Genomic DNA, 57,671 nt, shown 5'->3' on the forward strand with positions numbered 1-57,671 from the left:
AACGTTCATTTTGGATGATGACATACTGTTTGTCTGTAGTGCTTACTGCTGCTTTTTTTAGTGAACATATTCCATTAGAAAGAGTAAATATTGGATTTGGAGCATTCGTATTCGCATACTATTTTTTTATGCACTTTCTTCCTTATATGAAAGAAAAGCGAGGCGAAGGGGAAAATCCGCTTGTAGAAGAAGCGAAAGAACAAGAGCATAAGAGAATAGAAGGAGATATAAAGAAACTTGGAGAACAAAAGTGGTATTTAAAATCAAAAATCATATACGTTCTTTGCTTTATTACGCCACCAATTGGTTATTTGTACGTTTTCTTATTTCGTAAAAAAATGACAGAAGGTGCAAGACGAACGTACTTAACGGTTGCGACGATTATGATGGCATTATGGTCTTTGAAGTTTCTTCCGCCCTATGTGTTGGCAATTACCGTTGTTGTCGTAGCATGTCTTGTGTTTATAGTGAAGTTGATAAAATGAAAAACACCAAGCCTATGTGGACTTGGTGTTTTATCTATAAATTAAAGATCACCTTGCTCCTCATCACCACGAACAACAAGGACATCGCATTTCGCATAGCGAATAATATGTTCAGAGACGCTACCAATTAGGAAACGCTCAACAGCATTTAAACCAGTCGCGCCACACATAATTAAATCTACTTTATGGTTTGGAGCGATTTCTTTTGAAATTTTAGATTTAGGATTACCAAATTCTAATACAGTTTCAATTTTTTCAAGACCAGCTTCAAGAGCAGTTTTTTTGTAGTCTTCTAATAAGTCTTCTGCAAATAGATTTGCACGTTCAGCAATTGCACGGCTATAAGCCTCTACAGCTGAGTACGCTTTTACATCAACGATATGAGCAATTGTTAATGTTGCATTGTTGCGCTTTGCGACTTGGATTGCTTTTTTAAAGGCTTTTTCTGCTTCTTTAGAACCATCCACCGCGATTAAAATATTTGTATATGTATTATTCATAGTAAATTCCTCCCAATCTGTTTTATAACTGTTTACAACTTAATTATAAAACAAATTTTGGTAACGTGCTTGCCAGAAACGTTACAGAATTTTGAAAACTCTGTTTCAATTCATTTTAGTTGTAATTGGAGCGAGAACTTGTTACATATGAAGTATAGCAATTTAAAAGGGGGCAGTTTTGTGAGACATGCGCTCATTACAGCCGGTACGAAAGGTTTAGGGAAGCAAGTAACAGAAAAGTTATTGGCTAAAGGCTATTCAGTAACAGTAACGTATCATAGCGATATCACGGCTATGGAAACGATGAAAGAAACATATAAAGATGTGGAAGAGCGTCTACAATTCGTGCAAGCAGATGTCACGAAAAAGGAAGATTTACATAAAATAGTAGAAGAAGCGATGAGCCGTTTTGGCAAAATTGACTTTTTAATTAATAATGCTGGTCCATATGTATTTGAACGAAAAAAGTTAGTTGATTATGAAGAAAATGAATGGAATGAAATGATTCAGGGAAATTTAACAGCGGTATTTCATTTATTAAAACTTGTTGTTCCGGTCATGAGAAAACAGAACTTTGGCCGTATTATTAATTACGGATTTCAAGGGGCGGATAGTGCACCGGGATGGATTTATCGTTCAGCTTTTGCCGCAGCGAAAGTAGGACTTGTTTCATTAACGAAAACAGTTGCTTATGAAGAAGCGGAGTATGGTATCACTGCGAACATGGTATGTCCTGGTGATATTATTGGCGATATGAAAGAGGCAACTATTCAAGAAGCACGTCAGCTGAAAGAGCATAACACACCGATTGGTAGATCTGGAACAGGTGAAGATATTGCAAGAACCATTTCGTTTTTATGTGAGGACGATTCCGATATGATTACTGGTACAATTATTGAAGTGACTGGTGCAGTGGATGTTATTCATAGACATCGATAGAATAAAATAAGATGAAGTTTCGAATAATTGGACAGTTTATCCATTGTGCTGAGAGGTGCGGATAATACTGTCCTTTAATATAAAATTAAATCTATCGGAAAACTTGTATTATTTTTTGTCAAATATTGAGATATTATGTTAAAATATAAGAGCGTAGAAAGCGCTTTAAAAAATGATTCAGGGGTCATTTCATAACTCAAGGGGGAACTAATCATGCGTATCGGTATTCCAACAGAAATTAAGAACAATGAAAACCGTGTGGCAATGACGCCAGCGGGAGCAGTACATTTAGTACAAAATGGTCACGAAGTTTTTGTTCAAAAAGGAGCAGGTTTAGGATCTGGCTTTACAGATGAAGAATACGTACAAGCTGGTGCGAAACTTGTAGAAACTGCTGAAGAAGCATGGAATCAAGATATGGTTATGAAGGTAAAAGAGCCAGTAGCAAGTGAATACGGCTATTTCCGTGAAGGTTTAATTTTATTCACATACTTACACTTAGCTCCAGAACCAGAATTAACGAAAGCATTAATCGATAACAAAGTTGCATCAATCGCATACGAAACAGTACAATTAGACAATCGTTCTTTACCATTACTTGCACCTATGAGTGAAGTAGCTGGTCGTATGTCTGCACAAATCGGTGCACAATTCCTTGAGAAAAACAAAGGCGGTAAAGGTATTTTACTTGCAGGCGTTCCAGGGGTAAAACGCGGCAAAGTAACAATCATCGGCGGTGGTCAAGCTGGTACAAACGCAGCTAAGATTGCAGTAGGTTTAGGTGCAGATGTAACAATCATTGACTTAAGTGCAGAACGTCTTCGTCAATTAGATGATATTTTCGGTAACCAAGTAAAAACATTAATGTCTAATCCATACAACATTGCAGAAGCTGTTAAAGAATCTGACCTTGTTATTGGAGCAGTATTAATTCCAGGTGCAAAAGCGCCAAAACTTGTAACTGAAGAAATGATTCAATCAATGGAACCGGGTTCTGTCGTTGTAGATATTGCGATTGACCAAGGTGGTATTTTCGAAACAACTGATCGTATTACAACTCATGACAACCCAACTTACGAAAAACATGGCGTTGTTCATTATGCAGTTGCTAATATGCCAGGTGCGGTTCCACGTACGTCAACTCTTGCATTAACAAACGTAACAGTACCATATGCAGTACAAATTGCGAACAAAGGCTATAAAGATGCTTGCCTAGGCAACTCTGCATTATTAAAAGGTATTAACACATTAGATGGATATGTAACATTCGAAGCAGTTGCAGAAGCTCACGGCTTACAATACGCTGATGCGAAAGAGCTACTTGAAAAAGCTCCTGCTTTATCATAATAGAAATACATTTGAGACCTTCCTTTTCATAAGGAGGGTCTTTTTTATATGGGGAAATAACATGTGAATAATTGTTATTTATTGGTGTAAATCGATTTTTATTATGATAATTTAGAATTATATAATAAAAGAGGGGATTCAATGGGGAGTAAAAAAAGGAAGCAAAAGCAAGCTAAAAGACAAAAGTACATAAAGAAAAAACAGGAACAGAACATACCTTTTTCACAAAAAGTAGTCATTATGATAGAAAAAACATTCCGGTATATTTGTATGGCTCTGTATGTAATTTTGTGTATGTATTCATTTGGAGTGTTTTACAGTTTTGGGATAACTCCCAATATTATTGAGAGCATTCTAGAATTTATACTTGTTGTAATAGAATTAGCCTTATTCGTTATACTCTTTGCTACAGTATGGCCTAGTCATGAAAGTAAAAAAGATAGAAAAAGAAGCAAAAGATCTTCATACACTTCAAGCTCATCAAGTGGATTCGGTCACTACAGTAGTAGTGATTGTAGTAGCTCAAGTGATGGTGGAGGTTAAGTTAATTTTTCAGAAGAACGACTAACGAAAGGATGGGATGAAATATGGAAACTGTGAACTTAATAGAATTAACAAAAGACATTCAAGATCAACATAAAAACTTCGTCGTTTCAAATATAAACAGTCATTGTTTACGAATCGCTGTATTTACTGGTGAATATGATTGGCACTATCATTCTAATTCGGATGAATTATTTATTGTGCTAGAGGGAGAATTACTTATTGATTTTGAAGATGGAGAAACAGCGGTTTTAAAGCCAAATGATTCTATTTTAATTCCAGCATGTACGATTCATAGAACGAGAGCATTAAAGAGAACGGTAAATCTTTGTTTTGAACATATAGAGGCTGATACGATTAAAGTGGAGCAATTATGAAAAAATTATCTGTAGCCGATTATAGAAAAGTTCTTCCGGTTTTAGAAGGTAATACAAGAACGACGACGTTTGCTTATGCGGTATGTGATCAAATGATAGATGGCGAGGTTTTTATAAACGGGCAATTAACAGCAGGATTAATTATTACAGCTAATGGTATCTATTATTTATTTGGTGATACGGATGATCAAAATTATAACGAAGAGTTATTTTCATATTTAAAAACGGCTATTGAAAAAACAGAGAAGAGATTTACACTGTTCACTTCGAGTGAAGAGTGGGAAATGATGATAGAAGAGCGTTTTAGTAATGTACTTCGGGACATCCCGCGAATGAAATTTCAAAGCGTAACCTTTGAAGAGAGTCAACGAGATTTTAACAAAAATACATATGAAGTGAAGCGTATTGATAGAAGAGATATAGAGCGCAGCAGTGAATTTAAAGAGGAGTACTACAAAGAGTATTGGGGATCAAAAGAAACGTTTTTGAACAGTGGTTTTGGATTTTGTATAGAACAAGATGGGATAATTGTAGCTGAATGTGTCTCAATATTTAGCGGGAATGGTTTTGCTGAAATAGATATTGCAACACATGAAGCACATCAAGGGAAAGGATTAGCTCAAGCTGTTGCAACAAGGTTCATTGAACATTGCATGCAAAATGACATTATACCGAGCTGGGATTGTTATGTAGACAATATTCCTTCGCGAAAATTAGCTAGTAAATTAAGTTTTTATCATCCAATAGAATATAGTTTGTTTGTACGTAAGAAAACGGGGGAATAAAAATGAATGTAGAATTAACAAGATTTAAAGTTAAGCCTGGTAAGAGTCATCGAGTAGATGAATGGATGCAGCTTCTTAATGACAATTTGAAAGAAGTGCTTTTGACATTAAACGACGAAAAAATGTACGTTGAGACAATTTTCCGGGAAATAAGAGATGGAGAAGAGTACTTATATTGGTATTCTGTGCAAGGAGAAGGTGGTATTTTTGTCGAAAATTCGCATCATGAAATTGATAAAAAGCACTTAGCATTTTGGTATGAATGTATCGATGAAGAAGCACCGTCTATTGATATGAAAACAGAAGTTGTTATGATTCAAGATGTTGTGAAGGAAGCGATGAAATAATAGAATAGTATTTCAGAGAAGCGCATCAAAATGGATGTGCTTTTTATTATGGGATTTTTTTTTGAAAAGCTGTATACATTTTACGCTCTCAAACGTTGAGTATATAGAGAGGAGAGCCGAATGAGTCATGATACGTTTGAATCGTTATTAATAGAGAAATCAAAAGCTGTGTTTGGATATTTAATTAAGATTGGAGCTGATAGAAAAGAAGCAGAAGATATTGTGCAAGATACGTTGTATAAAGCTTTATTGCTTATGGAGGAAATACCGTTAGGACATTTAGCACCGTGGCTATTTAGAGTTGCAATCAACCAGCACCGAGATTTGCACCGGAAAGAAAAAAGACTAAATCCAATCGCAATTGAATCAGTCGTTCTTATTGGGCAAAAGTCATTAGATGAAGTGCTTTTAACAAGTGAGTTACAAGGAGAAGTACAAGAAATATTGGAGACGATGACGGAGGAATATCGTCATATTTTACTGTTGAAATATGAGTATGAACTATCTTATAAGGAAATTGCCATTTTATTAAGTATGAAAGAAGATACAGTAAAAACAAGCTTGTACCGTGCAAGAAATCAATTTAAAAAACTGTATAGGAGGAGAAATGATGAGTCGGAAGGACTTTGATTTGAATATGAATGATAAGCAGATGAAGACTTTGATGAAGAGAGCGAAGAGGAAGCAGTTTTGGAGAAACTGGCTTATTTCTATTTGTGCGTCCATTATGGTTATAGTAACTTTGTTTTTGGGTGCAACTTACTTTTCTCAGCAAACATTTAGAAAAATGGAAAGAGAAATGAATGCACTACATATGGTTCAAGGGCCTAATATCCGTTTCAGCGGAAGCATGTATTTAAGTCTTGGTATGACAGGAAGTACAGTAATATATAACTCTTATAAAAATATAGCTGGTCAACCAGTGAAATGGGTAAATGATATATACGAATCTGGTATATGGAGTTATAGTATGAAGCATTACAATGGTGAACTTGTTAGTCTAGATGAGGAAAAAAGGGGTGAAGAGGCTGTTACGATACCAGATTATAATGTGCAAACAATGCAGAGGGAAATGAGGTTTTATTTACCTTTCGTTACTTATAAAAATTATGTGGATGACCTGAAAAATATTGGAGATTTGCAAAATAAAGTTGCAGAAGTAGCCTTATCTTTTGATAAATCGTATACAGCTGAACAAATTATTGAGATGCTTCCGAAAAGTGTACAGCCAGTTTGGTTTTGGGTAGATACATATAATGAAAAGAAAAGTGATTCTTATGTAGGGTTAAAAGATCCTAAAAATGGCGCAGTATTAAATGCGGAAATGGCTAGAAATGTTTTTGGATTTGAAGGAAGTTATGCAAAAGTAAAAGAAGATGTGAAAAACGATTTAACAATAAACTCAAAAGAGTTTCTGTACCAAATGAAGTATTTAACAAAAAATAGTGAAGGTATACCAAGTGATTATTTTGAACAATATTATAAAGAAATAAAAAACACCAAACCAAAAGACCTACCAATATACGGTATAGTCGTAACAGGAAAAACAGAGGATTTACAAAGTTTACAAGGGTCACCGTATATTAAGGCTGCTGTAAGAGGTGTAACAGTTGAGAAATATTGATTACAAGCAATTAATGTGAATAATCAGAAAATTTATGTTATAATATGGGAAAAGGAGGTTTATATGAGGCAAATACATGGAGCAATTTATATTTACATAACAATGTTTTTCGTGGCGATATCCTATGGATTGGGGCACGTGTATTCGCATCCTATACTAACTTTTTTAAGTGGAGCATGTATGGCGTTTGCGCTTCTTGTCCACCTTTTCTCAGTTTGGATCGTGAAATTTCAATTAAATATTAGTGAAATAGAAGAAGGCACTTTTTGAGTGGCCTTCTTTTTTAATAATATTTTGGAAGCTCTTGTAGCAATTTTTCAATTTCGAATTCGGTTTCTTCACATATAGAAAGTGTGCGTAGTCTGAAAAATAAGCTACGTAAGAAAGATTTTGTATTTCCATATAAAAACTCGTACGATTCAATAGGTAGTGCTTGTTTTTGGACCGGTAATTGAGCTACTAAGTCACGAAGGGCTAATATGAGTATTTCTTCTTTTAGGCCATTTTGCAGCATTGCGACAATCGGATAAACGAGACGCTCGTCTTCTTCGTATTTATAGTAAATAGAATGGACAAAAACTTTGTTTAACAAAGTTTTTAATATCTCTTCGTAATGTAAAGTTTCTAGTTTAGGACTATGAACAAGCGCCTCAAATGTATCGGAAGCATGTGCGATACTATGTGCCCATCCGTGGTCTTGCACATATCCGCGGAAATCATGTTCATTGTTCATATATAGAATTAATTGATCTTTTACAGTTAAAATATCATTCTGTGATAAGAAATTATGAGTTGTATCTGCATCTATAATGAGCGCAATTAATAAGGTTGTAAATGCACGAGTAAATACAGCATCTTCATCATCTGAATGAATCTTATACAATAAATATTTTTCACCGATGCTTTCTAATAATAGTTTCTGTAATTGTGTGTGTGAAAGATAGCGATTTTTGATGAGATGATAAAAAGTAGAGTAGATGAGTTTGTCCCTTAAGTAGCTATCAGTAACACCGATATGTTCAAGCATACTGGAACTTAAAGAATCAATATGAAGTGTGTTATCTATGATGTAATTATTATTACGAATTTTTTCTAACTGTTGTTGTAACATATAAACCTCATGTTTTAGAAAATTCTGTATTTTAATAGTATAATAAAAGGAAGGAATAGGCAATGAAGTGAAACTTTAATTAGTGGGGGGGATTCCCCACCTAACTTCTTTGCTTTCACCGAATTTTGATGTGGGGATCTTACTGTCCGTAAATGCGGGATAAATAAGTGCATTTGAATGGAGAGGGCATTATGAAGAGAGCATTATTCTTTTTTATTAGTATTTTCTTTTTAGGAAGCTGTTCCATTTCGTATGTTAATTTTTCTAGCGAGAGCAAAAGTTGGACTGGACAATATAAAGGGCATATTAAGGATGACAGTGAAGATGGAATGTTTACGTTTCAATATAAGGGTGGGGATGGAAAGACAGAATTTAAAAACTTAGAGATTGCTATTAATGGAGCCTTTAGTACAATGACACAAACGTCAGAAGTTCATAAAGGAGCAAGGGTTGAAATAAAATCTTCTTGTGTAAGTTGTGCACCTCTATCTAAAGATGAACCGATAGAAGTTGTAATTAAATGGGATGATAAGTATGAGGAGAAGATGGTGTTAAATTTGAAATAGCCTAAAGTAAGGAGTTAAAAATGAATAGGCATGTGAAAATTGTTATGTTTTTAAATGTATTTCTAGTCATATTATCAGCTTGTACTACAAAACAAGTAGAGCAGGTAACGGTAAAAGAAGTCCCTAAAGAAGGGTATATCATATTAAGAAATGACACGGTATTTTTTGTCGATGATAAAACGTTTAACACAAAAGTAGAGTTACAAAATTATATAGAACAACAAATGAATAAAGAGCATCCATCACATATAGTCTTGAGCTTTAAGGACAAAGACGCATATAAACAGTTAAAAACAGGGGATAAAATAAAAGTATGGTTTTCTCAAATACTTGAAAGCTATCCAGCAAGAATGATTGTAGAGAAATTTGAAATAGTAGAGGAATAAAAAAAGGCAGCATTCACGCTGCCTTTTTATTATTTTACAAATTGTAATTCTTTCGGGAATTTCGTTAAAATTTCTGATCCGTCTTTTGTAATGTAAATATCATCTTCAATACGAACGCCACCTACGTTTGGTACGTAAATACCAGGTTCGATTGTGAAGACCATACCTTCTTTTAATGGAGACTCGTTACCAGCTTTTACATCTGGATATTCGTGTACGCTAATTCCAAGTCCATGACCAAGTCGGTGCGGGAAGAAGTCTCCGTAACCTGCATCTGCGATAACAGAACGAGCAGCGTTATCGATTGCGCCAAGTGTAACACCTGGTTTACATGCTTCAACTGCTTGTAGTTGTCCAGCAAGTACAGTGTTGTAAATGCGAGTTTGCTCTTCAGAAATCTCACCGAATGCTACTGTACGTGTAATATCAGAGCAATAACCTTCAATGATTACACCTAAATCAAATAGTACGAAATCACCGCGCTTCATTTTGTTTGCGCCAGGAATACCGTGTGGAAGAGCGGAGTTTGCACCCGCTAATACCATCGTATCAAATGACATCTTATGTATGCCTTTTGTTTTTAATTCGTGTTCAATAATTGCTAATACTTCTAGCTCGCTACGGTTTTCTTTAATTGCATTTACACCAACTTCAACAGCGTAGTCCGCCATTTTAGCTGCTTCGCGTAAAATAGAAAGTTCTTTTTCATCTTTAATTAAACGAAGTTCGCGAACTTTCTCCTCAGCTGATTTGAAAGCTGCATTTGGGAATAATTTCGTTAATTCTTCGTAGCGCTCTACGTTTAAATGTTCTTTTTCAATTGCAACTGCATTTGCATTGATGCCGCGGTCTTTAATTGCTTTTGCAATCATATCCCATGGTCTGTCAGTATCAGTAAATCCGATAATTTCATGTGCCCAGCCAGCGTTACGTGCTTGACCTTCTTCCATTTTAGGACAAATTAAAATAGGTTCTTTTTCTTGGAATACAAACATACCAAGTAATCTTTCATGCGGTTCACAGTGGAAGTTCGTCATGTAGAAGACGTTCGGTGTAGAAGTTAAGAACGCAGCTTCTACGTTTTTTTCTTTTAGCCATTGCATTAAATTTTCTAATCTAGCATTCATCGATTGGCACCCCCGAGATATTTAATTACAAATATAACTTTAACTCGGAAGAAAGCGTTATGACAAGTAAATAGATGTTAGAAAAGACAGGGAATTGAAAAATCATGTAGAATAAAAAGTGAGAATGTGAATAGGGGAGGAATGTAATAATGAAAGTATCTTATCATGGGCATTCAGTTGTGAAAATTGAGGCGAATGGAAAAGTTATTTTAATTGACCCGTTTTTAACAGGTAATCCGAAAACAGATTTAAAAGCTGAAGATGTAAAAGTAGATGCAATCCTTTTATCGCATGGACACGGTGATCATGTTGGAGATACAGTAGAACTTGCGAAGAAAAATAATGCAGTTGTTGTAGCGCCATTTGAACTAGCAACATTTTTAAGTTGGCAAGGTGTAAATACACATCCGATGCATATTGGTGGTTCACATGAATTTGACTTCGGAAAAGTGAAGTTTACACAAGCATTCCACGGCTCTAGTTATATTGATGAAGCAAATAAGACGATTACATATACAGGTATGCCAGCAGGTATTTTATTTACAGCAGAAGAGAAAACAGTGTACCACGCAGGAGATACTGCACTATTCTCTGATATGAAGTTAATTGGGGAATTAAATAAAGTTGATCTAGCATTTTTACCAATTGGTGATAATTTCACAATGGGACCAGAAGATGCTGTACTAGCGGCAAAATGGATTAATGCGAAAACTGTTGTACCGATGCATTACAATACGTTCCCAGTTATTGAACAAGATCCATATCAATTTGTAGAAAAGCTACAAAATTGTACAGGGAAAGTATTAGAAGCTGGAGAAAGTATTACACTATAGAAAAGAAACCCTTCATTTGAAAAGAAAAGTGAAGGGTTTTTTACGTGTGTAGGACAGCTTTTAATGCTTGTATTTGTTTTGGTGATTCTTTTCTTTTGGTACGTGGTTGTTCAGGTGTTTCATTCAATTCCATTGCAACTTTTTTCCCATCTACGAAAGCTAAAAATACAGCACCTACAACCTCTAAAAATTTTTTCATCATGTGTACGCTCCTTTGTTTTATTTCTTGTCTTCATTGTATAGGGAATCAAGTGGGCGAACTATCGAATGAGATGACAATAGCATTACATTGTTGTAATAGAATGACTGGTGGAATGTAAGAGTCATTTTGTTATAAAAAAAATAGTACAGGTATGCAAAGAGAGAGTGTAACAGTTTTGAAAATATAGTATACTGAAAGTACAACACATGAAGAATTTAGGGAAAAGAAAGTATGGTGAAACCATTTGGCTACCAAGCATAACCAAATTTTAGAACATATTAATAGCCTGCCAGTAGGCCATAAAATTTCTGTAAGACAAATTGCGAAAGATTTGAGTGTAAGTGAAGGGACAGCTTACCGTGCAATTAAAGATGCAGAAAATAAAGGGTATGTTAGTACAATTGAACGTGTCGGAACAATTCGAATTGAACAAAAGAAGAAAGAAAATATCGAAAAACTGACATATGCAGAAGTCGTTAACATTGTCGACGGTCAAGTACTTGGGGGCAGAGAAGGACTACATAAAACATTAAATAAATTCGTAATCGGAGCTATGAAATTAGAAGCGATGATGCGCTATACAGAAGCTGGGAATTTACTCATTATTGGTAACCGTACGAATGCACATCAATTAGCGCTAGAAACTGGAGCTGCTGTATTAATTACGGGTGGATTTGATACGGAAGATCATGTGAAGAAATTAGCAGACGAATTAAAGCTGCCGATTATTTCAAGTAGCTACGATACATTTACGGTCGCAACGTTAATTAACCGTGCAATTTATGATCAACTGATTAAGAAAGAAATTGTACTTGTTGAGGATATTTTAACACCAATTGAAGAAACGTTATATTTAAAGCCACATGATACAGTACAGCAATGGCATGCATATAATGAAGAGACAATGCACGGAAGATATCCAATTGTCGATGAAAATAAAAAAGTGCTAGGAATCGTAACTTCAAAAGACATGATCGGTGTAGCGAAAGAAACACCAATTGATAAAGTAATGACAAAACACCCAATTACAGTGAATGGTAAAATGTCTGTCGCAGCTGCGGCACGTATGATGGTGTGGGAAGGAATTGAATTACTTCCTGTCGTTGAGGAAGGAAATAAACTGCAAGGTATCATTAGCCGTCAAGATGTACTTCAGGCACTGCAAATGATTCAACGTCAGCCACAAGTTGGAGAAACAATTGATGATATTGTAACGAATCAATTTATGACGCCAAAAGAAGCGAAAAATGAGCATCTATATCAATTTTCAGTGACGCCGCAAATGACGAACTCAATCGGAACGTTATCGTACGGTGTATTTGCAACAATTGTGACAGAAGCGACAAATCGCGTTATTCGTGCGCAAAAGAAAAGCGATTTAATTGTTGAAAACTTAACAATTTATTTCGTAAAGCCGGTTCAAATTGATAATGTTGTATCCGTTCATCCGAAAGTATTAGAAATTGGGCGTAAATTTGGTAAGGTTGATGTAGAGGTGCATCATGAAGGTAATGTCGTTGGAAAAGCATTACTTATGGTTCAGTTAATTGATAAATAAAAAGATGGAACAAATCGTTTTGATTTGTTCCATTTTTTTTGTTGTTTTAAATTTGAAAGGCATGATTTTAGATGAGAGTTTTAGTGAAATATGTATGGGGTGGAGTGGAAAAGTAACGCAAGAAAAGACAGAATAGTAATTCAATTTGGTTGTATATTGTGTTATGATTATATTGTAAGAAAATGGATTTGTGGAAGGTGGTATACATTATGTCGTCAGCCGTACTCTTTTTTGGTAGTATCGCACTATTTTACTTTCTTGTAATGATACCGATCCAATATTTATATTTACAAGGTTTACATGAAAAAAAGGAAAAGACAGGATTATCTCAGCGAGAGCTATATGAAAAAATGTCTTTTGGAGAAGAACAATTACATTTTCACGTACAAGGTAACCCATTTAATATACCATCTGCGTTTGTCGCATATATGATTTTAAAAGTTAGAGGACGTAAAAAAGCATCACAATTTTGATGCTTTTTTACGTTGTTTCATAGACTTCTGCTTCTTTAACTGCTAATGGTAAGAAATGTTTGTATTGGCGAAATCCATTAAATACACTTGCACTACCAAATAGAACGAATAAGATACCAACGATAATACGAGCGGTTGAAAGTTCTAAAAAGAATTGGTTTATCCCGAAGAATAAGACGAATGAACCGAGTGCCATTGCGGATTTTCCAGAGAGCCAACCTTTCTCCATTGGGCGGTTTGTACGAAAGTATTTTGTTTTGTAGAAGAGATACAACATAAATGAGACGATAATACAGAAGACTAATACTGGCATAATGAACACTCCCATCGTTTTATGAAAAAAATAGTGGAGAAAAAAGAAATATCTAAACTTTCTAACTTTTATTATAAAGCAATTGTTCGCATGTATGAAATACTTTCCGTTATAATGAGAGATAAAGTGAAGAAGTTGATTAAAAAGGAGATTATACATATGCATGAGCAAATTTTAGGAGCAATTAAAGAGTTTGATACAATTATTATTCATCGCCACGTGCGTCCGGATCCAGATGCATTAGGTTCACAGGGTGGCCTTGGTACAATTCTAAAAGAATCGTTTCCAGAGAAAAATATTTATACGGTTGGGTACAATGAACCGTCGTTAGCATACTTACGAGTAATGGATGATATTGAAGATAGTATATACGAAAATGCGCTTGTTATTGTTTGTGATACTGCGAATCAAGAACGTGTTGACGATCAACGCTATACAAAAGGGAAGATGTTAATTAAAATTGATCATCATCCAAATGAAGATCCATATGGAGATATTACGTGGGTAGATACGACAGCGAGTTCGACAAGTGAAATGATTTATGAGTTTTATAACTATGGAAAAGATAAAGGATTAAAAATAACAAAAGAAGCAGCCCGCCTTATTTTAGCAGGAATTGTTGGAGATACAGGTCGTTTCTTATTCCCAAATACGACAGCAAAAACACTTCGTTACGTAAGTGAGCTTGTTGACATGGGTGTGAAATTCACAGATTTATACAATGAAATGTATAAGACAAAAGAAAAAATTGCTCGTTTAAACGGTTATATTTTACAAAACTTTACGATGGTAGAAGAAGGAGCAGCTTACATTAAATTAACGAAAGAAGTATTAGAAGAATTTGATGTACTTCCTTCTGAAGCATCTGGTGTTGTTGGAGCGCTTGGCAATATTGATGGATTAAAGGCGTGGGTTCTATTTTTAGAGGAAGACGACGTAATTCGTGTTCGTCTTCGTTCAAAAGGACCAGTTATAAACAAATTGGCAATGCAATATAACGGCGGAGGACATCCGATGGCTTCTGGTGCCAAGGCATCTTCTTGGGAAGAAGCGGATCGTCTTTTTGCTGATTTACGTGAGATTTGTAAATAAGGGACTATATGTTAGAACGAAAAGAAGGAGCGGCGCTAAAGCCCTCCTTCTTTATTTTTCCTTTTCTATAGTAATGCTAATTTCAAGCACTGTATCAAAAGATATTGTATCGACTTTAAAACGGTATAGTCGATCGTAATGTTTGTACGTTTTGTTTTCGATTACCTTTTTGAGTAGGTCTTTATTTTTTGCGATACTTTGAATGTTTTTCGTTAAAAGATGCTGGAGATCATTATGGATAGATGTAGTCATATTTTCGAGTGTAAGATTGTCTAAATCGTATTTTTCTCGATTGATAAGTTTTATTTTAATCTCTTGAATGGTTAAGAGCCGTTTATTTTCAGTGTTCAATTTTTCTTGATCTTCGAGAAGGACGTGGAGCTTTGCTTCTTGTTTTTCTATAATTTCTCTTTGTTCTGCTATTTTACTAGCTTGTTCTTCTTGAAAAACACCGTATATGTACAAAAAAATAAACCAGCTCAACACGCCTCCGACAGCAGCACCAGCTAATACTAAGTACCATCTTTTTGCTGTATTGGCACTTGGTACTCTCATACATGTTCCTGCGTTAGCCATTTAATAATAATGAGACCTGTTTGCATACCACCAGTTGCGAAAAAAATAAGGAGAATTTGTTTTACGATATCTTTCATATCTCCGCCAAAGAAACTTCTTTCAAAGCTATAAAAGGTATCGAATGTTCCACCAATTGCTGCAACGAGTGCCCAAATTCTTAAATTTTGGGCGAATTGATTAATGTAAGTTAGAGCTGGTTTTCCGATAAGAAACGCACCAAATCCACCAATTAATGAACCGCCAAGTATAACCCCAAAGGCAATAAAATAACTAATAATAAGCAGAGAGAAAAAAGTATGTTCTCTTACATCCATCGTCATTCCCCTTTCTTCTTCATATATATGGACAAAGTATAAGAAGTATGTTTTGATTTCCGCTTTCCTCATCACCTATAATAAAAGTAGTCAAATAGGTAAAGAGAGGGTACAACAGTGAAGTTTGTGCATTTACAATGTCAAACCGTTTTTAGTTTATTAAAAAGTGCTTGTAAAATTGATGAGCTTGTAGTCAGGGCGAAAGAACTTGGTTTTTCATCGCTGGCTATTACGGATGAAAATGTTATGTATGGCGTTATTCCGTTTTATAAAGCATGTAAGAAACATGGTATACAGCCTGTTATTGGATTAACCGCTTCTATTTTTAGTGAAGAAGAAGAAAGGTCTTATCCACTTGTATTACTTGCTGAGAATGAAATAGGCTACCAAAATTTATTAAAGATTTCTAGCAGTATTATGACAAAATCCAAAGAAGGTATTCCTAAGAAGTGGCTTGCGCATTATGCGAAAGGATTAATTGCTATTTCACCAGGTAAAGATGGCGAAATTGAGCAATTATTACTAGAAGACAATGAGAGTCAGGCTGAAGAAGTAGCTCGCACATATCAAAATATGTTCGGCCATTTTTATATGAGTTTGCAGCATCATGCGATTCAAGATGAGTTGCTTTTACAAGAGAAAATACCTGAATTTATTAGTAGGGTTAATATTCCAGTCGTTGCAACAAACGATGTGCGCTATATCAATCAAAGTGACGCACTTGTTCACGAATGTTTACTATCTGTTGAAAGTGGAACGAAAATGACTGATCCAGATAGGCCGAGGCTGAAAACAGATCAATATTATTTAAAGTCATCGGATGAAATGGAAGCACTATTTTCCCATGCGCCGGAAGCAATCCAAAATACAATGAAAATTGCAGAGCGTTGCCAAGTAGAAATACCGTTCCATGTAAATCAACTTCCGAAGTTTCCTGTTTCGTCTAATGAAACGAGTGATATATACTTGCGTCGTGTTTGTGAAGAAGGTTTACGGAAACGATATGGTGCGCCGAAAGAAGTGCATATAAAGCGTTTAAATCATGAATTAAATGTTATTTCTCGTATGGGATTTAGTGATTATTTCCTCATCGTATGGGATTTTATGAAGTATGCACATGAAAATCATATTTTAACAGGACCAGGTCGTGGATCGGCAGCTGGTTCACTCGTCTCATACGTATTAGAAATTACAGATATTGATCCGATTGAATACGATCTATTATTTGAAAGGTTTTTAAATCCTGAACGTGTGACGCTTCCCGATATTGATATTGATTTTCCAGACGTAAGACGTGATGAGATGATTCGCTATGTGAAAGATAAATACGGTCAGCTCCGTGTTGCGCAAATTGTAACGTTTGGTACGCTTGCAGCAAAAGCGGCAATTAGAGACATTGCCCGCGTAATGGGGCTTCCGCCGCGAGATATTGATATATTTTCAAAACTTATCCCATCAAAGCTTGGTATAACGTTAAAAGATGCATATGAAGAATCACAATCACTTCGTGAGTTTATACAAGGGAATCTTCTGCATGAGCGTGTGTTTGAAATCGCAAAACGTGTAGAAGGTTTACCACGTCATACGTCTATTCATGCGGCTGGCGTTATTATGAGTCAAGAACCGCTAACAGGCAGTGTAGCAATTCAAGAAGGACATAACGATGTTTATGTTACGCAATATCCAGCCGATGCGCTAGAAGAACTTGGGTTGCTTAAGATGGACTTTTTAGGATTACGTAATTTAACGTTACTTGAAAATATTATAAAATTTATCGCGAACAAAACAGGAAAAGAAATCGATATAAGAAACTTACCTCTTCAAGATGAAAAGACGTTCCAATTATTAGGGAGAGGGGATACAACAGGTGTATTCCAGCTTGAGTCAGGTGGTATGCGAAATGTACTTCGCGGGTTAAAACCGAATGAGTTTGAAGATATCGTAGCTGTTAACTCATTATACAGACCGGGACCGATGGAACAGATACCGACCTTTATTGAATCGAAACATGGAAAAAGAAAAATTGAATATTTACATCCGGATTTAAAGCCAATTTTAGAAAGAACATACGGCGTCATTGTATACCAAGAACAAATTATGCAAATTGCATCGAAGTTAGCAGGGTTTTCGCTTGGTGAAGCAGATTTACTGCGCCGTGCAGTGAGTAAAAAGAATCGTGATATTTTAGATCAGGAACGTAAGCATTTTGTCCAAGGTTGTTTGCAAAATGGTTACGATGAGACGTCTGCTGAGAAAATTTATGATTTAATTGTAAGATTTGCGAATTACGGTTTTAACCGAAGTCACGCTGTAGCTTACAGTATGATCGGATATCAGCTTGCCTACTTAAAAGCGAACTATACGCTGGAATTTATGACGGCACTATTATCAAGTGCAATTGGAAATGAAGATAAAATTGTACAGTATATACGAGAAACGAAGCGAAAGGGTTTTCATGTTTTGCCGCCGTCTCTTCAAAAAAGTGGTTACAACTTCCAAATAGAGGGGAATGCGATACGTTACAGTTTACTTTCGATTCGAAATATTGGAATGGCTACAGTGACGGCATTATTAGAAGAACGAGAGAAAAAAATGTTCGAAGATTTATTTGAATTTTGTCTCCGTATGCCGTCAAAGTTTGTAACAGAGCGCAATTTAGAAGCTTTCGTCTGGTCGGGATGTTTTGATGATTTTGGTGTTTCGAGAACGAATTTATGGAAAAGTCTTAAAGGGGCGTTGGAGTACGCAAATCTCGCGCGTGATTTAGGGGATGCTGTTCCAAAATCAAAATACGTACAAGGAGAAGAGCTATCTTTTATTGAACAACTAAATAAAGAGAAAGAAGCACTTGGCTTTTATTTATCAAGTTATCCGACTGCGCAGTATGTAAAGTTATCAAAAGAATTAGAAATTCCATCTCTCGCTCAGGCGATGCGACACAAGAAAAAAGTACAAAGAGCTATTGTGTATATAACAAGTGTGAGAGTGATTCGTACGAAAAAGTTTCAAAAGATGGCATTTATTACATTCTGTGATCAAAATGATGAAATGGAAGCGGTCCTCTTCCCGGAAACGTATATACATTTCTCGGATAAGTTACAAGAAGGAGCAATTGTTTTAGTTGACGGCATGATTGAGCTAAGAAATCATAAGCTGCAATGGATTGTAAATGGACTATATCCGCTAGAGGAAATGGATGTTTATGAAGAAAAGAAAGATGCATCTGTTTACGTGAAATTGCCGTCTCAGTATGAGAAAAAGCTTTTAAATCAGGTTACGAAAATATTGTTCGACTATTCAGGTTTTGCGAAAGTACTAATTTATTATGAAAAGGAACATAAAATGGTACAATTATCTCGAAGTTTATCGATTCATCCAAGTGAAGAATGTTTAGGAGCACTTCGTAAAATTGTCGGGGAAGAAAATGTAGTTGTGAAAATATAATGGACAATTTCCCTACACTTCGATTATTATAGTAGTAGTGTTCGTGGTCAGACCACTTGGAGAAATTGATATCAGCAAGAATAATTTGAGGAGAGTGGATAGTTTGTCAACACTTCGTGAAGAAGCACTTCACATGCATAAAGTGCATCAAGGAAAATTAGAAACTGTATCAAAAGTAAAAGTAGAAAATGCAAAAGATTTAAGTCTTGCATATTCTCCAGGGGTTGCAGAACCTTGTAAAGAAATTTATGACGATAAAAGTAAGGTATATGAATATACGATGAAGGGAAATATGGTAGCAGTTGTGACAGATGGAACAGCTGTACTTGGTCTTGGTAACATTGGACCTGAAGCATCTCTTCCAGTAATGGAAGGTAAAGCTGTATTATTCAAGAGCTTTGCTGGTGTAGATGCATTCCCGATTGCCTTAAATACAAACGATGTAGATAAAATTGTTGAAACTGTAAAATTAATGGAGCCAACTTTTGGCGGCGTTAACTTAGAAGATATCGCAGCACCAAACTGCTTCATTATTGAAGAGCGTTTGAAAAAAGAAACAAATATTCCTATCTTCCATGATGATCAACACGGAACAGCTATCGTAACAGTAGCAGGTCTTGTAAATGCACTGAAATTAGTTGGAAAGAAAATGTCTGACATTAAAGTTGTCGCAAATGGCGCAGGTGCAGCAGGTATTGCAATTATTAAACTTTTATATCGCTATGGTGTACGCGACATTATTATGTGTGACCGTAAAGGGGCAATCTATGATGGTCGTCCTACAGGTATGAATCCGGTGAAGGATGAAGTTGCAAAATATACAAATAAGAATCGTATAGAAGGTTCTTTAGCTGATGTTGTACAAGGTGCGGACGTATTCATTGGTGTATCTGCAGAAGGTGCATTAACAGAAGAGATGGTTCGTACAATGAATGACAATGCGATTATTTTTGCAATGGCAAATCCAGTTCCAGAAATTATGCCAGAATTGGCAAAAGCAGCGGGCGCAGCTGTTGTTGGAACAGGTCGTTCTGACTTCCCGAACCAAGTAAATAATGTACTGGCGTTCCCTGGTATTTTCCGCGGTGCACTTGACGTACATGCGACACAAATTAACGAAGAAATGAAGATGGCAGCTGTACAGGCTATTGCTGAGCTTGTAGCAGAAGACGAGTTAAATGCAGACTATATTATTCCGGCACCATTTGACGCGCGTGTAGCGCCTCAAGTAGCGGCTTACGTTGCAAAAGCAGCAATGGAGACAGGAGTAGCTCGCCGTCAAGTAGATCCAAATGAGATCGCTGAAAAAACAAAACAATTAGCGCTGATTGGTAAAGAATAAGCGAGGAATTTCCATTGACATCATCAAATACAAAAGTATATCTCGAAATTGTAAAAAAAATTCGTTCCATTATGGAAGAGGATGGATTGGTAGCGGGGGATCGTTTGCCGTCTGAGCGCGAGTTAAGTTCACGTTTAAACGTAGGACGTTCCTCTGTAAGAGAAGCATTGCGTGCTTTAGAACTGGTAGGATTGATTGAAACGAGACGTGGTGAAGGGACGTTTATTCGAAACTTTTATGATAACGGTCTTGTACAATTAATTGCTCCGTTCTTACTGCAAGATGAGAAAACAATTCGTGATTTATTACAAACAAAACGATTGCTTGAGAAAGATATGATTCGAATTGTATGTAATTTACCGAAAGAAACGTTTTCTAAAGTACTAAGTAGATTACACCAAGTACTTGAAGAAAATGAAAGCTCAATCCCAACGCTTCATCAAACGTTCTTTAAAACACTTATTGAACAAGTCGATAATTATTTACTATATCGCATTTGGATGATCGTAAATGATTACGTAGCAACTCTTTCTTGTAAAGTTTCAAGAGATTCTATCGATATGTATAGAAAGCTTTATGCTACTTTGGAAGAAAAACAAGAAAATGATGCACTAAAAATTTACGATGAATTAGTAGAGAATATACAGTTTCACTCGTAATGTATAAAATTTGTCGAAATGACCATGACACGTTATGACAAACATTCTACCGCGTAGCGGTTAAAGTTAAACGTAAAGAGTGAGGTTATTAGACAGATTGAGAAGATAAGGCTAACATCAAACTTTGGTGTTAGCCCCATTTTCTTCTTACGCTAACCTTAGCTCTCAACGAAGGGGGTCAAATTGTGCTAAGAGATTTATTCGTGAAAAAGAAAAAGTACGCTGCAATACCTTCAGAACAAGTACGAAAAGATGTGCCAGATGGCGTTATGACAAAATGTCCGGAATGTAAAAAAATCATGTATACGAAAGAACTTCTAAAAAATTTAAAAGTATGTGTGAATTGTGGATATCATCATCCTATGAATGCATGGGAACGTCTTGATAGTATATTGGACGAAGGGTCATTCCGTGAGTATGACAAAGAAATGGTTTCATTAAATCCACTCGAGTTTCCAGGTTATGAAGAGAAACTAGAGAGCGATCGTAAGAAGACTGAATTGAACGAAGCGGTTGTAACTGGTGAAGGAACAATTGATGACATGCTTGTTGTTGTTGCAGTAATGGATTCTCGTTTTCGAATGGGGAGCATGGGCTCTGTAGTAGGAGAAAAAATCGCCCGTGCGGTTGAAAAGGCGTACGACTTACAAGTTCCATTTATTATCTTTACTGCTTCGGGTGGTGCCCGTATGCAAGAAGGGATATTAAGTTTAATGCAAATGGCAAAAACAAGCGTAGCTTTGAAAAAGCATAGTAATGCAGGAGGGTTATTTATTTCTGTTATGACTCACCCAACGACGGGCGGGGTTTCAGCGAGTTTCGCTTCACTTGGTGATTATAATCTTGCAGAACCAGGTGCACTTATCGGATTTGCTGGTAGACGTGTAATTGAACAAACGGTGCGTGAGAAACTACCGGAAGATTTCCAGACGGCAGAATTCTTACTAGATCATGGTCAATTAGATGCGGTGGTGCATCGTGATGATATGAGAGAATCGCTTCGCAAGATTTTAGAAGTTCATCAAGGAGGGGAAATGGCTGTATGGCAGAGCTAGAATTTGAAAAACCAGTTGTTGAGCTAAGAAATAAGATTCGTGAACTGAAAGACTATACGAAAAACAGCCAGATGGACTTCAGTGAGGAGATTCGTATTTTGGAAGAAAAGCTAGAAAATTTAGAGGAAGATATATACGGCAATCTAAAAGTATGGGACCGTGTTCAAATTGCTCGTCATGCAGAACGACCGACAACGCTCGATTATATTGAGCACTTATTTACTGATTTTTTCGAATGTCATGGAGATCGTCTATTTGGCGATGATGCAGCGATTGTCGGCGGCATTGCGAAATATAAAGGGATGCCTGTAACTGTAATTGGGCATCAGCGCGGAAAAGATACGAAAGAAAATATTCGCCGTAACTTTGGAATGCCTCATCCAGAAGGATATCGAAAAGCACTGCGTCTCATGAAACAAGCGGAAAAGTTTAATCGTCCTATTATTTGTTTCATCGATACGAAGGGAGCTTATCCTGGTAAAGCAGCTGAAGAACGTGGACAAAGTGAAGCTATTGCCCGCAACCTATTTGAGATGGCAGGTTTAACGGTACCAGTTATTTGTATCGTTATCGGTGAAGGCGGTAGTGGTGGTGCGCTAGGTCTTGGAGTAGGAGATTACATTCATATGCTAGAAAATTCCACTTATTCTGTTATTACACCAGAGGGTGCAGCGGCAATTCTTTGGAAAGATGCAGGAAAAGCAAAGGAAGCTGCAGAAGCAATGAAAATTACAGCAGCAGATTTGAAAGAATTAGGTGTAATTGATGAAATTATTCCAGAGGCAAAAGGTGGAGCTCACCGTAATCTTTTAAAACAGTCAGAAAATATAGACTTAATGATTAGAAAAACTTTTGAACAATTAAACGGAATTTCGAAAGATGAATTAATCGAAAAACGTTATGAAAAATATATGAAAATTGGGCAAGTTTCGTTTTCAAACGCTTCCATTGGGATAAAATAAGAAAAGCGTGCGTTCCTCTTCGCGAATGCACGTTTTTATTATGAAAAGACACATCTTCTCCATTGTGTTTTTATATTTTTTCGTGTTATTTTATTATAAGGCAAATAATCTTTATGAGGTGAGTACAAATGAAACGTATTGGTGTATTAACAAGTGGTGGAGATTCACCTGGTATGAATGCTGCCATTCGTGCAGTTGTTCGTAAAGCGATTTTCCATGATATTGAAGTATATGGTATTTACCATGGATACGCTGGATTAATTTCTGGTCACATTGAAAAATTAGAACTTGGTTCTGTTGGCGATATTATCCACCGCGGTGGTACGAAATTATATACAGCAAGATGTCCTGAGTTTAAAGACCCAGAAGTACGACTAAAAGGTATCGAGCAATTAAAGAAACATGGTATCGAAGGACTTGTTGTTATTGGTGGAGATGGTTCTTACCAAGGCGCTAAAAAATTAACTGAACAAGGATTCCCATGTGTTGGTGTACCAGGTACAATCGACAATGATATCCCTGGAACAGACTTCACAATTGGTTTCGATACAGCTTTAAACACTGTTATTGATGCAATTGATAAAATCCGTGACACAGCTACATCTCATGAACGTACATATGTTATCGAAGTAATGGGACGTCACGCTGGTGATATTGCATTATGGGCTGGTTTAGCTGATGGTGCAGAAACAATCTTAATTCCAGAAGAAGAGTATGACATGGATGATGTTATCGCTCGTCTGAAGCGCGGTAGTGAACGTGGTAAAAAACACAGTATTATCGTTGTAGCTGAAGGTGTTGGAAGTGCAATTGACATCGGTAAGCACATTGAAGAAGCAACAAACTTTGATACTCGTGTAACTGTATTAGGTCACGTACAACGTGGCGGATCACCAAGTGCACAAGACCGTGTATTAGCAAGTCGTCTTGGCGCAAGAGCAGTTGAATTATTAATTGCTGGTAGAGGTGGACGTTGTGTAGGTATTCAAGATAACAAACTTGTTGATCATGATATTATCGAAGCGTTAGCTCAAAAGCATACAATCGATAAAGATATGTATCAATTATCTAAAGAATTATCCATCTAATCGGCGTAATGTCAGATATTTGGGAACGGTTTCATAATTTTCGGAGGTGCAATATGCGTAAAACTAAAATTGTATGTACTATAGGTCCTGCTAGTGAAAGTATTGAAAAATTAGAGCAATTAATCGAAGCAGGTATGAACGTTGCTCGTTTAAACTTCTCTCATGGTAGCCATGAAGAGCACGGAGCTCGTATTAAAAACATTCGTGAAGCTTCAAAGAAAACTGGTAAAACAGTTGGTATCTTACTTGATACAAAAGGTCCAGAAATCCGTACTCACGACTTCGTAGACGGACAAGCTGAGCTTGTAACAGGTGCAGAAGTAGTTCTTTCTACTGAGCAAGTATTAGGTACTGCAGAGAAGTTCTCTGTATCTTATGCTGGTCTTTATGACGATGTAGACCCAGGTTCTCGCATTCTAATCGATGACGGTCTTATCGAACTAGAAGTAATCGAAAAAGCTGATGGAAACATCCGTACAAAAGTTCTTAACAGCGGAACTGTAAAAAATAAAAAAGGTGTTAACGTACCAAACGTAAGCATTAAGCTTCCTGGTATCACTGAAAAAGACGTAAAAGATATCATCTTCGGTATCGAGCAAAAAGTTGATTTCATCGCAGCTTCATTCGTACGTAAAGCGTCTGACGTATTAGAAATCCGTGAATTATTAGAAGAGCATGGCGCTCAATACATCCAAATCGTACCGAAAATCGAAAACCAAGAAGGTATCGACAACATCGATTCAATCTTAGAAGTTTCTGACGGTTTAATGGTAGCTCGTGGTGATATGGGTGTAGAAATTCCACCAGAAGAAGTACCATTAGTACAAAAACGTCTAATCAAAAAATGTAACGTGTTAGGTAAACCAGTTATTACTGCGACACAAATGTTAGACTCTATGCAACGTAACCCACGTCCAACTCGTGCTGAAGCAAGTGACGTAGCTAACGCAATCTTCGATGGTACAGATGCAATCATGCTTTCAGGTGAAACAGCTGCTGGTCAATATCCGGTAGAAGCAGTAACAATGATGGCTAACATTGCAGTACGTGTTGAAAAATCATTACAATACGAAGATATGTTCAAAAAACGTATTAAAGAGTTCACTCCAACAATTACAGATGCAATTAGCCAATCTGTTGCGCATACAGCACTTGCTCTTGATGTAGCTGCAATCGTAGCTCCAACAGAAAGTGGACATACTGCGAAAATGATCTCTAAATACCGTCCAAAATCTCCAATCGTAGCTGTAACATCTGACGAGCAAGTAGGACGTCGTCTTGCACTTGTTTGGGGTGTACAAGCATTTATGGCTGAGAAGCGCGCAGCTTCAACTGACGAAATGTTAGATACAGCAATTCAAACAGGTATGGATGCAGGTCTAATCGGCCTTGGAGATACTGTAGTAATTACTGCTGGTGTTCCAGTTGCTGAAACTGGTACAACAAACTTAATGAAAATCCACGTTGTTGGTGAAGAAGTTGCTAAAGGACAAGGAATCGGTCGTAAAGCTGCAAAAGGTAAAGTAGTTGTAGCAAAAACAGCTGCTGAAGCTGTAGCGAACGTAAACGAAGGTGATATCCTTGTTACAACAAGCACTGATAAAGATATGATTCCTGCAATCGAAAAAGCTGCTGCTTTAGTTGTAGAAGAAGGTGGCTTAACAAGCCATGCTGCTGTTGTAGGCGTATCAATCGGTATTCCTGTTATCGTTGGTGTAAACGGCGTAACAGCAACTTTAAAAAATGGCCAAGAAGTAACAGTTGATGCAGCACGCGGAATTGTTTATAATGGACATGCGGAAGTGCTATAAGTAATACGGAGAGAAGGATCGGAGTCCTTCTCTTTTTTTTACACAAAAACGAGATAGAGTTAGCTTAAAACGCCTAGAATTGCTTTTAAAAGCTGTTTGTTATGGGTTTTAATATGAAAGGGTATTATATTTCATATGATGTATATAGGCGTTGTGAGGGTGTTAAAAGTGAGTTGTGAGAGAGGTGTAGAACTATGAAGTGGTTACTATTCTTGTTTATTTTAATACCGGCGATTGAGATTACGGTCTTAATCGGATCAAGTCATGTAATAGGTTTATGGTCTACGTTCGCTATGATTGTATTTACAGGTGTAGTAGGTGTGTATTTGGCGAAAAGACAAGGATTTAAAGTGCTTGGAGAGATTCAATCTAAGTTGAATAGAGGGGAAATGCCAGGTGAGGCAGTACTAGATGGTATTTTTGTATTTGTAGGAGGTATTCTCTTAGTGCTTCCTGGTTATGTGACAGATGTGCTAGGGTTTATCTGCGTGATCCCTATTACGAGAGCTTTATTGAAGCCGCTTGTTATGAAGTGGATGGAATGGAAGTTTAGAAAGAACTCTACTATTATCATTCAGAAGTAGCGCTTAGATTATAACGATCTAAGTGCTATTTTTTTGTCTTGTAAGAGGAGGGGAGCTTTCTGATTGAGGCTTTGCTTTACCGCACTATTTGTGGGGGGATGATGAGTGGGGATGAACAAAATGTCCGCTTATTATATTTGCTATATAATTTTCGTTTGAACTCTTGTTGTGCTTCGATTAAACGTGTGATTTTTTAGTGCTATTAATTTGGATGAATAAGATGGTGCGAAATGCAGCCAAATTAAAGTTTTGCTTTTGTATATAAAGGAGCGATTGGTGTAAAGAATTCATATAAAAGGTGGTGATTGTTAGTTGAAGCCTTATTTTATGCCATTTTGTATATTTATTCATTTACATAAAAAGTAATAAATGTAAGTAATAATTATAGATAAAATAGAATAAAAATGTATTTTTAGCTAGAATATGTGTTTTTTTTATGCAAAAAAACAAGAGGATTATCCTGTTTCTGGGTAATGCTCTTGTTGCGTGTGAGTAGTGTGAAAAATAGGTAAAAGGAATAATCAGTGGGAATTTCCCACTGATTATAGCTTGATTTTTTGTATGAATTAGAAACTGTTATTTTGAAGGTGAACCTTTAATATATTTCCACAAGTCATGGAAGACATTAGCTTTGTGTAATGTATTAAGTAGTACTAAGGTGACTGGACCGATGATTAATCCTAAAAAGCCAAAAAGTTTAAAGCCGACAAATAGAGCGACGAGTGTTGCTAATGGATCGAGACCGATGTTAGATGAAAGTACTTTCGGTTCCATAATTTGTCTTTGGACAATCACGACGATGTATAAAATGAGAAGACCAATGGCGAATGCGGTATCGCCAGTGAAAAATACGTATATAACCCATGGAACGAAGACTGCGCCTGTTCCTAAATATGGTAGTAAATCTACAACTCCTGTAATAATCGCAATAGTAATGGCGTATGGTACGCGTAATATTAAAAGTCCGATCAGTACAATAACGGTTGTCATAGATACGAGTGTAAGTTGTGCTTTCACAAAACCGAATAAAGCTTTTTTTAAGTCGACAAAAATAGTTTTTCCGTAGCCATGTACACGATTTGGTAGTAATTTTCTTGCTTTTTGAGCAAGACGGTGCCAATCGTAACTAATGAAGAAAGTGGCTAATAAAATGAATACAAGGACAGTTAAAGTTGTTGGCAGTGCACTAATGAAATTCGTTAACCCGCTTATAATGGCGGTTAAAAGTTCTTTCATTTGTGTTGTTGCCTCTGTTCCTAAGTTTTGAATGTTTTGTGTAATTGTATAGCGCTGTGGTTCTCCAAGATGATTAAATTTAGAGATTAAATCATCGTAGAGAGGCATAATATGATTAAGTGCAAATTGCTGGGCGAATGTAACGATATCTGGAAACTTTACTGTAACAAGTTGTAGTAAGTATGTTGTGGCAGATATTGCTTCAGTCACAAGATATGTAACAAGTCCAACGATAGCTCCAAATACGAGAATTAAGCTAACGAGTACTGCTAGTGCGCGAGGAAATTGTAGTTTTTGATTAAGGAAATTGACGACAGGATTAATCAAATAAGCAAATGCAAAAGCGATAATAAAAGGATAGATAAGCCCTGACATGTATAGTAATACATAGAACCCAGCTACCGTTGCTACAATGACAAATATGAGTCGCAATATCATATATAGTAAGTTTCGGTTCAAAGATGTATACCTCCCATTCCAATTTGGATTATCCTAATTCGTTCAACTTATAACGAGTGTGCCCCACTGATTAAAGTTTCACTTTACCCCGCATTAACGGGCAGTAAATCTCCTACCCGAAGTGTGGCTGGATCAAAGGAGTTAGATGGAGATAAACTGCCCGTAAAAGCCCGATTGGTTCAACTAATAATCAGTGGAAAATGCCCCACTGATTAAAGTTTCACTTTATGTTATAGTGGAATGATGGATTTTTCTTGCTTTTTCAGTATGTGAGTGACTGTGAAAGCTTGGTGTTGATGCTTCTACTATATGGTAAAAACTTCATTTTCTCTTCTTTTTATTTTACCTGTTTCTAATTAGAAAAGAAAGAAGAGACGCCTGTTTTTTAAAATGTATACATGCTTAAATTTTTATGGTGAAAGTCTCAATTTATCATTTTAAAATACATAAAAAATGAAGTGATTCATGTTGAATAGGCATCGATATATCATGTATAACGATAGGTTTAAAGGTATTTTTGTTTGGAAATGAGTTCATTATTTTCAGAAAGGAAGTGCAAACATGATTAGTCAGTCAACGTTATTTTTATTCATACTACTTATTATAGGACTTATTGCGAAAAACCAATCGCTTACTGTGGCTATTGGTGTGTTATTTTTATTGAAGTTTACGTTTTTAGGAGATAAGGTCTTTCCTTATCTACAAACGAAAGGAATTAACCTAGGTGTAACGGTCATTACAATAGCGGTGCTCGTACCGATTGCGACGGGGGAAATAGGTTTTAAACAACTTGGAGAAGCGGCAAAATCTTATTATGCGTGGATTGCTTTAGCTTCAGGTGTAGCGGTCGCTTTGTTAGCGAAAGGCGGCGTACAATTGTTGACAACGGATCCTCACATTACAACTGCGCTTGTTTTTGGGACAATTATAGCGGTTGCGCTATTTAATGGGGTTGCTGTTGGTCCGTTAATTGGGGCTGGAATTGCCTATGCGGTTATGAGTATTATACAAATGTTTAAATAAGGAATTTTATAGTAATATAAAATTTTTGAATTCTTTCTGTTCACAAAAGTCAGATAATTGTTTATAATAGGATTAGAAACTTTGAAAAGTTACATAACAGCAGAGACTTTACACCAGATAAAATAAAAACAACATAAAACAATTTTATAATGATATTGTTTTATGTTGTTTTTATCATAAAACTCTTCGGAATGTATTTTCCTCACTAACTTGTTGTTTTGAGCGTGAGGATTCGGGGAGACATTCACGCTCATGCTTTCCATGTAAACAATGGACAATAAGAGGGGAACATCGCAACAAATTTGCATGATCGTGCATTTTGCTTGCCTAAAGAGTGAACGGGCGTTCATAATTCATAAGGGGAGCAAATAGATATAAGGAGCAAGGTTGGGAGAATTTTCAGGAAAAGGAGAGAATGTCATGACTGTTATTCGAGGTTTAGAAGGGGTAGTAGCAACAACATCATCTGTGAGCTCTATTATTGATGATACATTAACTTATGTTGGGTATAATATTGATGATTTAGCTGAGAATGCTACGTTTGAAGAAGTAGTGTACTTATTATGGCACCGCAAGCTTCCTAATGAAAAAGAACTAGCGGAATTTAATGAAATTGTATCTGAATACTATAAAGTTCCAGGTGAGATTTTAACATATTTGAAACAAGTAGATTTAAAAATTGCACATCCGATGTCTGTTTTACGAACTGCAATTTCCATGCTATCATTATACGATGAGAGCGCTGAAATTATGGATGAAAAGTCCAATTATTTGAAAGCGGTTAAATTACAGGCTCAAGTGGGAACTTTAGTTGCTGCTTACGCGAGAATCCGTAAAGGTTTAGATATTGTTGAGCCAAGAAAAGATTTATCATTAGCTGCAAACTTCTTGTACATGTTAAATGATCGCGAGCCAAATGAAGTTGAAATTGAAGCTTTTGATAAGGCACTTGTACTTCATGCAGATCATGAGTTAAACGCTTCTACATTTACTGCACGTGTTTGCGTAGCTACACTGTCAGATGTATATTCTGGTATTACAGCAGCAATCGGTGCATTAAAAGGTCCTCTTCACGGTGGGGCAAATGAAAATGTAATGAAGATGTTAACTGAAATTGGCGAAGAAGAAAATGTAGAGTCATATATTCATAATGCTCTTCAAAATAAAGTGAAAATCATGGGCTTTGGCCACCGTGTGTATGAGCAAGGTGATCCACGTGCAAAACACTTACGTGAAATGTCTAAGAGATTATGCGTGCTTTTAGGAGAAGACAAATGGTATAATATGTCTATCAAAATTGAAGACATTGTAACAAAAGAAAAAGGTCTTCCACCAAATGTCGATTTCTATTCAGCTTCTGTATACCATTGTTTAGGAATTGACCATGACTTATTTACACCTATTTTTGCAATTAGCCGTATGTCAGGCTGGTTAGCTCATATTCTAGAACAATATGAAAACAACCGTTTAATCCGTCCGCGTGCTGATTATAATGGACCAACGCATCAAGTGTATGTTCCAATCGCACAAAGATAAGTGAAAAACACTATTTCGATAGTGAAAATACGCTTTCAAAAGTCTGATTTTTTCGGAAAGATGTAATGATTAGAATATTTTAATTTGACTAACGGTTTGAACTGAGGGGTTATTCCCTCAGTTTCATACATATGAAATTTCAAACATGGGGGTTATCACATTGACGACAGGTGAAAAAATTACTGTAACTAATGGTGTTATGAATGTACCAAACAATCCGATTATTCCATTTATTGAAGGAGATGGAATTGGTCCTGATATTTGGGCAGCTGCATCTCGCGTAATAGAAGCAGCAGTTGAAAAAGCTTATGATGGTGAGAAGAAAATCGTTTGGAAAGAAGTGCTTGCAGGGGAAAAAGCATTCAACCAAACAGGCGAGTGGTTACCAGAAGAAACTTTAAATTTAATTCGCGAATATTTAATCGCAATTAAAGGTCCACTTACAACTCCAGTTGGCGGTGGTATTCGTTCTCTAAACGTAGCACTTCGTCAAGAATTAGATCTATATGTATGTCTACGTCCAGTTCGTTATTTTGAAGGTGTTCCTTCACCTGTAAAACGTCCGGAAGATACTGATATGGTTATTTTCCGTGAAAATACAGAAGACATTTATGCTGGAATTGAATATGCACAAGGATCTCCAGAAGCAGAAAAAGTTCTTACTTTCTTAAAAGAAGCAATGGGTGTTAATAAAATCCGCTTCCCAGAAACATCTGGTATTGGTATTAAACCAATCTCAGAAGAAGGGACAAAGCGTCTTGTTCGTGCTGCAATTCAATATGCAATTAATGAAAAACGCTCTTCTGTTACATTAGTTCATAAAGGAAACATTATGAAATTTACAGAAGGTGCTTTCAAAAACTGGGGTTACGAAGTAGCGGAACAAGAATTCGGCGACAAAGTATTTACTTGGGCTGAATATGATCGCATTGTTGAAAAAGATGGTAAAGATGCAGCAAATAAAGCGATGGCAGACGCTGAAGTGGCTGGAAAAATCATCGTAAAAGATTCTATTGCAGACATCTTCTTACAACAAATTTTAACTCGTCCACGTGAGTTCGATGTTGTTGCAACAATGAACTTAAATGGTGACTATATCTCTGATGCACTTGCTGCACAAGTAGGTGGAATTGGTATTGCACCTGGTGCAAACATTAACTATGTGACTGGACATGCTATCTTTGAAGCTACACACGGTACAGCTCCAAAATATGCAGGTTTAGATAAAGTAAACCCATCTTCAGTTCTTCTTTCAGGTGTATTATTATTAGAACACTTAGGATGGAATGAAGCAGCGAAATTAGTAACAGATTCAGTTGAGAAAACAATTGCATCAAAAGTAGTAACATATGACTTCGCTCGCCTAATGGAAGGCGCAACAGAAGTGAAGTGTTCTGAGTTTGCTAATGAGCTTATTAAAAACATGGATGTAGCGATAATCAAAAACGCATAATTAAAGCGGGGGGTAAATTATGACAATCAAACGCAAGAAAGTTTCAGTCATCGGTGCAGGATTTACAGGAGCAACAACGGCATTCTTATTAGCACAAAAAGAACTTGCAGATGTTGTATTAGTGGACATTCCACAACTGGAAAATCCAACAAAAGGGAAAGCGTTAGATATGTTAGAAGCGAGCCCAGTACAAGGTTTTGATGCTAACATTATTGGAACATCTGATTACGCAGATACTGCTGATTCTGACGTTGTCGTTATTACAGCAGGTATTGCACGTAAGCCTGGTATGAGCCGTGATGACTTAGTAGCAACGAACTCTAAAATTATGAAAAGTATTACGCGCGACATTGCAAAACATTCACCAAATGCAATTATTGTTGTGTTAACAAATCCAGTTGATGCAATGACATATTCTGTATTTAAAGAAGCAGGATTCCCGAAAGAGCGTGTAATTGGCCAATCGGGCGTATTAGATACAGCTCGTTTCCGTACATTCATCGCACAAGAATTAAATCTTTCTGTGAAAGACATTACAGGATTTGTTCTTGGTGGACACGGTGACGACATGGTACCTCTTGTGCGTTATTCTTATGCAGGCGGTATTCCGTTAGAAACGTTAATTCCGAAAGAGCGTTTAGAAGCAATCGTAGAACGTACACGTAAAGGTGGCGGTGAGATTGTAGGCTTATTAGGAAACGGTAGTGCATATTACGCACCAGCAGCTTCTTTAGTTGAAATGACAGAAGCAATCTTAAAAGATCAACGCCGTGTATTACCAGCTATTGCGTACCTTGAAGGTGAGTATGGTTATAGTGACCTTTACTTAGGGGTACCAGTAATTCTAGGTGGTAACGGAATTGAAAAAATTATTGAATTAGAACTTCTTGCAGATGAAAAAGAAGCGTTAGATCGCTCTGTAGAATCTGTACGTAACGTAATGAAAGTTCTTGTTTAATAATTGAATAGTAGTGAAAAAGATTCGGGATTCCGAATCTTTTTCTACTATTTACCGAATTGTTTTTTTGAAATAATATGAAAACGCTATCATTTGTGGTATCCTATAATGAAACTATAGATTTATACTATACATTGCCCTCATCATAGTAAATTTCGGATAAGGTATCGCTTTTAGTAGGATAATAAGGTGAAAAAATCGGAGGGGGTTGTAACATGTTAAAGAAAAAAGTTCAAATTGGTCGTAAAATGGATGAAATTACAGTAGGAGAGAAATTATCTATCACTGAAAAAATTGAGGATAAAGATTTGTTATTGTACTTAGGGTTAACGAATGATGCCAATCCATTATATATTCAGCATGATTACGCATCCCAAACTCCGTATGAAAAGCCGATTGTACCAAGCATTATGCTAACGGGAATGATTACAACGGCGGTTACGAAATATTTACCGGGTCCAGGAAGTCATATTACGAGAAAGGACCTTACGTTCGTGAAGCATGTTCACCATTATGAAACGTTACAAATCCACTTTGAAGTTGTGGCTGTTTCTGAGGAGGAACATACAATTGATATGCTTGTATCTGCTCATGATGAAAAAGGAGAAACTGTTGTAAAAGGTTCATTAACAGTCACGCCGCCTTTTAAATCTGTTTCCATTATGGAAAAAGCATTAGATAATTTTTAAAAGATGAAAATATGAATAGCGCTAGCATACCTTGAATAAGGATGCTAGCGCTATTTTTAGTTGAAAAATCCTTCTTTGAACCCTTCAGCAAATTCTGAGCACCCCGTTTTAATCGTATCCCAGCTCGGTACGTTAAAAGTAAGGAAACATGTTACTACTAAAGTTAAAATAGGTAGTAATAGTCGCATAATAGACCCCTTTTTATATTCGAATTATTAGATTAACAATATTTACTATATTATAGTTTGATAATTTAAGTCAATGGAAGGAGTGATTCTTTAAGATGAGGTGGAAAGGAGAAAACGTTATCTTTGAAACGGTAAGAGAAGCTGAAGTGTGGGCAGACGGGGTTGCGAATGAAATGTACGGGAGAGTATTTGATGGATATGAAACACCGGATTATAAAATAGCGTATGCTCTTTCGTTTTTCCTAGCACAAAATCAAGATTTTATAGTTCATACGGAAGTGAGCTTTAAAGAAGAGAGAGTAATCTATAAAGTTTGGCAAAATCCTGTGTAGTTGCAGGTGAATCGTAATTACTTCTATTTTCTCAATTCTACACAAACGATCTCCATGAATAGACAATTATATTGAGAGGGACCTTGTTTTCTAGTATGATGAGAATAACGGGGAAAATACTAGGATGAAGAAGGTTTCAAGTCTATAACTTGGAGGAAAAGAATGAACAATCGTATTTTAGTAGTTGATGATGAGGAATTTATCTTAACTTTAATCGAATTTAATTTACAACAAGCTGGGTTTGAAGTTATAACAGCGATGGATGGAGAAATGGCGCTTCAAAAAGCGACAACAGAACGCCCAGATTTAATTATATTAGATTTAATGCTTCCGAAAATGGATGGTATGGAAGTGTGTAAAGAATTACGATTGCAGCGCGTTATGACGCCGATTTTAATGTTAACGGCAAAAGATGATGAGTTTGATAAGGTGCTAGGCCTTGAACTTGGGGCAGATGATTATATGACGAAGCCATTTAGTCCAAGGGAAGTTGTTGCTCGTGTGAAGGCGATTTTGCGCCGCACGAAATTACAACAAGAAGAACAAGTTGCAGAAGCGCCAGATGAAGATAGCATCACAATTGCAGAACTTAAAATTTTACCGGAGTTTTATGAGGCTTATTTCCAAGGAAGAAAGCTTGAATTAACACCAAAAGAATTTGAACTACTTGTGTATCTTGCGAAAAATAAAAGTCGCGTGTTGACTCGTGATCAATTATTAAGTGCTGTATGGAATTATGATTTTGCTGGTGATACGCGAATTGTTGATGTTCATATTAGCCATTTGCGCGATAAAATTGAACAAAATACGAAAAAACCGACGTACATTAAAACGATACGTGGTTTAGGATATAAATTAGAGGAGCCAAAAGGGAATGAATAAATTTCGTTCCAGGCTTCTTTTTACATTTGTTTCTCTTATTGTATTTATTTTAGTTGGACTAGGTTTATTGCTAGAAACTGTGTTTGAAAACTACTATATAGATCATGCTAAAGAGAGAATGGTAAAAGAGACAGAGTATGTTGCGGCGTTAGCAGAAGAGCAAGGTTTTGATAATGTCTTAAAAAATCCATACGTATTTGAAAAGTTAGAAGAAAAAATACCAGCTTCTATCGTATTTGTGGATGAAAAAAAGAAAGTTCAATATAGAAAAGGACAAGAATTGGCATTTAGTCCAGAAACGATTAAAGAACTTTCTTCGGAAGTGGCAAAACAACGAAGTAAAGTGATTACGAAAGAGACAGATCGAAAGAATGAATTTTATCATACGGTGTTCGTTCAAGATGTAGAAGGAAAACAAGGATACGTTTTGGTGAAAAGTACAATCGATCCTTTAAGAGACGTACATCAAAAAACGTGGGGATTATTAATTATCGGATTTGTTATTGCTTGTCTCGTAGTTGTATTTTTAGGTATGAAAATTACAGGGCAATATATTAGGCCGATTGAATCGGTTACAAAAGTTGCAATTGAATTGGCAAAGGGTAATTATAAAGCACGTGCATACGAAAGTCATTCGGATGAAACAGGAATGCTGAGTAAAGCGATTAATATTTTAGCTCGTAACTTACAAGAGATGACACTTGAACAAGAAATGCAGCAAGATCGTCTGCATACGTTAATTGAAAATATGGGAAGCGGAATGATTTTAATTGATAGCCGCGGGTATATAAACCTTGTAAACCGCTCTTATAAGGAAACTTTCCACGTAACAGATGAAGAATATTTAGATCGCTTATATTATGAATCGTTTCATCATACAGAAATTATTGAGCTTGTAGAAGAAATCTTTATGACAGAAGTGAAAGTGCGTAAACAAATGTTATTGCCACTTGGAATTGAGCGGAAGCATTTCGAAGTATATGGAGCGCCGATTATCGGGACAAACCATGAATGGAAAGGGATTGTTCTCGTATTCCATGACATAACAGAGTTAAAGAAATTAGAACAAATGAGAAAAGACTTTTTAGCGAATGTTTCTCATGAATTAAAGACACCGATTACTTCTATTAAAGGTTTTTCAGAAACACTCTTAGACGGAGCGATGGATAATAAAAAATTCTGCGAACATTTCTTGCACATTATTTTAAAAGAAAGTGAGCGCATGCAAGGATTAATTGAAGATTTATTAGATTTGTCAAAGATCGAACAACAAGGATTTAAATTAAATATGGGAACCGTTGACATGAAGGGGCTGCTTGAAGATATTCATATGGTGCTTGATAATAAAGCAGGAGAAAAAGAAATCTCTTTACAAGTGAATGTATTAAAACGTGCTTCTGTTATTGGAGATCCAAGTCGTTTGAAACAAATCTTTATTAATTTAATAAATAACGCGATCGTATATACACCGGCTGGAGGCGTTGTTTCAGTAGAGTTAGCGGAAGATAAGTATAATGCTTATATAAAAGTATCGGATACTGGAATTGGTATTAGTAAAGAGGAAATTCCGCGTATTTTTGAACGCTTTTACCGAGTGGATAAAGCGAGAAGTAGAAATACTGGTGGTACAGGCCTCGGATTATCAATTGTAAAGCATTTAGTAGAGGCGCATCACGGTACAATTACAGTGGATAGTGAAGTTGGGGAAGGGACAACATTTACAGTTGTTTTACCAAAATCAGCAACTGAAAAATAGGATGAAGGATGTTTACAATATATTAACAATGGCTTAATTAAATATTAATAAAGCTCTGTTAATATAATACATGAAAACCCCTTCATCCAAGGAGTAATTTTGGACGAGAATAGTTAAGCTGTTCTCGTCACTTCCCTTTATGCCAATATAAGTCTGTTTTATATATGAAAGAAAATAACCGTTATTTTTCTTCTCTCTATTAGTCATGTTAATATAGAGAGAGGAAAGGAACGGTTTTTTTCTGTGAAAAAAATCATTTCAAATTTGTATGGGGAGGTTTCAATTTTGGAAAAAAAGGTCGTATTAGTAGATGGTAATAATATCGCGTATCGTGCTTTCTTTGCACTACCGCTTTTAAATAACGACAAAGGTATACATACGAACGCAATTTACGGTTTTACAATGATGTTAATGAGAATATTAGAGGAAGAAAAGCCAACTCATATGTTAGTGGCGTTTGATGCAGGCAAAACAACCTTCCGTCATAAAACGTATAGTGAGTATAAAGGAGGACGTCAAAAGACTCCACCTGAATTATCAGAGCAGTTCCCGTTTATTCGTGAGATGCTGGATGCGTTCAATGTACCGCGTTATGAATTAGAAAATTATGAAGCGGATGATATTATGGGAACGCTAGCAAAAGAAGCGAGTGAACAAGGAGCAAGTGTAAAAGTTATTTCAGGAGATAAAGATTTACTTCAACTTGTTTCTGATAACACGCTTGTATGTATTCCGCGAAAAGGGATTACGGAAGTAGATGAATATACGAAAGAATCTTTATTTGAAAAATATAGCTTATCACCAAAGCAAATTATCGATATGAAAGGTTTAATGGGAGACCAATCAGATAATATTCCGGGTGTACCAGGAGTTGGTGAAAAAACGGCGATTAAATTGTTAACACAGTTTGGAACGGTTGAAGAAGTGTATGAAAATCTAGATCAAGTAAGCGGGAAGAAATTAAAAGAAAAACTGGAAGAAAATAAAGAACAAGCTCTTATGAGTAAAGATCTAGCGACTATTATTACAGATGCGCCGATTACAGTTCATGTGGATGATATGGCGTATAAAGGATATGAAGCAAGTGATGTGATTCCAATGTTCGAGAGTTTAGGATTTACATCTCTTTTAAATAAATTAGGCGTTACGCCAGAAGAAACAGCTCCAGCTGAATTAGATGATATTACATTTGATATTGTGGAAGAAGTTACAGAAGAAATGCTTCAGCAAGATAGTGCACTTATTGTTGAAGTGCAAGAAGATAATTATCATAAGGCGGACATTCAAGGCTTTGGTATTCAAAATGAAAATGGTTGCTACTTTATTCAGAAGGATATTGCTCTTGCATCGGATGCATTTAAAGCATGGCTTGCAAATGGAGAAATGAGAAAGCATACATTTGATGCAAAGCGAGCAATCGTTGCACTGAAATGGAATGGGATAGATATGCAAGGGATTGACTTTGATCTATTAATCGCTGCTTATTTACTTGACCCGGCTGATACAGATAAAGATTTCCGTACTGTAGCGAAAATGAAAGAAACGCATGCTGTGAAATCAGATGAAGAAGTTTACGGAAAAGGTGCGAAGCGTGCTGTTCCAGAGTTAGAAGTAGTAGCGGAGCATGTGGCTCGTAAAGTGCATGTATTATATGATGTAAAGCAAACATTCGTTGAAGAGTTAAAGAAGAATGAGCAATATGAACTGTTTACAGAGTTAGAATTGCCACTTGCGCGTGTATTAGCTGATATGGAAGTAAAAGGTGTAAAAGTTGATACGGAGCGTCTTCGTAATATGGGAGAAGAACTCGCAGGTAGATTAAAGGAAATGGAACAGGAAATTTATAAGCTTGCGGGAACAGAATTTAATATTAATTCACCGAAGCAGCTTGGTGTAATTCTGTTTGAGAACTTAAACTTACCGGTTATTAAAAAGACGAAAACAGGTTATTCTACGTCAGCTGATGTATTAGACAAACTTATGGATCGCCATGAAATTATTCCAAACATTTTACATTATCGTCAATTAGGGAAGCTAAATTCAACTTATATTGAAGGTTTACTGAAAGTTGTACATGAAGATTCATCTAAAATTCATACTCGCTTTAATCAAGTGTTAACGCAAACAGGTCGATTAAGTTCAACGGATCCGAACTTGCAAAATATCCCGATTCGATTAGAAGAAGGAAGAAAGATTCGTCAGGCATTTGTTCCATCAGAAGAAGGTTGGATTATGTATGCGGCTGATTATTCACAAATCGAATTGCGTGTATTAGCTCATATTGCAAATGATAAAGGGCTAGTTGAAGCATTCCAGCATGACATGGATATTCATACGAAAACAGCTATGGATGTATTTGGCGTTGAAAAAGATGAAGTAACTTCAAATATGAGACGACAAGCGAAAGCTGTTAACTTCGGAATTGTGTATGGTATTAGTGATTATGGTCTTTCACAAAACTTAGGAATTACAAGAAAAGCAGCAGCGGAATTTATTGAAAAGTATTTAGAAAGTTTCCCTGGTGTACAAGAATACATGGAGGACATCGTAAAAGATGCGAAACAAAAAGGATATGTGGCTACATTATTAAATCGTCGTCGTTATATTCCAGAAATTACGAGTCGTAATTTCAATTTACGTAGCTTTGCTGAGCGTACAGCGATGAATACACCAATTCAAGGTACTGCAGCAGATATTATTAAAAAAGCGATGATTATTATGGCGGATCGTTTAGAAGAAGAAGGATTACAAGCACGTCTTCTTCTGCAAGTACACGATGAATTGATATTTGAAGCGCCAAAAGAAGAAATTGAAAAATTAGAGAAGCTTGTACCTGAAGTAATGGAGCATGCAATTGAACTCGCAGTTCCGCTGAAAGTTGATTATTCTTACGGTCCAACTTGGTACGACGCAAAATAAGGAAGTGATGAAATGCCTGAATTACCAGAGGTTGAAAACGTCAGACGGACACTTGAAAATCTTGTAACAGGAAAAACGATTGAAGATGTTATTGTTACTTATCCAAAAATAGTGAAACGACCAGATGATGCAGAAATCTTTAAAGAAATGCTAAAAGGCGAGAAGATTGAAAATATAAAGCGAAGAGGAAAGTTTTTGCTTCTATATGTAACAAATTATGTTATTGTTTCACATTTGCGTATGGAAGGTAAGTTTTTACTACATCAAGAGGATGAGCCGATTGATAAACATACGCACGTCCGTTTCTTATTTACAGATGGAACTGAATTACATTATAAAGATGTGAGAAAGTTTGGTACGATGCATCTCTTTAAGAAAGGTGAAGAGATGAACCAAATGCCTCTTGCTGACTTAGGTCCGGAGCCGTTTGATGCTGAATTGACACCACGGTATTTACAAGAAAGATTGCAAAAGACAAATCGTAAAATAAAAGTTGTGCTATTGGACCAGCGTCTTTTAGTAGGGCTTGGAAATATATATGTAGATGAAGTTTTATTCCGTTCTCAAATTCATCCGGAACGAGAAGCTTCGTCTTTGACAATAGAAGAAATTGAGCGAATTTATGAGGCTACCGTTACAACGCTAGGCGAAGCAGTGAAGCGTGGCGGAAGTACAATTCGAACGTATATCAACTCACAAGGGCAAATTGGTTCGTTCCAAGAACTCCTAAATGTATACGGAAAAAAAGGAGAACCGTGTGTAACTTGCGGTACGATATTAGAAAAAACAGTTGTTGGCGGAAGAGGAACGCATTACTGCCCAATTTGTCAGCCAAGAATATAGAAAAGAGATAACATCGGATAGGCATTTGTCATATACATACAGCAGAGCTATGTATAAGGGAGGAGCTTACCGATGTACCTTTATTTATCTCTTATTTTATTAGCTTTTACATTAAGCTTAGATAGCTGTAGTGTAGGGCTAACATATGGTTTAAGAAGCGTAAGAATTCCACTAAGATCAATTATAATTATCGGAATGTGTTCAGCGGCTGTTATGCTTGTTTCAATGGGAATTGGACATATGATCGCGAAAGTATTTTCACCTGTTATCGCAACGCGTATCGGTGGGCTTGTTCTTATTGGAATAGGGATTTGGGTATTGTATCAATTTTTTCGAAGTGAGAAAAAAGAAGAACCGAAGCAAGAGGAGAAGGTCTGGAAATTAGAGATTGCCTCGCTAGGGCTAGTGATTCAAATTTTACGGAAACCGACTGTAGCAGATTTTGATAAATCAGGCACCATTTCTGCAGGAGAGGCATTGCTTCTTGGTATCGCTCTTTCTGTAGACTCATTTGGTGCCGGAATTGGTGCATCTTTATTAGGGTATGCACCTGCTATGATGGCGATATTAGTTGCAATTATGAGTTCTTTGTTTTTATTTATTGGAATGAAACTTGGAACGGTTTTATCGAATATGAAGTGGTTACAAAAATTTACATTCCTGCCTGGGGTATTACTCATTATAATTGGAATTTGGAAAATGTAAGTATGGGCGTGGAACATTGGTTTCGCGCCTTTTATTATGAGGAGGATTATTATGACAGTAGTAATTGGATTAACGGGAGGCATTGCAAGCGGAAAAAGTACGGTATCAGAAATGTTTCGTGAGCTAAGTATACCAGTTATTGATGCAGATGTTATTGCAAGAGAAGTTGTAGAACAAGGAAAACCAGCATATAACAAAATAGTAGAAGTGTTTGGAGCGGAAGTGTTACAACAAGATGGGGAACTAGATCGTCCAAGATTGGGAAGCATCGTTTTCTATAATGAAGAAAAACGATTGCAGTTAAATAAAATTGTGCATCCTGCAGTGCGTGAGGAAATGAATAGGAAAAAGGAAATGTACATAAAAGAAGGTATGCAAGCGGTTGTGTTAGATATTCCTCTCTTATTTGAAAGCAAATTAACAAGTCTCGTTGACCGCATTTTAGTTGTAGCGGTTAAGCCGCATACGCAATTAGAACGTTTAATGAAACGAAATAACTTTTCAGAAGAAGAAGCAACAGCTCGTATTCAATCTCAAATGCCGTTAGAAGAAAAAGTGAAAAATGCAGATGAAGTGATAAATAATGATGGCACAATTATGGGAACGAAAACACAATTGCAGGTAATTTTAAAGAAGTGGAACATTATTGACTAAAAAATTGTGAAATTAATGAAAATGCTTAGTGACATATCTCCTTTTTGTGTTATACTATTATTGGGATTGGAGATAAATAGTATAACGCATTCAAGGGGGATAACATATTATGACTCGTGTGGCAATTAATGGATTTGGACGTATTGGGAGAATGGTATTTCGTCAAGCAATAAAAGAAAGCGCATTCGAAATTGTAGCAATCAATGCAAGCTATCCATCTGAAACGTTAGCACACTTAATTAAATATGATACAGTTCATGGCAAGTTTGACGGAACAGTAGAAGCATTTGAAGATCACTTATTAGTTGATGGAAAAATGATTCGCCTTTTAAACAACCGCGATCCAAAGGAATTGCCTTGGACAGATTTAGGTGTTGAAGTTGTAATTGAAGCAACTGGTAAATTTAATTCAAAAGAAAAAGCAATTCTTCACGTTGAAGCTGGAGCGAAAAAAGTTATTTTAACAGCGCCTGGTAAAAATGAAGATGTAACAATTGTAGTTGGTGTGAACGAAGACCAATTAGATATTACAAAACATACTGTTATTTCAAATGCATCTTGTACAACAAACTGTTTAGCGCCTGTTGTGAAGGTGTTAGATGAGCAGTTTGGAATTGAAAACGGTTTAATGACGACAGTTCACGCTTATACAAATGACCAAAAAAATATTGATAACCCACATAAAGATTTAAGAAGAGCACGTGCTTGCGGACAATCAATCATTCCGACAACGACAGGTGCTGCGAAAGCGCTAGCAAAAGTTCTTCCGCACTTAAACGGAAAACTTCATGGTATGGCACTTCGTGTACCAACACCAAACGTGTCTCTTGTTGACTTAGTAGTAGATGTAAAACGCGATGTGACAGTTGAAGCTATTAATGATGCATTCAAAACTGTTGCAAACGGTGCGTTAAAAGGTATTGTAGAATTCAGCGAAGAGCCTTTAGTATCTATCGACTTTAATACAAATACACATTCAGCTATTATCGATGGTTTATCTACAATGGTAATGGGTGATCGTAAAGTGAAAGTACTTGCTTGGTATGATAACGAGTGGGGCTACTCTCGTCGTGTTGTAGATCTTGTAACGTTAGTTGTTGAAGAGTTAGCGAAACAAGAAAATGTGCAACACATTTAAGTGAATAAGGGAGGAGAGGGCAAGGCAATATTTGCCCTCTTTTTTTATTTTTTTCTGAAAAGGAAAAAAATTATATAAGTATATTTTAAAAAGTGGACATACCACGAAACGTTGTGATTACTGCATTTGTGAATCGTTTATTTTTTTTAGGGAAAAGTAAAGAGGAAAATATGACAGAAAATCGAAAAAACTGTTGTTGCAAAATGAAAATAAACAAAGTATACTAACACTCGTAAACTTAAGAGCTGAGGTACGTAGTCACTACTTAAAGGGTTAGGACCTCTCTGGACTAACTTTCCCCCGTGGTAGTGGAGCAAGCCAAATTGCAAATTAGTTTTCAATTCGAACAGTTAGAATAAATTTACAAGGGGGAACTGTAGAATGGATACTATGGATACGATGGGTCGTCACGTGATCGCTGAACTTTGGGATTGCGATTTCGACAAGCTTAATGACATGCCGTATATTGAACAATTATTTGTGGATGCAGCACTAAGAGCTGGTGCTGAAGTGCGTGAGGTTGCTTTCCATAAATTTGCACCACAAGGTGTAAGTGGAGTAGTAATTATCTCAGAATCACATTTAACAATTCATAGCTTTCCGGAGCACGGTTACGCAAGTATTGATGTTTATACTTGTGGGGATCGTATTGATCCAAATGTTGCTGCAGAATATATTGCAGAAGGTTTAAACGCGAAAACGCGTGAGAGCATCGAGCTTCCTCGAGGCACTGGTAGCTTCGAAATTAAGCAGAGAGAAACAAAAGCTCTTTAAAAAAGAACATAATTGATTTAAAATGTAAAGAGGTGTATAATGCACCTCTTTTTTAGTTTATAAAAAAGGAAAAATATAACGTACTCGTTAGTTGAATACATTGGACTCTTGCAAATGAGGTAGTGCCCTATATACCATCTTATTTTTAAGTATGAGATGATAAAGTGATGCGCTGAAACTTAAAGTGGTAAGAGAGTTAGAATGAGTTATATAATATTGTATATATATTTTAGGTGAATTGAGTAGAGAAAAATAAAGAGTATAGTGTAAAGGAGTGAATGAATTGCGTTGTCCATCCTGTTCTCATAATGGTACAAGAGTGTTAGATTCGCGTCCGGTAGACGAGGGGCGCTCTATTCGAAGAAGAAGAGAGTGTGAAAGTTGTTTAAGTCGCTTTACGACCTTTGAAAGGGTAGAAGAGTCACCTCTTATCGTTGTTAAAAAAGAAGGCACACGAGAAGAGTTTAATAAAGAAAAGATTTTACGCGGTTTAATTAAAGCGTGTGAAAAAAGACCAGTATCTTTAAGACAATTAGAAGAAGTAACACAAAGCGTGGAACGTGAACTGCGTAATTTAGGTATATCAGAAGTGAAAAGTGATATGATTGGTGAAATTGTTATGGAAGAACTTCGCGATATTGATGATGTTGCTTATGTACGTTTTGCTTCTGTATATCGTCAATTTAAAGATTTAAATGTATTTATTGAAGAATTAAAAGATATACTGCAAAAAGAAAGAGAGTAGAAGTTGTATTTTATTCTCTTTACATACCGTAAGTAATAGGATAAGAGAGCTAGAAGCGAAAGCTAATAGCTCTTTTTCACTAAGAATTTATATAATGAAGATAGAAGGAATGAAGTAGAGGATAGATTGGATGAGAGAAAGGAAAAGCAAGAATGGAAAAACAGTCATGGATGGAGCTATTGCCGATTGATCGTTATAAAGTAAGTGCGAAAGGGCTACTGCATAATTACGACCGAAAAGTATTAACGATGTTGTATCAGCCGTTAATAGGTAGTAGAGCTTTTAGCTTATACATGACACTATGGGGGGAGCTAGAGCAAGATCGTGTATTTGGAAAAGAGAATACACATCATTCCCTTATGGTGACTATGCAAATGCAACTTCCTGAAATATATGAGGAACGAGTAAAGTTAGAGGCAATTGGGCTTTTGAAGGTATATATTAAGAAAGAAAAAGATATTCGAATGTTCATATATGAGTTGCAACCACCTTTATCTCCGAAGCAGTTTTTTGATGATATTGTTTTAAGTATCTTTTTATACAATCGATTGAGTCGGACAAAATATAATCAAGTAAAGCAATATTTCTTAGAAGAAGAATTTGATTTTGCTTCTTATGAAAATGTTACGCGCTCTTTCAATGATGTGTTTGGTTCGTTTAATCCAGGACAGCTTGAGCATGCGCAAGAAGACCTTCGTATTCCAAAAACGACAACTATGCCAAGTAACGAGAAGGGAGACGCTCCGAAAGTTTGGAATGATTTCTTTGATTTCTCTTTATTTGTAGATGGATTGTCCGCTCTTGTTCCTAAAAAGGCGATTACAGATCAAGTAAGAGACTGCGTTATAACACTTGCTTACGTGTATGGTGTAGATGTGTTATCGATGCAAAATATCGTTCTTGGTGCGGTGACAGAGATGCAAACAATTGATATGGAAAGGCTTAGAAAAGGAGCGCGCGATTGGTATCAATTTGAAAATGGTCAAGCATTACCGGTACTAAGTGAAAGAGTACAGCCTCATGCTGCACGTACGATGAAAGAGAAAGAGCCTTCATCACAAGAGGAGATGTTAATAAAGCAGCTAGAGGAAATCTCGCCAAAACAACTATTGAAAGAGATTTCTGGTGGTGCAGAGGCAACGAAAGCGGACTTGCAAATCGTTGAAGATGTCATGATTAATCAAAAATTGACACCAGGAGTTGTGAATGTACTTATTTATTACGTTATGCTACGCTCAGATATGAAACTTGCGAAAACGTATGTCGAGAAGATTGCTGGGCATTGGGCACGTAAAAAGGTCGGTACAGTAGCGGACGCGATGGCGTTAGCGAAAGAAGAGAACCGTCAATATCAAGAGTGGGCTGAGACGAAGAAAAAAGGCCGTACGGCGAAGAAAACGGTACGAAAAGAAATGGTGCCAGATTGGCTTAAGGAAGAAGAGCCGAAAGAACAAGAGAAAGAAACGGCGAAGAAAGATGTAAGTGTAGAAAAAGATGCAAGTACGCTAGAAGATGAACGAAAACGATTAGAAGAAGTGTTAAAAAAATATAAGCGTGATTAATAGAAGAGAATGAACGCTCTTTGAGGTGAGAAAATGGAGCATATTCAAAATTCATTTACAAAATTAATGGAAAATGAAAACTTTAAAAATAGATATGAAGTATTAAAGGCAGAAGTAATGGCGCACCCGCGTGTAAAAGAATTTATTGACGAACATAAAGGTGAAGTAACGACTTCTATGATTGAGCGCAGTCTTGTGAAGTTATATGAATATATTGGACAAAGTGTAGGTTGCGTGGATTGTCCGGATTTAGGTGCATGTAAAAATATGCTACAAGGATACGAGCCAAAGCTTGTTATTCAAGGGAAGATGATTGATATTCAATACGATCGTTGCGTTAGAAAAGTAGCATATGACGAGAGAAAGAAATATGAAAAACTCGTTCAAAGTGTATATATGCCAACGGATATTTTACAGGCAACTATGGAAAACTTAGACCCTTCTGACTTAAATGCACGTATCGATGCAATTGGCGCAGCGAATGAATTTTTAAGTACATATGAACCAGGTAAAAAAGCACAAGGTTTATATTTGTACGGTAAATTTGGTGTAGGAAAAACGTACCTTTTAGGAGCAATTGCGAACGAGCTTGCTCGAAAGAAAATAAGTTCGATGCTCGTATACTTCCCGGAATTTTTACGTGAAATTAAAAGTTCGATTCAAGATAATTCGATTGGCGAAAAGATTGATGCGGTTAAACGCGTACAAGTTTTAATGTTAGATGATATCGGGGCAGAAGCGATGTCGAGCTTTGTGCGTGACGATGTACTTGGTGCAATCTTGCAATTCCGTATGTTAGAAAACTTACCGACGTTCTTTACGTCTAATTTTGATTTTAAACAATTGGAACATCATTTAACGTATACACAACGTGGTGAGGCTGAAGAAATGAAGGCAGCACGTATTATGGAACGAATTAAATATTTAGCCAAACCAATTCCAATTGGTGGGAAAAACCGTCGTCATAAGTAAAAGAGCAAGCTGAGAAGCTTGCTCTTTTGTATTATAGTGATATTTTCTTTTCAAATATGAGATCGAAATATTCAGGTTGTCCAGAACTGCCAATCGTAGGGGCAACAATCTGTACGAACCTCCAGTCATCTCTAGCATGTTCTTGAATAATTTCTTGGTAGTCTTCAGCTAGTTTTGAGCGAGTGAGCCCCCAATGAAATTCGACTTTTATGAATTTATATTCAAATATTCAGATACCCCCCTTTAGTAATAAGTAAAGTATACAATAAAAAAATTCATAGTAGCTTGTATCATTTTTTTCTCCCTCCCTTAATATATATAAAATTAGCAAGCCATATTGAGTGGATTTTCTAACGATAGGAAATGTAATTCTACTAAGAGTGAAATTCACGCGGGACGGACTCTTATAGGATTTGTAACGTATAGATACAGTCCTTTAGAGCAGGGATAAAAGGGGGGACAAAAGTGATTGAAATTTGCTTCGAAGAAAAAAATGATGCTATGCACGTATATAGACAATTGCTGAAAAGAGCGGAAGTATTATATAAGGAAACGAGTGTGTATTTACAGGAACAAAAAGTGGTAATTCACATACCAGTACGTGAATCGAATTATATTGAAAAGATCTTATTGCCAGTAATGGTGTATTTCATTGTGAATGTGAAACAAAATGAGTGGATTTATACGATTTTAAAAGAAAAGTTTTTTTATGAAGAACAAGAAGAGTGTCATCAAATATTGCACATGGCACATGAGATTTTAAAGGGAAGAAGAAAAGGTGTAGCTCAGGATTTAACGCGTAACGCATTTGAGTCATATATTAAGTCTTCTTTAAATAATTGGCTTTGTGATCCGCTCTCATTCTCGTTTTCATCATATATCCGTTTTCGTCTTCGTACATATAGGGAAATGGTGGCTAAACTTGCGGAAGTGGCAATTGATGAATATAAGATGGAGCAAGAATACCAAATGTTCATTGAGACGCTTCGGCAACAAGTAAGTAGCCGTAAATCACGCTTGTCCTGCGTGCATCTTATTTTTGATGAAAGCTTTATCTTTTATGATGATAAAGGTAGACGTTTAAAACAGGAGAAGTTGGTCCAATATATAGATGAGGAATTATTAAAGCAAAATGATGTATATATTGATACGAAAGTAATTGCGCCGCTTCTTTCTATTTCGCCCAAAAAGATTTATTTATATACGAAAGAACAAGACCATAATATGATTATTACTTTGCGAAATGTGTTTCAAGAACGGGTCCAATTACATGGATTACATGATTTTGAGCGCAATGTGAAAAATTTAAAAAATAAAGGTAACGCCCTTGATTTTCTAAGTTTTTGAGCATATAATTACCTACATAAATGAAATATATCGAAATGTCATGATGAGGACATGAGTAGTTTTCTACGATTTTCAGAGAGGGAAGCCTTAGGGTGTGAGCTTCCTAGTACGGGATTATTACTTACCACCTCTAAACTTTAGCAGTGAACGGTTTTTCTAGTAATTGCTAACGGACAACACCGTTATGTTGAACTTGAGCAATTAACAATTATGTTAATTGGAACAAGGGTGGAACCACGAATTCAACACTCGTCCCTTTTTACGGGATGAGTGTTTTTTATTTTGAGAAAAAGAGGAGTGACCAGTGATGGCAGATGTAGTTAAAATTACTTTCCCTGATGGAGCTGTGAAGGAGTTTCCAAAAGGCGTAACAACTGAAGAAATCGCAGCTTCTATTAGCCCAGGCTTAAAGAAAAAAGCTGTAGCTGGAAAATTAAACGATGAGATGATCGATCTTGTTACACCAATCGAAGAAGATGGTGCAGTTTCTATTATTACATTAGATTCTGAAGATGGCTTATATATTTTACGCCATTCAACAGCCCACCTTTTAGCACAAGCGTTAAAACGTTTATATAAAGATGTTAAGCTTGAGCTTGGCATTGGTCCAGTAATTGAAAATGGCTTCTATTACGATATCGATATGGAAGAAGCAATTACAGTTGAAGACTTCAAGAAAATCGAAAAAGAAATGCAAAAAATCGTGAACGAAAACTTAGAAATCGTTCGTCATGAAGTACCACGTGCAGAAGCACTTCGTCGCTTTGAAGAAATTGGTGATGAGTTAAAATTAGATTTAATTAACGATCTTCCAGAGGATGCAGTTATTTCAATCTATGAGCAAGGCGAATTCTTCGACCTTTGCCGTGGTGTTCACCTTCCATCTACAGGGAAAATTAAAGTGTTTAAATTATTAAGCGTTGCAGGTGCTTACTGGCGCGGCGATAGCAATAATAAAATGTTACAACGTATTTACGGTACTGCATTCGTTAAGAAAGCAGAATTAGATGAGCACTTACGTATGCTTGAAGAAGCGAAAGAGCGCGATCACCGTAAATTAGGTAAAGAATTAAAACTATTTACTAATAGCCAAAAAGTAGGACAAGGTTTACCACTTTGGTTACCAAAGGGTGCAACAATTCGTCGTATTATCGAGCGTTACATCGTTGATAAAGAAGCAAGCTTAGGCTATGATCACGTATACACTCCAGTATTAGGAAGTAGAGAGTTATATGAAACTTCTGGTCACTGGAATCACTACCGTGATGGCATGTTCCCATCAATGGAAATGGATAATGAAGAATTAGTTCTTCGTCCAATGAACTGTCCTCACCATATGATGGTTTATAAAAATGATATTCACAGCTACCGTGAATTACCAATCCGTATTGCGGAACTTGGAACAATGCACCGTTATGAAATGTCAGGTGCGTTATCTGGATTACAACGTGTACGCGGAATGACTTTAAACGATGCGCACATTTTCGTTCGTCCAGATCAAATTAAAGAAGAGTTAAAACGTGTTGTAAACTTAACTCTAGAAGTGTACAAAGATTTCGGTTTAGAGAACTACTCATTCCGTCTATCTTATCGTGATCCAGCAGATACTAAAAAGTATTATGCGGATGATGAGATGTGGGAAAAAGCACAAGGTATGTTAAAAGAAGCTATGGATGAAATGGGTCTTGATTACTATGAAGCTGAAGGTGAAGCAGCATTCTACGGTCCAAAACTTGATGTTCAAGTTCGTACTGCTCTTGGAAAAGACGAAACACTTTCAACTGTACAATTAGACTTCTTACTTCCAGAACGCTTTGAATTAACTTATGTTGGCGAAGACGGTAAGCAACATCGTCCAGTTGTAATTCACCGTGGTGTTGTATCAACTATGGAACGCTTCGTAGCCTTCTTAATTGAAGAATACAAAGGTGCATTCCCAACTTGGTTAGCTCCAGTTCAAGTACAAGTAATTCCAGTTTCTCCGCAAGTACATTTAGACTATGCGAAGAAAGTACAAGACGAATTGCGTCGTGCTGGTATCCGTGTTGAATTAGACACTCGTGAAGAGAAGATCGGTTACAAAATCCGTGAAGCACAAATGCAAAAAATTCCGTACATGCTTGTAGTAGGTGACAATGAAGTAACTGAAAACGGCGTAAACGTACGTAAATATGGTGAACAAAAATCAGAAACAATCGCATTAGATGCTTTTGTTGATATGATTAAAGTAGAAGGAAAACGATAAGAAAAAGCCGCGGTATACCGCGGCTTTTCTTTGTAATATAAAAGAGAAAAACTAGAAAAAATAACCATGTAACACTTATCATAAAAAAGTATTGCAAGTATGTTAGTTGTTTGTTACAATATTTCTTGTTGTTAGTAAAACACATCGCGTCTTCTTGACAGACGTCATGTCCTATGATAAACTCATCAAGGATAATAGAATATTGTTTTGTGGAACAAGTAGAAGCACCCGCTTCTCACCTGATGGACGCATTCGCAGTTAGCAGGTAAATGTATTTCTTACTTAAGATTTTACAAGTGTGGGTGTCGTATGCCCGCACTTTTTTTGTCGGGTTCTATGACTACAAAATATGTTCTGAGAAAACCTTGGAGGTGGCTTACTATTAGCAAGGATATGATGATTAACGAGCAAATTCGTGCACGTGAAGTACGTTTAGTTGGCGCAAATGGCGATCAACTTGGAATCAAGTCTCGTAATGACGCTTTAGACTTAGCTGCAAATCTTAATCTTGATTTAGTATTAGTTGCTCCAAATGCGAAACCGCCAGTATGCCGCATTATGGACTACGGTAAATTCCGCTTTGAGCAACAGAAGAAAGAAAAAGAGCAGCGCAAAAATCAAAAAGTAATTAGCATGAAAGAAGTTCGTTTAAGTCCAACAATTGATGAACACGACTTTAACACAAAACTTCGTAATGCTATCAAGTTTTTAGAGAAAGGCGACAAGGTTAAAGCGTCAATTCGCTTTAAAGGACGTGCCATTACTCATAAAGAAATCGGTCAACGTGTTTTAGATCGCTTCTCAGAAGCTTGTGCTGAAGTTAGTACAGTTGAATCTAAGCCTAAAATGGAAGGACGCAGTATGTTCTTAGTTTTAGCACCGAAAAACGATAAGTAATAGATAGAGGAGGAAATACCTATGCCTAAACAAAAAACTCATCGCGGCGCTGCAAAGCGTTTCAAAAAGACTGGATCAGGTAAACTGAAACGTTCTCACGCTTACACAAGCCATTTATTCGCTAACAAATCTACAAAAGCTAAACGTAAACTACGTAAAGCTGGTGTAGTAAGCGCTGGTGACTTCAAACGCATTCGTCAAATGCTTGACAACTTAAAATAAGTTCGGCTGATATATAGAACAATTAGGAGGTAATATTATGCCAAGAGTAAAAGGTGGTACAGTTACTCGTCAACGTCGTAAAAAAGTAATTAAATTAGCAAAAGGTTACTACGGTTCAAAAAATACATTATTCAAGGTTGCTAACCAACAGGTTATGAAATCTCTAATGTATGCATTCCGTGACCGCCGTCAAAAGAAACGTGACTTCCGTAAATTATGGATTACACGTATCAACGCAGCAGCTCGTATGAATGGTCTTTCTTACAGCCGCTTAATGCACGGTCTTAAAAATGCTGGCATCGAAGTTAACCGTAAGATGCTTGCTGACTTAGCTGTTCATGACGAAAAAGCTTTCGCTGAATTAGCAACAGTTGCAAAAAACAACATTAACTAATTAATTAGTTGAAACCTTAGAAGAATTTTCTTCTAAGGTTTTTTGTTTGTGTTCAGAGAGAAGTTTGAAGTTCTAAAGATTAACGGATGTGTTGTTATCGATATGACAAAATCAACGTAAAAACTATAGCGATATAGAAGAATATACATATGAAGTCAGGAGAATCCTCCTGGCTTTTTTTAATTATGCACGTTTGGAAAGAAGAGTATCTTTCCTAGCCGAAACGACACTGCTATAATGGAAAGATGATATGGAACTTTCATCAGATGAACAATTTAAGAGTGATGACTGAAACGTATTTGCAAATTAAGGACAAGCTATTTTATAAAGAGGTAGATAGCTGACTTATTCATAAGAACTGAAACATAATAATGAACTTTGAGATGAAACAACATTGTTGCGTAAAATGCGATGTTGGAGGAGGACAATAGAATGGACTTACTACAACTATTTAAATTACAAAAAGAATTAGATGACCGTATTGCAAAAGAACATGACTTACAACCGAAAAAATTGTTAAAAGAAAAAATGTTAGCTCTTCTTGTAGAAATTGGTGAACTTGCAAATGAAACACGTTGTTTTAAATATTGGAGCAACAAACCAGCTTCGGAACGTGAAGTAATATTAGAAGAATACGTAGATGGTTTGCATTTTATTTTATCAATCGGAATTGATTTAGGTATTGATAAAAACTTCTTATTCTATAAATGTGCACAAACGAATAAAACACAAGTGGAAATTTTCTTAGACACATATGCGAAAGTAATTCGTTTTACAGATCAACCATCTATTACAAACTATATTGAATTATTTACGAGCTATCTTCGACTTGGACAAGCACTTGAATTTGAGCAAGAAGAGATTGAAAAAGCATATTTAGATAAAAATGAGGTAAATCATCAGCGTCAAACACAAGGATACTAATTTAATTTTTGAATATTTCAATTTAATTATTGTATAATGAATTGACTGAAGAAAAAGGAGGGTGTTGGCAATGACAAAATTAGACGCGACATTGACAATGCTAAAAGAATTAACGGATGCACGTGGTATTGCTGGTAACGAACGTGAACCACGTGAAGTAATGAAGAAATATATCGAGCCGTTTGCGGACGAACTTTCTACTGATAATTTAGGGAGTTTAGTTGCGAAAAAAGTAGGGGAAGAAAACGGCCCGAAAATTATGGTTGCAGGTCATTTAGATGAAGTTGGATTTATGATTACACAAATCGATGACAAAGGTTTCCTTCGCTTCCAAACGGTTGGTGGCTGGTGGTCACAAGTTATGCTTGCACAGCGCGTGACGATTGTAACGCGTAAAGGAGATGTAACAGGTGTAATTGGTTCAAAACCACCGCACATTTTACCTCCAGAAGCTCGTAAAAAGCCAGTTGAAATTAAAGACATGTTCATCGATATCGGTGCTTCTAGCCAAGAAGAAGCGATGGAGTGGGGCGTACGACCAGGAGATCAAGTTGTACCGTACTTTGAATTCCAAGTGATGAAGAACGAAAAAATGTTACTTGCAAAAGCGTGGGATAACCGAATCGGTTGTGCAATTGCAATTGACGTATTAAAACAACTAAAAGATGAAAAGCATCCAAACGTTGTATACGGCGTTGGAACTGTACAAGAAGAAGTTGGTCTTCGTGGCGCAAAAACATCTGCGAATTATATTAAACCAGATATCGCGTTCGCAGTAGATGTTGGTATCGCTGGAGATACACCGGGTGTAACGTCAAAAGAAGCGCAAAGTAAAATGGGCGATGGACCACAAATCATTTTATATGATGCTTCTGTTATTGGACATACAGGTTTACGTGATTTCGTAGTTGATGTTGCTGATGAATTACAAATCCCGTATCAATATGATTCAGTAGCGGGCGGAGGAACGGATGCGGGTGCGATTCACATTGCTGTAAATGGTATTCCTTCTATGGCAATTACAATTGCAACGCGCTATATCCATTCTCATGCGGCAATGTTACATCGTGATGATTATGAAAATGCAGTGAAGTTAATTGTAGAAGTTATTAAACGTCTTGATAAAGAGGCTGTACATAACATTACATTTAATTAATAGAAAAAGCGAAGGAGATTCTCCTTCGCTTTTTTATGTTTTAAAAAGGCCGTTCTAATCCCGCTGCAGTATGAGCGCCTAAAATAATTAAACGAGTTAATTGCATCGCCATAAAATGCGGGGTATATATCATTCCTCTTTTAAGCCATGACATAATCATCCCTAGATGGGCACCAGTAACATAACTAATGAGAATATCGCGTGGAACCATTAGTTTTTCATCGTTAGGTTGTGAAATAGAGAGGCTTAATGTTAAATGCGTTTGAATTGCTTTCATCATCTTATACGTATAGTTTCCGGCAGCTTTATCACCAAGCATGACGTTATAGAAGTTAGTGTTTTCTGCAATATGTTCGAACAAGGCCAAAAAACTTGGATGTGGCGAATCAAATGTTAATTGGAAATCTTCTTTATTTCTATTTCTCGGTTTAATTACTTCAGTTAGCTTTTCTAACATTTCTTCAATGCTTTTGTCTAGTAAGTCATATTTATCGTGGTAATGGCTATAAAATGTAGCGCGGTTTACAGGAGCGCGTTCTGCAATATGTTGAACAGTAACATTTTCAAAACCTTTTTCGCCTACTAAAGCGACAAAAGCATCCTGTATGAGTTGTCTCGTCCGTTTTACACGTGGATCATTTGTATTTTTAATAGACATTTTTATTTCCCCTCGTTTAATTTTCTGTACTTAAACAACATATTGGTATTATATTGTTGTTTAAACGACATTTCATACGTAAATTGTCGGTTGTAGATTCAAAATAATTATTTATAATTATAAACGATAGTCCTTCAGAAATCAGCACCGCTCGCAGGTAGATAAATTTCGATTTACGCTGCAGATGGTGTGATTTTTTTGTTAAAAGGTTAATATAATTAACAATTAAACAATCTAAACAATAAGGACATAAATAGTTTAGAAAAAAATTATATGCGATATAAGGAGAGGAATGCAATGAATCAGTTTCGAAGAATGGTAATTATCAACATTATCACATTAATTGTACTAGTTGGCGGCGGTATTGGCGGTTATTACTATTACAATCAAACGGAAAATTACTTAAAAACAGACAATGCAAAGATTGATGGAAAGGTAATTCCGGTTGCTTCACCAGTAGCAGGTAAACTAACTGACTGGAAAGCTGAAGTAGGAAAAAATTATAATGAGAACGATAAATTAGGTACTGTTACTGTAGCGGCAGCTAATGGAGAACAAACAGTAGATGTAACAATTCCACAAAATGCAACAGTTGTACAATCAAACGCAACAACAAATGCTTTCGTTGGAGCAGGTAGCCCGATTGCTTATGCATTTGATATGAACAATTTATGGGTAACAGCAAACATTGAAGAAACAGATGTTGATGATGTTCAAAAAGGTCAAGATGTAGATGTGTATGTAGATGCATACCCAGATACAACGTTAACAGGAAAAGTAGAACAAGTTGGCTTAACAACAGCGAATACATTCTCTATGTTGCCATCAAGCAACGCAACAGCGAACTATACGAAAGTAACACAAGTAGTACCAGTTAAAGTTTCTTTAGATCATAGCAAATCAGTAAATATTGTTCCTGGCATGAATGTGACAGTTCGTATTCATAAGTAAGGGGGAGATGAGATGTCCTCAATTGTAATTGCAGGATATGCACTATTTTGTATAATCGTCTTCTTCCTTGTAAATCGTCTTTTACGAAAGAAAAAAACGAAAATGGGAGAAGAACAAGTCCCAGCCGTAAGTAAAATAGAAGTAAGTAAAGTTGAAACAGAAGAGAAAGAAATTGAACGAAAGCAAGAATCGGAAATTTCTAATGTAGTTGAGTTAGAAACAGGAAAGCAAGAAGAAGTAAAACAAGAAAAAGAAGTGCCGAAAAAACAAATGTCTATGCCTGTAGAGAATGTGAACGTAAAAGCAGTTGTAGCTGTATTAATTCTCGGCATGTTCGTTTCTATTTTAAACCAAACAATCATTAACGTTGCATTACCTCCGTTAATGAATGAATTTAATGTATCAACTTCAACAGCACAATGGTTAATTACAGGCTTCATGCTTGTAAATGGTATTTTAGTACCGATTAGTGCCTTTTTAGTTTCACGATTTACGTATCGTAAATTATTCGTAGCAGCAATGTTATTCTTCACGGTAGGATCTATCATTTGTGCTACTTCAGGAAACTTTACAATGATGATGACAGGTCGCGTAATTCAAGCAGTTGGTGCGGGTATTTTAATGCCGGTTGGTATGAATATCTTTATGACGTTATTCCCGCCTCATAAACGCGGAGCGGCGATGGGATTACTAGGTGTAGCGATGATTTTAGCGCCAGCTATCGGACCAACTGTAACAGGTTGGGTGATTGAAAACTATAGCTGGAACTTAATGTTCTATGCGATGTTTATTATTGGTTTAATTATTACGTTCCTATCTTTAAAATTCTTTACACTAGCTCAGCCAGTGTCTAAAACGAAATTAGATATATTCGGTGTGGTTAGTTCAAGTATTGGACTAGGAAGCTTATTGTACGGATTTAGTGAAGCTGGAAATAATAGTTGGACTAGTGCAGAAGTCATTATTTCACTTGTTATCGGTGTAATTGGTTTAGCGTTATTTATTTGGAGAGAGTTAACAACGGACAATAAAATGCTTGATTTACAAGTATTTAAATATCCAGTATTTACTTTTACTTTAGTAATTAACGCAATCGTTACGATGGCATTATTCGGAGGTATGTTATTGCTTCCAGTATATCTGCAAAACATTCGTGGCTTTACGCCAATTGAATCTGGTTTACTACTTCTTCCAGGATCATTAATTATGGGGATCATGGGACCAGTGGCGGGTAAATTATTCGATAAATATGGCATTCGTCCATTAGCGATAATTGGATTGGCAATTACGACGTATGCGACATATGAATTTACAAAATTATCGATGGATACACCGTATAGCGTTATTATGACGGATTATATTATACGTTCAATTGGTATGTCATTCATTATGATGCCAATTATGACAGCTGGTATGAACGCGCTGCCGATGAAATTAATTTCTCACGGTACAGCAACGCAAAATACGTCAAGACAAGTAGCGGGTTCAATCGGAACAGCGATTTTAATTACACTTATGACGCAACAAACGACTGCTCACGTAGCAGATTACGGCAACATGTTAACAACATCAAACCCAATTTTAGTTGATAAAGTACACGGCATGGGTCA

General features: G+C 36.4%; 61 protein-coding genes and 2 other annotated features (2 of these 63 cut by a window edge). Of the genes, 50 read left to right on the forward strand and 11 right to left on the reverse strand.

The window, feature by feature from the left end:
* Positions 1–485, forward strand: the 3' portion of a protein-coding gene (locus AC1Q8M_RS15995) for a hypothetical protein (RefSeq protein ID WP_098015315.1). Its footprint begins 211 nt before the window's first position; the window shows 485 of its 696 coding nt (coding positions 212–696); the start codon falls outside the window, past its left edge; it ends in the stop codon at positions 483–485.
* 41 nt (positions 486–526) lie between these two features.
* Here AC1Q8M_RS15995 and AC1Q8M_RS16000 read toward each other — a convergent pair whose 3' ends face one another.
* On the reverse strand, positions 527–985 hold the full coding sequence (locus AC1Q8M_RS16000; protein WP_001066672.1) for a universal stress protein: 459 nt from the start codon (positions 983–985) through the stop codon (positions 527–529).
* Positions 986–1,132: 147 nt separating this feature from the next.
* Between AC1Q8M_RS16000 and AC1Q8M_RS16005 the strand changes: the two genes are divergently transcribed.
* The 9 genes from AC1Q8M_RS16005 to AC1Q8M_RS16045 all read left to right on the forward strand — a co-directional run bounded on the left by AC1Q8M_RS16005 (position 1,133) and on the right by AC1Q8M_RS16045 (position 7,217).
* Positions 1,133–1,924, forward strand: coding sequence for an SDR family oxidoreductase (locus tag AC1Q8M_RS16005; RefSeq protein ID WP_072940483.1), 792 nt, complete (start codon positions 1,133–1,135; stop codon positions 1,922–1,924).
* 213 nt (positions 1,925–2,137) lie between these two features.
* Positions 2,138–3,271, forward strand: a complete 1,134-nt coding sequence (ald, locus tag AC1Q8M_RS16010) for an alanine dehydrogenase (RefSeq protein WP_001219401.1) — start codon at positions 2,138–2,140, stop codon at positions 3,269–3,271.
* Between the two features lie 141 nt (positions 3,272–3,412).
* The gene (locus tag AC1Q8M_RS16015) at positions 3,413–3,814 is read left to right on the forward strand and encodes a hypothetical protein (protein ID WP_098400643.1); all 402 of its coding nucleotides are present in this window, start codon (positions 3,413–3,415) and stop codon (positions 3,812–3,814) included.
* A 44-nt stretch (positions 3,815–3,858) separates the two neighbouring features.
* A complete protein-coding gene (locus AC1Q8M_RS16020) occupies positions 3,859–4,191 on the forward strand; it encodes a cupin domain-containing protein (RefSeq protein ID WP_000450933.1) in 333 nt (110 codons plus the stop codon).
* Complete coding sequence (locus AC1Q8M_RS16025; RefSeq protein ID WP_078400665.1) at positions 4,188–4,976, forward strand: GNAT family N-acetyltransferase; 789 nt, start codon at positions 4,188–4,190, stop codon at positions 4,974–4,976. The genes AC1Q8M_RS16020 and AC1Q8M_RS16025 overlap by 4 nt, the downstream gene beginning before the upstream one ends.
* Before the next feature lie 2 nt (positions 4,977–4,978).
* On the forward strand, positions 4,979–5,323 hold the full coding sequence (locus tag AC1Q8M_RS16030) for a DUF6176 family protein (protein WP_001100204.1): 345 nt from the start codon (positions 4,979–4,981) through the stop codon (positions 5,321–5,323).
* A 120-nt stretch (positions 5,324–5,443) separates the two neighbouring features.
* Positions 5,444–5,953: an RNA polymerase sigma factor gene (locus AC1Q8M_RS16035; RefSeq protein ID WP_089171831.1), complete on the forward strand. Its 510-nt coding sequence runs from the start codon at positions 5,444–5,446 to the stop codon at positions 5,951–5,953.
* The gene (locus AC1Q8M_RS16040; protein ID WP_071731420.1) at positions 5,934–6,947 is read left to right on the forward strand and encodes an anti sigma factor C-terminal domain-containing protein; all 1,014 of its coding nucleotides are present in this window, start codon (positions 5,934–5,936) and stop codon (positions 6,945–6,947) included. The genes AC1Q8M_RS16035 and AC1Q8M_RS16040 overlap by 20 nt, the downstream gene beginning before the upstream one ends.
* Before the next feature lie 63 nt (positions 6,948–7,010).
* On the forward strand, positions 7,011–7,217 hold the full coding sequence (locus AC1Q8M_RS16045; RefSeq protein ID WP_001248905.1) for a hypothetical protein: 207 nt from the start codon (positions 7,011–7,013) through the stop codon (positions 7,215–7,217).
* A gap of 13 nt (positions 7,218–7,230) precedes the next feature.
* Here the strand turns inward: AC1Q8M_RS16045 and AC1Q8M_RS16050 are convergent, their stop codons facing one another.
* On the reverse strand, positions 7,231–8,058 hold the full coding sequence (locus tag AC1Q8M_RS16050) for a DUF2785 domain-containing protein (protein WP_075718711.1): 828 nt from the start codon (positions 8,056–8,058) through the stop codon (positions 7,231–7,233).
* A gap of 191 nt (positions 8,059–8,249) precedes the next feature.
* On the opposite strand from AC1Q8M_RS16050, the gene AC1Q8M_RS16055 reads away from it, so the two are divergent.
* The gene (locus AC1Q8M_RS16055; protein ID WP_000816700.1) at positions 8,250–8,624 is read left to right on the forward strand and encodes a hypothetical protein; all 375 of its coding nucleotides are present in this window, start codon (positions 8,250–8,252) and stop codon (positions 8,622–8,624) included.
* 20 nt (positions 8,625–8,644) lie between these two features.
* Positions 8,645–9,010: a DUF3221 domain-containing protein gene (locus AC1Q8M_RS16060; RefSeq protein WP_090976921.1), complete on the forward strand. Its 366-nt coding sequence runs from the start codon at positions 8,645–8,647 to the stop codon at positions 9,008–9,010.
* Positions 9,011–9,039: 29 nt separating this feature from the next.
* Here the strand turns inward: AC1Q8M_RS16060 and pepQ are convergent, their stop codons facing one another.
* Positions 9,040–10,137 (reverse strand): Xaa-Pro dipeptidase, encoded by a 1,098-nt coding sequence (gene pepQ / locus AC1Q8M_RS16065; protein WP_000994037.1) that lies wholly within the window; start codon positions 10,135–10,137, stop codon positions 9,040–9,042.
* 149 nt (positions 10,138–10,286) lie between these two features.
* Between pepQ and AC1Q8M_RS16070 the strand changes: the two genes are divergently transcribed.
* Entirely contained in the window at positions 10,287–10,970 is a 684-nt protein-coding gene (locus tag AC1Q8M_RS16070) for a metal-dependent hydrolase (RefSeq protein WP_000868922.1), read from the forward strand.
* Positions 10,971–11,010: 40 nt separating this feature from the next.
* Here AC1Q8M_RS16070 and AC1Q8M_RS16075 read toward each other — a convergent pair whose 3' ends face one another.
* Complete coding sequence (locus AC1Q8M_RS16075; RefSeq protein WP_000976017.1) at positions 11,011–11,172, reverse strand: hypothetical protein; 162 nt, start codon at positions 11,170–11,172, stop codon at positions 11,011–11,013.
* A gap of 244 nt (positions 11,173–11,416) precedes the next feature.
* Here AC1Q8M_RS16075 and AC1Q8M_RS16080 point away from each other — a divergent pair, with 244 nt between their 5' ends.
* On the forward strand, positions 11,417–12,730 hold the full coding sequence (locus AC1Q8M_RS16080) for a CBS domain-containing protein (protein WP_000201579.1): 1,314 nt from the start codon (positions 11,417–11,419) through the stop codon (positions 12,728–12,730).
* Between the two features lie 209 nt (positions 12,731–12,939).
* A complete protein-coding gene (locus AC1Q8M_RS16085; RefSeq protein ID WP_000093046.1) occupies positions 12,940–13,203 on the forward strand; it encodes a DUF3949 domain-containing protein in 264 nt (87 codons plus the stop codon).
* 7 nt (positions 13,204–13,210) lie between these two features.
* On the opposite strand, the gene AC1Q8M_RS16090 is transcribed toward AC1Q8M_RS16085, so the two are convergent.
* The gene (locus tag AC1Q8M_RS16090; RefSeq protein WP_001144766.1) at positions 13,211–13,516 is read right to left on the reverse strand and encodes a YtpI family protein; all 306 of its coding nucleotides are present in this window, start codon (positions 13,514–13,516) and stop codon (positions 13,211–13,213) included.
* Positions 13,517–13,675: 159 nt separating this feature from the next.
* Between AC1Q8M_RS16090 and AC1Q8M_RS16095 the strand changes: the two genes are divergently transcribed.
* Positions 13,676–14,608: a DHH family phosphoesterase gene (locus AC1Q8M_RS16095; protein ID WP_053563565.1), complete on the forward strand. Its 933-nt coding sequence runs from the start codon at positions 13,676–13,678 to the stop codon at positions 14,606–14,608.
* Positions 14,609–14,659: 51 nt separating this feature from the next.
* Here the strand turns inward: AC1Q8M_RS16095 and ytrI are convergent, their stop codons facing one another.
* Positions 14,660–15,163, reverse strand: a complete 504-nt coding sequence (gene ytrI / locus AC1Q8M_RS16100; RefSeq protein ID WP_001265736.1) for a sporulation membrane protein YtrI — start codon at positions 15,161–15,163, stop codon at positions 14,660–14,662.
* Positions 15,160–15,573 carry a YtrH family sporulation protein gene (locus AC1Q8M_RS16105; protein ID WP_002005839.1) on the reverse strand — a complete coding sequence of 138 codons (414 nt, stop codon included), beginning with the start codon at positions 15,571–15,573 and terminating at the stop codon, positions 15,160–15,162. The genes ytrI and AC1Q8M_RS16105 overlap by 4 nt, the downstream gene beginning before the upstream one ends.
* A 42-nt stretch (positions 15,574–15,615) precedes the next feature.
* Here AC1Q8M_RS16105 and dnaE point away from each other — a divergent pair, with 42 nt between their 5' ends.
* The 8 genes from dnaE (at position 15,616) to AC1Q8M_RS16145 (ending at position 26,443) form a co-directional block, all read left to right on the forward strand.
* Positions 15,616–18,942, forward strand: coding sequence for a DNA polymerase III subunit alpha (gene dnaE, locus AC1Q8M_RS16110; protein ID WP_097913339.1), 3,327 nt, complete (start codon positions 15,616–15,618; stop codon positions 18,940–18,942).
* A gap of 133 nt (positions 18,943–19,075) precedes the next feature.
* Positions 19,076–20,284 carry an NADP-dependent malic enzyme gene (ystJ, locus tag AC1Q8M_RS16115; RefSeq protein WP_161114790.1) on the forward strand — a complete coding sequence of 403 codons (1,209 nt, stop codon included), beginning with the start codon at positions 19,076–19,078 and terminating at the stop codon, positions 20,282–20,284.
* A 14-nt stretch (positions 20,285–20,298) separates the two neighbouring features.
* Positions 20,299–20,943, forward strand: coding sequence for a FadR/GntR family transcriptional regulator (locus AC1Q8M_RS16120; RefSeq protein ID WP_000204444.1), 645 nt, complete (start codon positions 20,299–20,301; stop codon positions 20,941–20,943).
* A gap of 185 nt (positions 20,944–21,128) precedes the next feature.
* On the forward strand, positions 21,129–21,998 hold the full coding sequence (gene accD / locus AC1Q8M_RS16125) for an acetyl-CoA carboxylase, carboxyltransferase subunit beta (protein WP_000942856.1): 870 nt from the start codon (positions 21,129–21,131) through the stop codon (positions 21,996–21,998).
* Positions 21,986–22,960, forward strand: a complete 975-nt coding sequence (gene accA / locus AC1Q8M_RS16130) for an acetyl-CoA carboxylase carboxyl transferase subunit alpha (protein ID WP_000818801.1) — start codon at positions 21,986–21,988, stop codon at positions 22,958–22,960. The genes accD and accA overlap by 13 nt, the downstream gene beginning before the upstream one ends.
* Positions 22,961–23,088: 128 nt before the next feature.
* Positions 23,089–24,048 carry a 6-phosphofructokinase gene (pfkA, locus tag AC1Q8M_RS16135; protein WP_000821158.1) on the forward strand — a complete coding sequence of 320 codons (960 nt, stop codon included), beginning with the start codon at positions 23,089–23,091 and terminating at the stop codon, positions 24,046–24,048.
* 53 nt (positions 24,049–24,101) lie between these two features.
* Positions 24,102–25,859, forward strand: coding sequence for a pyruvate kinase (pyk, locus tag AC1Q8M_RS16140; RefSeq protein WP_001232667.1), 1,758 nt, complete (start codon positions 24,102–24,104; stop codon positions 25,857–25,859).
* 194 nt (positions 25,860–26,053) lie between these two features.
* Positions 26,054–26,443 carry an FxsA family protein gene (locus AC1Q8M_RS16145; protein ID WP_000871631.1) on the forward strand — a complete coding sequence of 130 codons (390 nt, stop codon included), beginning with the start codon at positions 26,054–26,056 and terminating at the stop codon, positions 26,441–26,443.
* Positions 26,444–27,019: 576 nt separating this feature from the next.
* Here AC1Q8M_RS16145 and ytvI read toward each other — a convergent pair.
* Complete coding sequence (gene ytvI, locus AC1Q8M_RS16150) at positions 27,020–28,138, reverse strand: sporulation integral membrane protein YtvI (protein ID WP_006926492.1); 1,119 nt, start codon at positions 28,136–28,138, stop codon at positions 27,020–27,022.
* A 561-nt stretch (positions 28,139–28,699) separates the two neighbouring features.
* Between ytvI and AC1Q8M_RS16155 the strand changes: the two genes are divergently transcribed.
* The 5 genes from AC1Q8M_RS16155 (at position 28,700) to AC1Q8M_RS16175 (ending at position 33,797) form a co-directional block, all read left to right on the forward strand.
* Entirely contained in the window at positions 28,700–29,161 is a 462-nt protein-coding gene (locus tag AC1Q8M_RS16155; protein WP_000625507.1) for a DUF441 domain-containing protein, read from the forward strand.
* A 387-nt stretch (positions 29,162–29,548) separates the two neighbouring features.
* Positions 29,549–30,697, forward strand: coding sequence for a citrate synthase (citZ, locus tag AC1Q8M_RS16160; RefSeq protein ID WP_000503651.1), 1,149 nt, complete (start codon positions 29,549–29,551; stop codon positions 30,695–30,697).
* A 160-nt stretch (positions 30,698–30,857) separates the two neighbouring features.
* The gene (gene icd / locus AC1Q8M_RS16165) at positions 30,858–32,150 is read left to right on the forward strand and encodes an NADP-dependent isocitrate dehydrogenase (protein WP_071731427.1); all 1,293 of its coding nucleotides are present in this window, start codon (positions 30,858–30,860) and stop codon (positions 32,148–32,150) included.
* A 19-nt stretch (positions 32,151–32,169) separates the two neighbouring features.
* Positions 32,170–33,108: a malate dehydrogenase gene (gene mdh, locus AC1Q8M_RS16170; protein WP_000153232.1), complete on the forward strand. Its 939-nt coding sequence runs from the start codon at positions 32,170–32,172 to the stop codon at positions 33,106–33,108.
* A 215-nt stretch (positions 33,109–33,323) separates the two neighbouring features.
* Positions 33,324–33,797 (forward strand): MaoC family dehydratase, encoded by a 474-nt coding sequence (locus AC1Q8M_RS16175; RefSeq protein ID WP_000914180.1) that lies wholly within the window; start codon positions 33,324–33,326, stop codon positions 33,795–33,797.
* 56 nt (positions 33,798–33,853) lie between these two features.
* On the opposite strand, the gene AC1Q8M_RS16180 is transcribed toward AC1Q8M_RS16175, so the two are convergent.
* The gene (locus AC1Q8M_RS16180; protein ID WP_001238014.1) at positions 33,854–33,985 is read right to left on the reverse strand and encodes a hypothetical protein; all 132 of its coding nucleotides are present in this window, start codon (positions 33,983–33,985) and stop codon (positions 33,854–33,856) included.
* Between the two features lie 95 nt (positions 33,986–34,080).
* Here AC1Q8M_RS16180 and AC1Q8M_RS16185 point away from each other — a divergent pair, with 95 nt between their 5' ends.
* The 12 genes from AC1Q8M_RS16185 (at position 34,081) to dnaI (ending at position 47,267) form a co-directional block, all read left to right on the forward strand.
* Positions 34,081–34,317 (forward strand): hypothetical protein, encoded by a 237-nt coding sequence (locus AC1Q8M_RS16185; RefSeq protein ID WP_053563568.1) that lies wholly within the window; start codon positions 34,081–34,083, stop codon positions 34,315–34,317.
* A 162-nt stretch (positions 34,318–34,479) separates the two neighbouring features.
* On the forward strand, positions 34,480–35,199 hold the full coding sequence (gene phoP / locus AC1Q8M_RS16190; RefSeq protein ID WP_001065220.1) for a two-component system response regulator PhoP: 720 nt from the start codon (positions 34,480–34,482) through the stop codon (positions 35,197–35,199).
* A complete protein-coding gene (phoR, locus tag AC1Q8M_RS16195; RefSeq protein WP_097997344.1) occupies positions 35,192–36,955 on the forward strand; it encodes a sensory box histidine kinase PhoR in 1,764 nt (587 codons plus the stop codon). The genes phoP and phoR overlap by 8 nt, the downstream gene beginning before the upstream one ends.
* 285 nt (positions 36,956–37,240) lie before the next feature.
* The gene (gene polA, locus AC1Q8M_RS16200; protein ID WP_000412829.1) at positions 37,241–39,874 is read left to right on the forward strand and encodes a DNA polymerase I; all 2,634 of its coding nucleotides are present in this window, start codon (positions 37,241–37,243) and stop codon (positions 39,872–39,874) included.
* Positions 39,875–39,886: 12 nt separating this feature from the next.
* The gene (mutM, locus tag AC1Q8M_RS16205) at positions 39,887–40,717 is read left to right on the forward strand and encodes a DNA-formamidopyrimidine glycosylase (RefSeq protein WP_001114476.1); all 831 of its coding nucleotides are present in this window, start codon (positions 39,887–39,889) and stop codon (positions 40,715–40,717) included.
* 72 nt (positions 40,718–40,789) lie between these two features.
* Positions 40,790–41,422 (forward strand): sporulation membrane protein YtaF, encoded by a 633-nt coding sequence (gene ytaF, locus AC1Q8M_RS16210; RefSeq protein ID WP_000281743.1) that lies wholly within the window; start codon positions 40,790–40,792, stop codon positions 41,420–41,422.
* A gap of 51 nt (positions 41,423–41,473) precedes the next feature.
* Complete coding sequence (gene coaE / locus AC1Q8M_RS16215; protein WP_000219286.1) at positions 41,474–42,076, forward strand: dephospho-CoA kinase; 603 nt, start codon at positions 41,474–41,476, stop codon at positions 42,074–42,076.
* Positions 42,077–42,185: 109 nt separating this feature from the next.
* A complete protein-coding gene (locus AC1Q8M_RS16220) occupies positions 42,186–43,214 on the forward strand; it encodes a glyceraldehyde-3-phosphate dehydrogenase (protein WP_000198974.1) in 1,029 nt (342 codons plus the stop codon).
* 390 nt (positions 43,215–43,604) lie between these two features.
* Positions 43,605–43,988 carry an adenosylmethionine decarboxylase gene (gene speD, locus AC1Q8M_RS16225; protein WP_002003660.1) on the forward strand — a complete coding sequence of 128 codons (384 nt, stop codon included), beginning with the start codon at positions 43,605–43,607 and terminating at the stop codon, positions 43,986–43,988.
* Between the two features lie 283 nt (positions 43,989–44,271).
* Positions 44,272–44,733: a transcriptional regulator NrdR gene (gene nrdR, locus AC1Q8M_RS16230; protein WP_001203687.1), complete on the forward strand. Its 462-nt coding sequence runs from the start codon at positions 44,272–44,274 to the stop codon at positions 44,731–44,733.
* A gap of 152 nt (positions 44,734–44,885) precedes the next feature.
* A complete protein-coding gene (locus AC1Q8M_RS16235; protein WP_000415025.1) occupies positions 44,886–46,295 on the forward strand; it encodes a replication initiation and membrane attachment family protein in 1,410 nt (469 codons plus the stop codon).
* Between the two features lie 33 nt (positions 46,296–46,328).
* The gene (dnaI, locus tag AC1Q8M_RS16240) at positions 46,329–47,267 is read left to right on the forward strand and encodes a primosomal protein DnaI (protein ID WP_000400120.1); all 939 of its coding nucleotides are present in this window, start codon (positions 46,329–46,331) and stop codon (positions 47,265–47,267) included.
* A gap of 31 nt (positions 47,268–47,298) precedes the next feature.
* On the opposite strand, the gene AC1Q8M_RS16245 is transcribed toward dnaI, so the two are convergent.
* On the reverse strand, positions 47,299–47,496 hold the full coding sequence (locus tag AC1Q8M_RS16245; RefSeq protein WP_097846173.1) for a DUF4177 domain-containing protein: 198 nt from the start codon (positions 47,494–47,496) through the stop codon (positions 47,299–47,301).
* A gap of 236 nt (positions 47,497–47,732) precedes the next feature.
* Between AC1Q8M_RS16245 and ytxC the strand changes: the two genes are divergently transcribed.
* From ytxC to AC1Q8M_RS16280, 7 genes are all read left to right on the forward strand, one after another.
* Positions 47,733–48,614, forward strand: coding sequence for a putative sporulation protein YtxC (gene ytxC / locus AC1Q8M_RS16250; RefSeq protein ID WP_000569629.1), 882 nt, complete (start codon positions 47,733–47,735; stop codon positions 48,612–48,614).
* A 31-nt stretch (positions 48,615–48,645) separates the two neighbouring features.
* Positions 48,646–48,874: a binding site (T-box leader), on the forward strand.
* 47 nt (positions 48,875–48,921) lie between these two features.
* Positions 48,922–50,859: a threonine--tRNA ligase gene (gene thrS, locus AC1Q8M_RS16255; RefSeq protein ID WP_000786077.1), complete on the forward strand. Its 1,938-nt coding sequence runs from the start codon at positions 48,922–48,924 to the stop codon at positions 50,857–50,859.
* 210 nt (positions 50,860–51,069) lie between these two features.
* Positions 51,070–51,190 (forward strand) — a sequence feature (ribosomal protein L20 leader region).
* 62 nt (positions 51,191–51,252) lie between these two features.
* Positions 51,253–51,756 carry a translation initiation factor IF-3 gene (infC, locus tag AC1Q8M_RS16260; protein ID WP_000973215.1) on the forward strand — a complete coding sequence of 168 codons (504 nt, stop codon included), beginning with the start codon at positions 51,253–51,255 and terminating at the stop codon, positions 51,754–51,756.
* Positions 51,757–51,777: 21 nt separating this feature from the next.
* Complete coding sequence (gene rpmI, locus AC1Q8M_RS16265; RefSeq protein ID WP_001125945.1) at positions 51,778–51,978, forward strand: 50S ribosomal protein L35; 201 nt, start codon at positions 51,778–51,780, stop codon at positions 51,976–51,978.
* Between the two features lie 37 nt (positions 51,979–52,015).
* Positions 52,016–52,372, forward strand: coding sequence for a 50S ribosomal protein L20 (gene rplT / locus AC1Q8M_RS16270; RefSeq protein WP_001138362.1), 357 nt, complete (start codon positions 52,016–52,018; stop codon positions 52,370–52,372).
* A 432-nt stretch (positions 52,373–52,804) separates the two neighbouring features.
* On the forward strand, positions 52,805–53,296 hold the full coding sequence (locus AC1Q8M_RS16275; protein ID WP_000365050.1) for a dUTP diphosphatase: 492 nt from the start codon (positions 52,805–52,807) through the stop codon (positions 53,294–53,296).
* 70 nt (positions 53,297–53,366) lie between these two features.
* The gene (locus AC1Q8M_RS16280) at positions 53,367–54,452 is read left to right on the forward strand and encodes a M42 family metallopeptidase (RefSeq protein ID WP_000163555.1); all 1,086 of its coding nucleotides are present in this window, start codon (positions 53,367–53,369) and stop codon (positions 54,450–54,452) included.
* A 40-nt stretch (positions 54,453–54,492) separates the two neighbouring features.
* Here the strand turns inward: AC1Q8M_RS16280 and AC1Q8M_RS16285 are convergent, their stop codons facing one another.
* Positions 54,493–55,110: a TetR/AcrR family transcriptional regulator gene (locus AC1Q8M_RS16285; RefSeq protein ID WP_000023672.1), complete on the reverse strand. Its 618-nt coding sequence runs from the start codon at positions 55,108–55,110 to the stop codon at positions 54,493–54,495.
* 297 nt (positions 55,111–55,407) lie between these two features.
* Between AC1Q8M_RS16285 and AC1Q8M_RS16290 the strand changes: the two genes are divergently transcribed.
* The gene (locus AC1Q8M_RS16290) at positions 55,408–56,061 is read left to right on the forward strand and encodes an HlyD family secretion protein (RefSeq protein WP_001071420.1); all 654 of its coding nucleotides are present in this window, start codon (positions 55,408–55,410) and stop codon (positions 56,059–56,061) included.
* A 12-nt stretch (positions 56,062–56,073) separates the two neighbouring features.
* Positions 56,074–57,671, forward strand: partial view of a DHA2 family efflux MFS transporter permease subunit gene (locus AC1Q8M_RS16295; protein ID WP_000095294.1) — the 5' portion only. 202 nt of this gene lie beyond the right edge of the window; 1,598 of the gene's 1,800 nt are visible here — the first part of the coding sequence; its start codon is at positions 56,074–56,076; the stop codon falls past the right edge of the window.

The organism is Bacillus sp. GW823-FHT06A10 (assembly GCF_058795375.1).

Coding starts and splice junctions, on each gene's coding strand:
- AC1Q8M_RS16000 (WP_001066672.1), bottom strand. CDS start 985: ATGAATAATACATATACAAATATTTTAATCGCGGTGGATGGTTCTAAA.
- AC1Q8M_RS16005 (WP_072940483.1), top strand. CDS start 1,133: ATGAAGTATAGCAATTTAAAAGGGGGCAGTTTTGTGAGACATGCGCTC.
- ald (WP_001219401.1), top strand. CDS start 2,138: ATGCGTATCGGTATTCCAACAGAAATTAAGAACAATGAAAACCGTGTG.
- AC1Q8M_RS16015 (WP_098400643.1), top strand. CDS start 3,413: ATGGGGAGTAAAAAAAGGAAGCAAAAGCAAGCTAAAAGACAAAAGTAC.
- AC1Q8M_RS16020 (WP_000450933.1), top strand. CDS start 3,859: ATGGAAACTGTGAACTTAATAGAATTAACAAAAGACATTCAAGATCAA.
- AC1Q8M_RS16025 (WP_078400665.1), top strand. CDS start 4,188: ATGAAAAAATTATCTGTAGCCGATTATAGAAAAGTTCTTCCGGTTTTA.
- AC1Q8M_RS16030 (WP_001100204.1), top strand. CDS start 4,979: ATGAATGTAGAATTAACAAGATTTAAAGTTAAGCCTGGTAAGAGTCAT.
- AC1Q8M_RS16035 (WP_089171831.1), top strand. CDS start 5,444: ATGAGTCATGATACGTTTGAATCGTTATTAATAGAGAAATCAAAAGCT.
- AC1Q8M_RS16040 (WP_071731420.1), top strand. CDS start 5,934: ATGAGTCGGAAGGACTTTGATTTGAATATGAATGATAAGCAGATGAAG.
- AC1Q8M_RS16045 (WP_001248905.1), top strand. CDS start 7,011: ATGAGGCAAATACATGGAGCAATTTATATTTACATAACAATGTTTTTC.
- AC1Q8M_RS16050 (WP_075718711.1), bottom strand. CDS start 8,058: ATGTTACAACAACAGTTAGAAAAAATTCGTAATAATAATTACATCATA.
- AC1Q8M_RS16055 (WP_000816700.1), top strand. CDS start 8,250: ATGAAGAGAGCATTATTCTTTTTTATTAGTATTTTCTTTTTAGGAAGC.
- AC1Q8M_RS16060 (WP_090976921.1), top strand. CDS start 8,645: ATGAATAGGCATGTGAAAATTGTTATGTTTTTAAATGTATTTCTAGTC.
- pepQ (WP_000994037.1), bottom strand. CDS start 10,137: ATGAATGCTAGATTAGAAAATTTAATGCAATGGCTAAAAGAAAAAAAC.
- AC1Q8M_RS16070 (WP_000868922.1), top strand. CDS start 10,287: ATGAAAGTATCTTATCATGGGCATTCAGTTGTGAAAATTGAGGCGAAT.
- AC1Q8M_RS16075 (WP_000976017.1), bottom strand. CDS start 11,172: ATGATGAAAAAATTTTTAGAGGTTGTAGGTGCTGTATTTTTAGCTTTC.
- AC1Q8M_RS16085 (WP_000093046.1), top strand. CDS start 12,940: ATGTCGTCAGCCGTACTCTTTTTTGGTAGTATCGCACTATTTTACTTT.
- AC1Q8M_RS16090 (WP_001144766.1), bottom strand. CDS start 13,516: ATGCCAGTATTAGTCTTCTGTATTATCGTCTCATTTATGTTGTATCTC.
- AC1Q8M_RS16095 (WP_053563565.1), top strand. CDS start 13,676: ATGCATGAGCAAATTTTAGGAGCAATTAAAGAGTTTGATACAATTATT.
- ytrI (WP_001265736.1), bottom strand. CDS start 15,163: ATGAGAGTACCAAGTGCCAATACAGCAAAAAGATGGTACTTAGTATTA.
- ystJ (WP_161114790.1), top strand. CDS start 19,076: ATGCATAAAGTGCATCAAGGAAAATTAGAAACTGTATCAAAAGTAAAA.
- accA (WP_000818801.1), top strand. CDS start 21,986: ATGGCAGAGCTAGAATTTGAAAAACCAGTTGTTGAGCTAAGAAATAAG.
- pfkA (WP_000821158.1), top strand. CDS start 23,089: ATGAAACGTATTGGTGTATTAACAAGTGGTGGAGATTCACCTGGTATG.
- pyk (WP_001232667.1), top strand. CDS start 24,102: ATGCGTAAAACTAAAATTGTATGTACTATAGGTCCTGCTAGTGAAAGT.
- AC1Q8M_RS16145 (WP_000871631.1), top strand. CDS start 26,054: ATGAAGTGGTTACTATTCTTGTTTATTTTAATACCGGCGATTGAGATT.
- AC1Q8M_RS16155 (WP_000625507.1), top strand. CDS start 28,700: ATGATTAGTCAGTCAACGTTATTTTTATTCATACTACTTATTATAGGA.
- mdh (WP_000153232.1), top strand. CDS start 32,170: ATGACAATCAAACGCAAGAAAGTTTCAGTCATCGGTGCAGGATTTACA.
- AC1Q8M_RS16175 (WP_000914180.1), top strand. CDS start 33,324: ATGTTAAAGAAAAAAGTTCAAATTGGTCGTAAAATGGATGAAATTACA.
- AC1Q8M_RS16180 (WP_001238014.1), bottom strand. CDS start 33,985: ATGCGACTATTACTACCTATTTTAACTTTAGTAGTAACATGTTTCCTT.
- AC1Q8M_RS16185 (WP_053563568.1), top strand. CDS start 34,081: ATGAGGTGGAAAGGAGAAAACGTTATCTTTGAAACGGTAAGAGAAGCT.
- phoP (WP_001065220.1), top strand. CDS start 34,480: ATGAACAATCGTATTTTAGTAGTTGATGATGAGGAATTTATCTTAACT.
- phoR (WP_097997344.1), top strand. CDS start 35,192: ATGAATAAATTTCGTTCCAGGCTTCTTTTTACATTTGTTTCTCTTATT.
- mutM (WP_001114476.1), top strand. CDS start 39,887: ATGCCTGAATTACCAGAGGTTGAAAACGTCAGACGGACACTTGAAAAT.
- ytaF (WP_000281743.1), top strand. CDS start 40,790: ATGTACCTTTATTTATCTCTTATTTTATTAGCTTTTACATTAAGCTTA.
- coaE (WP_000219286.1), top strand. CDS start 41,474: ATGACAGTAGTAATTGGATTAACGGGAGGCATTGCAAGCGGAAAAAGT.
- AC1Q8M_RS16220 (WP_000198974.1), top strand. CDS start 42,186: ATGACTCGTGTGGCAATTAATGGATTTGGACGTATTGGGAGAATGGTA.
- speD (WP_002003660.1), top strand. CDS start 43,605: ATGGATACGATGGGTCGTCACGTGATCGCTGAACTTTGGGATTGCGAT.
- AC1Q8M_RS16235 (WP_000415025.1), top strand. CDS start 44,886: ATGGAAAAACAGTCATGGATGGAGCTATTGCCGATTGATCGTTATAAA.
- dnaI (WP_000400120.1), top strand. CDS start 46,329: ATGGAGCATATTCAAAATTCATTTACAAAATTAATGGAAAATGAAAAC.
- thrS (WP_000786077.1), top strand. CDS start 48,922: ATGGCAGATGTAGTTAAAATTACTTTCCCTGATGGAGCTGTGAAGGAG.
- infC (WP_000973215.1), top strand. CDS start 51,253: ATGATGATTAACGAGCAAATTCGTGCACGTGAAGTACGTTTAGTTGGC.
- rpmI (WP_001125945.1), top strand. CDS start 51,778: ATGCCTAAACAAAAAACTCATCGCGGCGCTGCAAAGCGTTTCAAAAAG.
- rplT (WP_001138362.1), top strand. CDS start 52,016: ATGCCAAGAGTAAAAGGTGGTACAGTTACTCGTCAACGTCGTAAAAAA.
- AC1Q8M_RS16275 (WP_000365050.1), top strand. CDS start 52,805: ATGGACTTACTACAACTATTTAAATTACAAAAAGAATTAGATGACCGT.
- AC1Q8M_RS16280 (WP_000163555.1), top strand. CDS start 53,367: ATGACAAAATTAGACGCGACATTGACAATGCTAAAAGAATTAACGGAT.
- AC1Q8M_RS16285 (WP_000023672.1), bottom strand. CDS start 55,110: ATGTCTATTAAAAATACAAATGATCCACGTGTAAAACGGACGAGACAA.
- AC1Q8M_RS16290 (WP_001071420.1), top strand. CDS start 55,408: ATGAATCAGTTTCGAAGAATGGTAATTATCAACATTATCACATTAATT.